Annotated in this window: 46 protein-coding genes and 2 pseudogenes; 29 read left to right on the plus strand and 19 right to left on the minus strand. The window is 67.1% G+C overall.

Annotated elements, in window-relative coordinates:
• The coding region (locus JMF86_RS09550) for a 2-C-methyl-D-erythritol 4-phosphate cytidylyltransferase (protein WP_201316966.1) at nucleotides 1-365 on the minus strand (365 nt) is incomplete at its 3' end.
• Nucleotides 366-472: 107 nt separating this feature from the next.
• On the opposite strand from JMF86_RS09550, the gene mfd reads away from it, so the two are divergent.
• The 4 genes from mfd (at nucleotide 473) to JMF86_RS09570 (ending at nucleotide 6,928) form a co-directional block, all read left to right on the plus strand.
• Entirely contained in the window at nucleotides 473-3,943 is a 3,471-nt protein-coding gene (gene mfd / locus JMF86_RS09555) for a transcription-repair coupling factor (RefSeq protein ID WP_077179222.1), read from the plus strand.
• 104 nt (nucleotides 3,944-4,047) lie between these two features.
• Nucleotides 4,048-5,268, plus strand: coding sequence for an acetylornithine deacetylase (gene argE, locus JMF86_RS09560; RefSeq protein ID WP_006478558.1), 1,221 nt, complete (start codon nucleotides 4,048-4,050; stop codon nucleotides 5,266-5,268).
• Between the two features lie 60 nt (nucleotides 5,269-5,328).
• A complete protein-coding gene (locus tag JMF86_RS09565) occupies nucleotides 5,329-6,348 on the plus strand; it encodes a threonine/serine dehydratase (RefSeq protein ID WP_011549593.1) in 1,020 nt (339 codons plus the stop codon).
• Nucleotides 6,349-6,493: 145 nt separating this feature from the next.
• Nucleotides 6,494-6,928: a DUF3574 domain-containing protein gene (locus tag JMF86_RS09570; RefSeq protein ID WP_077179224.1), complete on the plus strand. Its 435-nt coding sequence runs from the start codon at nucleotides 6,494-6,496 to the stop codon at nucleotides 6,926-6,928.
• A gap of 83 nt (nucleotides 6,929-7,011) precedes the next feature.
• Here JMF86_RS09570 and JMF86_RS09575 read toward each other — a convergent pair whose 3' ends face one another.
• A complete protein-coding gene (locus JMF86_RS09575; protein ID WP_011549591.1) occupies nucleotides 7,012-9,531 on the minus strand; it encodes a penicillin-binding protein 1A in 2,520 nt (839 codons plus the stop codon).
• Between the two features lie 443 nt (nucleotides 9,532-9,974).
• On the opposite strand from JMF86_RS09575, the gene JMF86_RS09580 reads away from it, so the two are divergent.
• The 4 genes from JMF86_RS09580 (at nucleotide 9,975) to JMF86_RS09595 (ending at nucleotide 13,373) form a co-directional block, all read left to right on the plus strand.
• Nucleotides 9,975-10,655: a PspA/IM30 family protein gene (locus JMF86_RS09580; protein ID WP_006478555.1), complete on the plus strand. Its 681-nt coding sequence runs from the start codon at nucleotides 9,975-9,977 to the stop codon at nucleotides 10,653-10,655.
• Nucleotides 10,656-10,743: 88 nt separating this feature from the next.
• Nucleotides 10,744-11,925, plus strand: coding sequence for a tetratricopeptide repeat protein (locus JMF86_RS09585; RefSeq protein WP_011549590.1), 1,182 nt, complete (start codon nucleotides 10,744-10,746; stop codon nucleotides 11,923-11,925).
• A gap of 236 nt (nucleotides 11,926-12,161) precedes the next feature.
• Nucleotides 12,162-12,593 (plus strand): large conductance mechanosensitive channel protein MscL, encoded by a 432-nt coding sequence (gene mscL, locus JMF86_RS09590; protein WP_006478553.1) that lies wholly within the window; start codon nucleotides 12,162-12,164, stop codon nucleotides 12,591-12,593.
• A 333-nt stretch (nucleotides 12,594-12,926) separates the two neighbouring features.
• Nucleotides 12,927-13,373, plus strand: coding sequence for a hypothetical protein (locus tag JMF86_RS09595; RefSeq protein WP_006488003.1), 447 nt, complete (start codon nucleotides 12,927-12,929; stop codon nucleotides 13,371-13,373).
• A gap of 66 nt (nucleotides 13,374-13,439) precedes the next feature.
• Here the strand turns inward: JMF86_RS09595 and JMF86_RS09600 are convergent, their stop codons facing one another.
• Nucleotides 13,440-14,333, minus strand: a complete 894-nt coding sequence (locus JMF86_RS09600; RefSeq protein ID WP_201316967.1) for an NAD(P)-dependent oxidoreductase — start codon at nucleotides 14,331-14,333, stop codon at nucleotides 13,440-13,442.
• Between the two features lie 167 nt (nucleotides 14,334-14,500).
• Between JMF86_RS09600 and JMF86_RS09605 the strand changes: the two genes are divergently transcribed.
• Together JMF86_RS09605 and JMF86_RS09610 are read left to right on the plus strand one after the other, a co-directional pair.
• On the plus strand, nucleotides 14,501-14,710 hold the full coding sequence (locus JMF86_RS09605) for a dodecin (RefSeq protein ID WP_006478551.1): 210 nt from the start codon (nucleotides 14,501-14,503) through the stop codon (nucleotides 14,708-14,710).
• A 221-nt stretch (nucleotides 14,711-14,931) separates the two neighbouring features.
• Nucleotides 14,932-15,861 carry a LysR substrate-binding domain-containing protein gene (locus tag JMF86_RS09610; RefSeq protein WP_006478550.1) on the plus strand — a complete coding sequence of 310 codons (930 nt, stop codon included), beginning with the start codon at nucleotides 14,932-14,934 and terminating at the stop codon, nucleotides 15,859-15,861.
• A gap of 131 nt (nucleotides 15,862-15,992) precedes the next feature.
• Here JMF86_RS09610 and JMF86_RS09615 read toward each other — a convergent pair whose 3' ends face one another.
• Nucleotides 15,993-17,405: an 8-oxoguanine deaminase gene (locus tag JMF86_RS09615; RefSeq protein ID WP_201316968.1), complete on the minus strand. Its 1,413-nt coding sequence runs from the start codon at nucleotides 17,403-17,405 to the stop codon at nucleotides 15,993-15,995.
• A gap of 505 nt (nucleotides 17,406-17,910) precedes the next feature.
• Here JMF86_RS09615 and uraH point away from each other — a divergent pair.
• Together uraH and JMF86_RS09625 are read left to right on the plus strand one after the other, a co-directional pair.
• Nucleotides 17,911-18,264, plus strand: a complete 354-nt coding sequence (gene uraH / locus JMF86_RS09620) for a hydroxyisourate hydrolase (RefSeq protein WP_011549584.1) — start codon at nucleotides 17,911-17,913, stop codon at nucleotides 18,262-18,264.
• 53 nt (nucleotides 18,265-18,317) lie between these two features.
• The gene (locus tag JMF86_RS09625) at nucleotides 18,318-19,511 is read left to right on the plus strand and encodes a urate hydroxylase PuuD (RefSeq protein ID WP_006490217.1); all 1,194 of its coding nucleotides are present in this window, start codon (nucleotides 18,318-18,320) and stop codon (nucleotides 19,509-19,511) included.
• A 103-nt stretch (nucleotides 19,512-19,614) separates the two neighbouring features.
• Here the strand turns inward: JMF86_RS09625 and JMF86_RS09630 are convergent, their stop codons facing one another.
• Nucleotides 19,615-20,025 (minus strand): ACT domain-containing protein, encoded by a 411-nt coding sequence (locus JMF86_RS09630; protein ID WP_077179226.1) that lies wholly within the window; start codon nucleotides 20,023-20,025, stop codon nucleotides 19,615-19,617.
• A gap of 58 nt (nucleotides 20,026-20,083) precedes the next feature.
• Here JMF86_RS09630 and JMF86_RS09635 point away from each other — a divergent pair.
• Nucleotides 20,084-20,296 (plus strand): annotated as a pseudogene (locus tag JMF86_RS09635) (LysR family transcriptional regulator); the annotation flags it as partial.
• A gap of 80 nt (nucleotides 20,297-20,376) precedes the next feature.
• Here JMF86_RS09635 and JMF86_RS09640 read toward each other — a convergent pair.
• The 11 genes from JMF86_RS09640 to JMF86_RS09690 all read right to left on the minus strand — a co-directional run bounded on the left by JMF86_RS09640 (nucleotide 20,377) and on the right by JMF86_RS09690 (nucleotide 30,645).
• Nucleotides 20,377-20,889 carry an ureidoglycolate lyase gene (locus JMF86_RS09640; protein ID WP_012328723.1) on the minus strand — a complete coding sequence of 171 codons (513 nt, stop codon included), beginning with the start codon at nucleotides 20,887-20,889 and terminating at the stop codon, nucleotides 20,377-20,379.
• The gene (alc, locus tag JMF86_RS09645; protein WP_006478544.1) at nucleotides 20,886-21,899 is read right to left on the minus strand and encodes an allantoicase; all 1,014 of its coding nucleotides are present in this window, start codon (nucleotides 21,897-21,899) and stop codon (nucleotides 20,886-20,888) included. Before alc ends, JMF86_RS09640 begins: the two co-directional genes overlap by 4 nt.
• Nucleotides 21,900-21,987: 88 nt before the next feature.
• Nucleotides 21,988-22,509 carry a 2-oxo-4-hydroxy-4-carboxy-5-ureidoimidazoline decarboxylase gene (gene uraD, locus JMF86_RS09650; RefSeq protein ID WP_006478543.1) on the minus strand — a complete coding sequence of 174 codons (522 nt, stop codon included), beginning with the start codon at nucleotides 22,507-22,509 and terminating at the stop codon, nucleotides 21,988-21,990.
• Nucleotides 22,506-23,459: an allantoinase PuuE gene (puuE, locus tag JMF86_RS09655; protein ID WP_011549581.1), complete on the minus strand. Its 954-nt coding sequence runs from the start codon at nucleotides 23,457-23,459 to the stop codon at nucleotides 22,506-22,508. The genes uraD and puuE overlap by 4 nt, the downstream gene beginning before the upstream one ends.
• 185 nt (nucleotides 23,460-23,644) lie before the next feature.
• Entirely contained in the window at nucleotides 23,645-24,436 is a 792-nt protein-coding gene (locus tag JMF86_RS09660) for an aspartate/glutamate racemase family protein (RefSeq protein WP_011549580.1), read from the minus strand.
• Between the two features lie 10 nt (nucleotides 24,437-24,446).
• Nucleotides 24,447-25,931, minus strand: coding sequence for an NCS1 family nucleobase:cation symporter-1 (locus JMF86_RS09665; RefSeq protein ID WP_201316969.1), 1,485 nt, complete (start codon nucleotides 25,929-25,931; stop codon nucleotides 24,447-24,449).
• Nucleotides 25,932-26,080: 149 nt separating this feature from the next.
• Complete coding sequence (locus tag JMF86_RS09670; RefSeq protein WP_012328729.1) at nucleotides 26,081-26,785, minus strand: GntR family transcriptional regulator; 705 nt, start codon at nucleotides 26,783-26,785, stop codon at nucleotides 26,081-26,083.
• 314 nt (nucleotides 26,786-27,099) lie between these two features.
• On the minus strand, nucleotides 27,100-28,038 hold the full coding sequence (gene ldcA, locus JMF86_RS09675; RefSeq protein ID WP_011549577.1) for a muramoyltetrapeptide carboxypeptidase: 939 nt from the start codon (nucleotides 28,036-28,038) through the stop codon (nucleotides 27,100-27,102).
• Between the two features lie 103 nt (nucleotides 28,039-28,141).
• Nucleotides 28,142-28,738, minus strand: coding sequence for a tRNA adenosine(34) deaminase TadA (gene tadA / locus JMF86_RS09680; protein WP_079999381.1), 597 nt, complete (start codon nucleotides 28,736-28,738; stop codon nucleotides 28,142-28,144).
• Nucleotides 28,735-29,136 carry a DnaJ family domain-containing protein gene (locus JMF86_RS09685; protein ID WP_006478536.1) on the minus strand — a complete coding sequence of 134 codons (402 nt, stop codon included), beginning with the start codon at nucleotides 29,134-29,136 and terminating at the stop codon, nucleotides 28,735-28,737. Before JMF86_RS09685 ends, tadA begins: the two co-directional genes overlap by 4 nt.
• Before the next feature lie 279 nt (nucleotides 29,137-29,415).
• A complete protein-coding gene (locus tag JMF86_RS09690) occupies nucleotides 29,416-30,645 on the minus strand; it encodes an MFS transporter (protein WP_201316970.1) in 1,230 nt (409 codons plus the stop codon).
• A gap of 307 nt (nucleotides 30,646-30,952) precedes the next feature.
• Here JMF86_RS09690 and JMF86_RS09695 point away from each other — a divergent pair, with 307 nt between their 5' ends.
• From JMF86_RS09695 to JMF86_RS09745, 11 genes and pseudogenes are all read left to right on the plus strand, one after another.
• Nucleotides 30,953-31,723 carry a GntR family transcriptional regulator gene (locus JMF86_RS09695; protein ID WP_201316971.1) on the plus strand — a complete coding sequence of 257 codons (771 nt, stop codon included), beginning with the start codon at nucleotides 30,953-30,955 and terminating at the stop codon, nucleotides 31,721-31,723.
• Nucleotides 31,720-33,459 carry a fumarate reductase/succinate dehydrogenase flavoprotein subunit gene (locus JMF86_RS09700; RefSeq protein ID WP_011694310.1) on the plus strand — a complete coding sequence of 580 codons (1,740 nt, stop codon included), beginning with the start codon at nucleotides 31,720-31,722 and terminating at the stop codon, nucleotides 33,457-33,459. The genes JMF86_RS09695 and JMF86_RS09700 overlap by 4 nt, the downstream gene beginning before the upstream one ends.
• An 11-nt stretch (nucleotides 33,460-33,470) precedes the next feature.
• Nucleotides 33,471-33,716: a ferredoxin family protein gene (locus JMF86_RS09705; protein WP_006478532.1), complete on the plus strand. Its 246-nt coding sequence runs from the start codon at nucleotides 33,471-33,473 to the stop codon at nucleotides 33,714-33,716.
• A 116-nt stretch (nucleotides 33,717-33,832) separates the two neighbouring features.
• Nucleotides 33,833-35,258, plus strand: a pseudogene (locus JMF86_RS09710) (ABC transporter substrate-binding protein).
• A 46-nt stretch (nucleotides 35,259-35,304) separates the two neighbouring features.
• Entirely contained in the window at nucleotides 35,305-36,180 is an 876-nt protein-coding gene (locus JMF86_RS09715) for an ABC transporter permease (protein WP_011549572.1), read from the plus strand.
• Nucleotides 36,177-36,965, plus strand: coding sequence for an ABC transporter ATP-binding protein (locus JMF86_RS09720; protein ID WP_011549571.1), 789 nt, complete (start codon nucleotides 36,177-36,179; stop codon nucleotides 36,963-36,965). Before JMF86_RS09715 ends, JMF86_RS09720 begins: the two co-directional genes overlap by 4 nt.
• Nucleotides 36,966-37,004: 39 nt before the next feature.
• Nucleotides 37,005-38,000 (plus strand): HEAT repeat domain-containing protein, encoded by a 996-nt coding sequence (locus JMF86_RS09725; RefSeq protein WP_054927921.1) that lies wholly within the window; start codon nucleotides 37,005-37,007, stop codon nucleotides 37,998-38,000.
• Nucleotides 37,997-38,275, plus strand: a complete 279-nt coding sequence (locus tag JMF86_RS09730) for a gamma-butyrobetaine hydroxylase-like domain-containing protein (RefSeq protein WP_011549569.1) — start codon at nucleotides 37,997-37,999, stop codon at nucleotides 38,273-38,275. Before JMF86_RS09725 ends, JMF86_RS09730 begins: the two co-directional genes overlap by 4 nt.
• Entirely contained in the window at nucleotides 38,229-39,266 is a 1,038-nt protein-coding gene (locus JMF86_RS09735) for an NAD(P)-dependent oxidoreductase (RefSeq protein WP_333966844.1), read from the plus strand. Before JMF86_RS09730 ends, JMF86_RS09735 begins: the two co-directional genes overlap by 47 nt.
• A 52-nt stretch (nucleotides 39,267-39,318) precedes the next feature.
• The gene (locus JMF86_RS09740; RefSeq protein WP_201316972.1) at nucleotides 39,319-39,807 is read left to right on the plus strand and encodes an NUDIX hydrolase; all 489 of its coding nucleotides are present in this window, start codon (nucleotides 39,319-39,321) and stop codon (nucleotides 39,805-39,807) included.
• A 91-nt stretch (nucleotides 39,808-39,898) separates the two neighbouring features.
• A complete protein-coding gene (locus tag JMF86_RS09745) occupies nucleotides 39,899-40,348 on the plus strand; it encodes an acetyltransferase (RefSeq protein WP_011549566.1) in 450 nt (149 codons plus the stop codon).
• A gap of 81 nt (nucleotides 40,349-40,429) precedes the next feature.
• Here JMF86_RS09745 and JMF86_RS09750 read toward each other — a convergent pair whose 3' ends face one another.
• On the minus strand, nucleotides 40,430-41,053 hold the full coding sequence (locus JMF86_RS09750; RefSeq protein ID WP_011694311.1) for a 2'-5' RNA ligase family protein: 624 nt from the start codon (nucleotides 41,051-41,053) through the stop codon (nucleotides 40,430-40,432).
• A gap of 124 nt (nucleotides 41,054-41,177) precedes the next feature.
• On the opposite strand from JMF86_RS09750, the gene JMF86_RS09755 reads away from it, so the two are divergent.
• Entirely contained in the window at nucleotides 41,178-41,795 is a 618-nt protein-coding gene (locus JMF86_RS09755; RefSeq protein WP_041489536.1) for a PolC-type DNA polymerase III, read from the plus strand.
• Between the two features lie 70 nt (nucleotides 41,796-41,865).
• Here the strand turns inward: JMF86_RS09755 and JMF86_RS09760 are convergent, their stop codons facing one another.
• Nucleotides 41,866-43,212, minus strand: a complete 1,347-nt coding sequence (locus JMF86_RS09760; protein WP_201316973.1) for a PLP-dependent aminotransferase family protein — start codon at nucleotides 43,210-43,212, stop codon at nucleotides 41,866-41,868.
• A gap of 133 nt (nucleotides 43,213-43,345) precedes the next feature.
• Here JMF86_RS09760 and JMF86_RS09765 point away from each other — a divergent pair, with 133 nt between their 5' ends.
• The 4 genes from JMF86_RS09765 (at nucleotide 43,346) to JMF86_RS09780 (ending at nucleotide 46,067) form a co-directional block, all read left to right on the plus strand.
• Entirely contained in the window at nucleotides 43,346-43,750 is a 405-nt protein-coding gene (locus tag JMF86_RS09765; protein WP_011549562.1) for a VOC family protein, read from the plus strand.
• 34 nt (nucleotides 43,751-43,784) lie between these two features.
• Nucleotides 43,785-44,414: a LysE family translocator gene (locus tag JMF86_RS09770; protein WP_011549561.1), complete on the plus strand. Its 630-nt coding sequence runs from the start codon at nucleotides 43,785-43,787 to the stop codon at nucleotides 44,412-44,414.
• A gap of 54 nt (nucleotides 44,415-44,468) precedes the next feature.
• The gene (locus tag JMF86_RS09775; protein ID WP_011549560.1) at nucleotides 44,469-45,314 is read left to right on the plus strand and encodes a PhzF family phenazine biosynthesis protein; all 846 of its coding nucleotides are present in this window, start codon (nucleotides 44,469-44,471) and stop codon (nucleotides 45,312-45,314) included.
• Between the two features lie 177 nt (nucleotides 45,315-45,491).
• A complete protein-coding gene (locus tag JMF86_RS09780; protein ID WP_011549559.1) occupies nucleotides 45,492-46,067 on the plus strand; it encodes a DinB family protein in 576 nt (191 codons plus the stop codon).
• 155 nt (nucleotides 46,068-46,222) lie between these two features.
• Here JMF86_RS09780 and guaA read toward each other — a convergent pair.
• A partial coding sequence (gene guaA, locus JMF86_RS09785) for a glutamine-hydrolyzing GMP synthase (RefSeq protein WP_201316974.1) occupies nucleotides 46,223-47,681 on the minus strand: 1,459 nt, incomplete at its 5' end.

Consider the following 47,681-nt stretch of genomic DNA (forward strand, 5'->3'; position numbering starts at 1 on the left):
AGCGTGCGGATCAGCTCGGGCGTGATGCCGGGGCGCGCGGCGTCGTGCACGAGCACCCAGTCGTGGTCGGTCGCGCCGAATTCGGCCAGTTCCAGCAGCCCGTTGAGCACCGACGCCTGCCGCGAGCCGCCGCCGCAGCGGCGCACCGCGAAGCGCAGGCCCGCGAAGCGGCGTGCATCGAAATGGGAGTCGTCGGGCGCGAGCACGACGAGCGTCTGCGCGAACTCGCTGCACGCGTCGAACGCGGCAAGCGTGTAGTGCAGCAGCGCGCGGCCGGCCAGCGTGCGGTATTGCTTCGGCACGGCCGAACCGGAACGGCTGCCCGTGCCGGCGCAGGGAATCAGGGCGAAAAGTCGGGGAGTCACGAAAGGAAACGCCGGAAAGGTGAAATCGAGAAGCGGATTTTATAATAGGTCTTTCGTCTCGACCGGCGCACCGCGCTGCGCCCGTGCACGCCACCCCTGTCGTCCCTATGCCAGATAACGCTTCCACCCCGTCCGCTTCACCCGTTGCCCGCGTCAAGCCCGGCCAGCGTTTCGCCTTCGACGGCGCGCACGGCTCCGCCGACGCGCTCGCCATCGCCCGTTATCTCGCCGACAACCGCCAGGACGTGCCGCTCCTCGCGGTGATCTGCGCGAACGCGGTCGACGCGCAGCGGCTCTCGCAGGAAATCCGCTACTTCTCGCCCGACGCGCGCGTGCGCCTGCTGCCCGACTGGGAAACGCTGCCGTACGACACGTTCTCGCCGCACCAGGACCTCGTGTCCGAGCGGCTGGCCACGCTGCACGACCTCGGCGAGGGCCGCTGCGACATCCTGCTCGTGCCCGCCACCACCGCGCTGTACCGGATGCCGCCCGCGTCGTTCATGGCCGCGTACACGTTCGCGTTCGCGCAGGGCGAGCGGCTCGACGAGGCGAAGCTGAAAGCGCAGCTCACGCTGGCCGGCTACGAGCACGTGAGCCAGGTCGTGCGCCCCGGCGAATACTGCGTGCGCGGCTCGCTGATCGACCTGTACCCGATGGGCTCGCCGCTGCCGTACCGGATCGACCTGTTCGACGACCAGGTCGATTCGATCCGCGCGTTCGATCCCGACACGCAGCGCAGCCTCTACCCGGTGCGCGACGTGCGCCTGCTGCCCGGCCGCGAGTTCCCGTTCGACGAAGCCGCGCGCACGGCCTTCCGCAGCCGCTGGCGCGAAACCTTCGAAGGCGACCCGAGCCGCGCGCCGATCTACAAGGACATCGGCAACGGCGTGCCGTCGGCCGGCATCGAGTATTACCTGCCGCTGTTCTTCGACGAGACGGCCACGCTGTTCCACTACCTGCCGCAGGACGCGCACCTCGTGTTCACCGGCGACCTCGAAGCGTCGATCCGCCGCTTCACGGCCGATACGAAGCAGCGTCACGCGTTCCTCGCGCACGATCGCGAGCGGCCGATCCTCGAGCCGCAGCGGCTGTTCCTGTCCGACGAGGATTTCTTCGCGTTCGCGAAGCCGTTCGCGCGCGTCGTGCTGCCCGCGCAGCCGGCCGGCGGCTGGGCGACCGCCCTGCCCGAACTCACCGTCGACCGCCATGCGGACGATCCGCTCACGTCGCTGCGCACGTTCGTCGAATCGTCGGGCAAGCGCGTGCTGCTGACGGTCGAATCGGCCGGCCGTCGGGAAACGATCCTGCAACTGCTCGCCGAACATCACCTGCGGCCGTCGTCGAACGACGATTTCGCGAGCTGGCTGGCGAGCGATGCGCGCTTCGCGCTCGGCGTCGCGCCGCTCGCGAACGGTTTCGCGGTGCCGGGCGAAGGCTATGCGATCGTCACCGAAACCGAGCTGTACGGCGCACTCGGCCGCCGCGCGGGCCGCCGCCGGCAGGAACAGGCGAGCAACGTCGACGCGATGGTGCGCGACCTGTCCGAGCTGAAGGTCGGCGACCCGGTCGTCCACGCGCAGCACGGCATCGGCCGCTACATGGGCCTCGTGTCGATGGACCTCGGCGAAGGCGAGACCGAATTCCTGCATCTCGAATACTCGGGCGACAGCAAGCTCTACGTGCCCGTCGCGCAACTGCACGTGATCTCGCGCTACAGCGGCGCCGATCCCGACAGCGCGCCGCTGCACGCGCTCGGCTCCGGCCAGTGGGAGCGCGCGAAGCGCAAGGCCGCGCAGCAGATCCGCGATACGGCCGCCGAGCTGCTGAACCTGTACGCGCGCCGCGCGGCCCGTGAAGGCCATGCGTTCTCGCTCGACCCGCGCGACTACGTGAAATTCGCCGAAAGCTTCGGCTTCGAGGAAACGCCCGACCAGGCCGCGGCGATCGCGGCCGTGATCGGCGACATGACGAGCGGCAAGCCGATGGACCGCCTCGTGTGCGGCGACGTCGGCTTCGGCAAGACCGAGGTCGCGCTGCGTGCGGCGTTCATCGCGGTGCTGGGCGGCAAGCAGGTCGCGCTGCTGTCGCCGACCACGCTGCTCGCCGAGCAGCACACGCAGACCTTCGCGGACCGCTTCGCGGACTGGCCGGTGCGCATCGTCGAGCTGTCACGCTTCAAGACCGCGAAGGAAGTGAATGCGGCGATCGCGCAGATCAACGAAGGCAGCGTCGACATCGTGATCGGCACGCACAAGCTGCTGTCGTCTGACGTGCAGTTCAAGCGTCTCGGCCTCGTGATCATCGACGAGGAACACCGCTTCGGCGTGCGCCAGAAGGAAGCGCTGAAGGCGCTGCGCGCGGAAGTCGACGTGCTGACGCTCACCGCGACGCCGATCCCGCGTACGCTCGGGATGGCGCTCGAAGGGCTGCGCGATTTCTCGGTGATCGCGACCGCGCCGCAGAAGCGGCTCGCGATCAAGACCTTCGTGCGCCGCGAGGAAGAAAGCGTGATCCGCGAGGCGATGCTGCGCGAGCTGAAGCGCGGCGGCCAGGTGTACTTCCTGCACAACGAAGTCGAGACGATCGAGAACCGCAAGGCGATGCTCGAGGCGCTCGTGCCCGAGGCGCGCATCGTGATCGCGCACGGCCAGATGCACGAGCGCGAACTCGAACGCGTGATGCGCGATTTCGTCGCGCAGCGCGCGAACGTGCTGCTGTGCACGACCATCATCGAGACCGGCATCGACGTGCCGAGCGCGAACACGATCATCATGCACCGCGCGGACAAGTTCGGCCTCGCGCAGCTTCACCAGTTGCGCGGCCGCGTCGGCCGCTCGCACCACCAGGCGTATGCGTACCTGCTGGTGCACGATCCGCAGTCGCTGACCAAGCAGGCGCAGCGCCGACTGGAAGCGATCCAGCAGATGGAGGAACTGGGCTCGGGCTTCTATCTCGCGATGCACGACCTGGAGATCCGCGGCACCGGCGAAGTGCTCGGCGACAAGCAGTCGGGCGAAATCCACGAGATCGGCTTCCAGCTCTATACGGACATGCTGAACGACGCGGTGAAGGCGCTGAAGAACGGCAAGGAGCCCGACCTCACCGCCCCGCTCGCCGCGACGACCGAAATCAACCTGCATGCGCCCGCGATCCTGCCGGCCGATTACTGCGCGGACGTGCAGGAGCGGCTGTCGCTGTACAAGCGGCTCGCGAACTGCGAGCACGGCGACGCGATCGACGGCATCCAGGAAGAGCTGATCGACCGCTTCGGCAAGCTGCCGCCGCAGGCGCACGCGCTCGTCGAGACGCATCGGCTGCGGATCGCCGCGAAGCCGCTCGGCATCGTGAAGATCGACGCGAGCGAGGTCGCGATCGGGCTGCAGTTCGAGCCGAATCCGCCGATCGATCCGATGCGGATCATCGAGATGGTGCAGAAGCATCGCCACATCAAGCTCGCGGGCCAGGACAAGCTGCGCATCGAGACGCGCTCGCCCGACCTCGCGATCCGCGTGTCGACGATCAAGGAAACGCTGCGCGCGCTCGGCCCGAAACAGGGGGCGGCCGTCGCGGCCCGCTGACGCAATCCTGACGGGCGCGACGTTGCTGCACCGCATCGCGCCCGACGAAGGCGGGCAGGCGCGTTTTTGAGTATGATTTCCCATTCATCAGACGGAGTTTTGCCATGTCCACTCTCGACGCGACGGCGCCGTCCGCCGCAACCGAAGGCGATGCATCGCTCGTCAGCCTGCCCTGGGTCAAGCAACTCGTGTCGATGGACACGACGAGCCGCGTGCCGAACCTCGGCCTGATCGAAACGGTACGCGACGCGCTCGCCGCGAAGGGCATCGCGTCGACGATCACGCACGATCCGCGTGAAGGCTGGGCGAACCTGTTTGCCACCGTGCCCGCGCACGACGGTTCGACGAACGGCGGCATCGTGCTGTCGGGCCACACCGACGTCGTGCCGGTCGACGGCCAGCAATGGGACAGCAACCCGTTCGCGCCGGAAATCCGCGACGGCCGCCTGTACGGCCGCGGCACCTGCGACATGAAGGGCTTCATCGGCGCGGCGCTCGCGCTGCTGCCCGAGATGCAGGCGACGAAGCTCGCGAAGCCGATCCATTTCGCGCTGTCCTACGACGAGGAAATCGGCTGCGCGGGCGCGCCGCTGATGATCGCCGATCTCGTGAAGCGCGGCGTGCAGCCGTCCGGCTGCATCGTCGGCGAGCCGACCAGCATGCGGCCGATCATCGCGCACAAGGGCATCAACGCGTACCGCTGCTGCGTGCGCGGCCACGCCGCACATTCGTCGCTGACGCCGAAGGGGCTCAACGCGATCGAGTATGCGGCCCGCCTGATCTGCCACATCCGCGACATCGCTGACCGCTTCCGTGCCGAAGGCCCGTTCGACGAACTGTACGACGTACCGTTCACCACCGCGCAGACGAGCACGATCCAGGGCGGCAACGCGATCAACACGGTGCCGGCCGAGTGCCGCTTCGACTTCGAATTCCGCAACCTGCCGACGCTCGATCCCGAGCAGATCTTCACGCGCATCGAAGCGTATGCACAGGAAACGCTGCTGCCGCAGATGCTGCGCGAACATCCGAACGCCGCGATCGAGTTCTCGAAGATCGCCGCGGCACCCGGCCTCGACGCGACCGAGCAAGCCGCGATCACGCAGCTCGTGCGCGCGCTGACGGCCGACCAGGACAAGCGCAAGGTCGCGTACGGCACCGAGGCCGGGCTGTTCGCCCGCGCGGGCATTCCAAGCGTCGTGTGCGGACCCGGCAACATCGAGCAGGCGCACAAGCCGAACGAATATGTCGAGCTCGCGCAGCTCGCCGGCTGCGAGCAGTTCCTGCGCAAGTTCATTCGCAGCATGTCGGTCGACGCGCACTGACTGCCTCCCGCCACGCCAGCCCGCGTGTGCGGGTCGGCCCACTCCGCCACCCGCCACGTCATGTCGACTGAACAACAGGGCACTGCCCATACGACGATCGACGGCGAGCCGATTCCGACGCTCGACGAAATCGCCGCGCAGCATTTCGCGTTGTCACCCTGGGTCGCGCGCACGCCCGTGTTCGAGCGCGCCGACCTGCCCTCCCTCGAAGGCACGCACGTCAACTTCAAGTTCGAGCTGCTGCAGGCGAGCGGCAGCTTCAAGGCGCGCGGCGCGTTCACGCACCTGCTCGCGCTCGACGAAGACCGCAAGAACGCGGGCGTCACCTGCGTATCGGCCGGCAATCATGCGGCAGCCGTCGCGTATGCGGCGATGCGGCTCGGCAGCAGCGCGAAGGTCGTGATGTTCCATACCGCAAGCCCGACGCGCATCGCGCAGTGCAAGCAGTACCGTGCGGAAGTCGTGCTGGCAGGCAGCGCGTCGCAGGCGTTCGATCTCGTGCGGCGCATCGAGGCCGAGGAAGGCCGCTTCTTCATTCATCCATTCAACGGCTATCACACGATCCTCGGCACCGCGACGCTCGGCTACGAATGGGCGACGCAGACGCCGGACCTCGACGCGGTGATCGTGCCGATCGGCGGCGGCGGGCTCGCGGCCGGCATGGCGACCGCGCTGCGGCTCGCGAATCCGCGCGTGCACGTGTACGGCGTCGAGCCGGAAGGCGCCGACGCGATGAGCCGCAGCTTCGCGGCCAATCACACGATCAAGATGAGCGCGATGCAGACGATCGCCGATTCGCTGATGGCGCCGCATACCGAGGAATACAGCTACCAGCTGTGCCGGCGCCACCTCGACCGCATCGTCACCGTCTCCGACGACGCGCTGCGCGCCGCGATGCTGTTCCTGTTCTCGCACCTGAAACTGTCGGTCGAGCCGGCCTGCGCGGCCGCGCTCGCCGCGCTGCTCGGCCCGCTGCGCGAAACGCTGCAGGGCAAGCGCGTCGGCGTGCTGCTGTCGGGCACGAATACCGACCCCGCCACGCTCGGCATGCATCTCGCGCACGCGCAACTGCAGCACTGACTCCGCACCGCGCGTGCGCAGGCCATCCTAGGGTTATCCCCAGATTATGTTGACAGCCCTGTTGATAACCCGCCGGACCCGCACGCAAGTGGTTGAGCGCGCAGCGTTTTGCACGCGCGAAGGTCGATCGTCACGAAATGGGCAGATGCGGCGGCTGGCCGCATGCGCGGCGGCGCTCGCGCTGCTCGCCGGTTGCGCGGCAGCGCCCTCGTCCATCTCGGGCGCGCAACCGGCATCCTGCACGCAACCGGGCGAAAGCCGCATGCTGCAGGCCGACCTGCTGTTCGGGCGCGACATCGCCGGGCGCGGGCCCGTCACCGATGCCGAACGCGCGGCATTCCTCGCCGACACGGTCACGCCGCGCTTTCCCGACGGCCTCACCTACTGGGACACGCACGGCCAGTGGCGCGACCGCTCGACCGGTGACGTCACGCGCGAAGACAGCTTCGTGATCCGTATCATCGCCGACGATACGCCGGACACGCGCACACGGCTCGCCGCGATCCGGCAAGCGTACGTCCAGCGATTTCATCAGCAATCGGTCGGCATGACCGTCGTGCCGGCCTGCGCGTCGTTCTGATTCACCGGCTTCCGCTGCCGGTCGCGCACAAAAGAACGGGCGCCCGAAGGCGCCCGTCGCATGGCTGACGCACAGCGTACCGCTTACTTGCTCTCGAACATGTCCATGATCTGCTGCTTCTCCTGCGGCGTGACGGGCGGCGGCGCGAGCCCGGCCGCGCCGGCCGAGCCGAGGGCGTCGTTCGCGCTGATCGCGTTCTCCGCCGGGTTGATGTCGACGTTCGCGACGAAGCCGTTGCCCGGCGTCCGATCGGCGTAGTACAGCTCGCCGTCGATCGTCGTCAGGCCGTCCGGCATCGGCATCTGCTGCTCGGGCACGCCGTTCAGCGCGGTGCGCATGTAGTTCACCCAGATCGGCAACGCGAGCTGCGCGCCGAATTCGCGGCTGCCCAGGCTCTTCGGCTGATCGAAGCCCATCCACGCAACCGCGACGAGCGACTGCTGGTAGCCGGCGAACCAGCCGTCCTTCGCGTCGTTCGTCGTACCCGTCTTGCCCTGCAGGTCGTTGCGGCCCAGCGCGTTGGTGCCCGCGCCCGTGCCGGCCGTCGCGACCGAATGCAGCAGGCTGTTCATCACGTACGCGTTGCGGCCTTCGATGGTGCGCGGCGCCGTGCCGCCCGCGACCACCGGCTGCGACTTCTGCAGCGGCTGGCCGCGCGCGTCGTCGACTTCGGCGATCAGGTACGGATCGACCTTGTAGCCGCCGTTCGCGAACACCGCGTAGCCGGTCGCGAGCTGCAACGGCGTCACGAGGCCCGCGCCGAGCGCCATCGGCAGGTAAGGCGGCGTCTTCGCCGGATCGAAACCGAAGCGCTGCGTCACGTACTGCTGCGCGTACTGCGTGCCGATCGACGCAAGGATCCGGATCGACACCAGGTTCTTCGAACGCTGCAGGCCGGTGCGCATCGTCATCGGGCCGTCCGGCTGGTCGTCGTCCTTCGGCTCCCACGCGGTGCCGCCCGGCACGCTCGGCGGGAAGTACAGCGGCGCGTCGTTGATCATCGTCGCCGGCCCGAGCCCCTTGTCGAGCGACGCCGAGTAGATGAACGGCTTGAACGACGAGCCCGGCTGCCGCCACGCCTGCGTCACGTGGTTGAACTTGCTCTTGTTGAAGTCGAAGCCGCCGACGAGCGAGCGGATCGCACCGTCCTGCGGCGCGATCGCGACGAGCGCGCCTTCGACCTGCGGCAACTGCACCACCTGCCAGCCCGTCTTGCCGTCCTTCAGCACGCGCACGACCGAGCCCGGCTTGATACGCAGCGCGTTGTTCGCACGGGCGCCCAGCGCGGCCGACACGAAGCGCAGCCCGGCCGGGCCGATCGTCGTGGTCGCGCCGCCGACGAACTGCACCTCGACCGCGTTCGGCGATGCCGACAGCACGACCGCCGATTGCAGGTCGCCGTTGTCCGGGTGATCGGCGAGCGCATCGTCGATCGCCTCGTCGCGTTCGTCGCCGGCCGCAGGCAGGTTGATCGACGCTTCGGGGCCGCGATAGCCGTGACGGCGCTCGTAGTCGAGAATGCCGCGACGCACGGCCTGATACGCGGCTTCCTGGTCGGCCGAGTTGATCGTCGTCGTGACGGTCAGCCCGCGCGTGTAGGTTTCGTCCTTGTACTGCTGGTACATCATCTGCCGCACCATCTCGGCGACGTACTCGCCGTGCACCGCGTACTGGTTGCCCGGCGTGCGCACGTGGATCTCTTCCTTGATCGCCTCGTCGTACTGCGGCTGCGTGATGTAGCCGATGTCGAGCATGCGCTTCAGGATGTATTCCTGACGCACCTTCGCGCGCTTCGGATTGACGACCGGGTTGTACGCGGACGGCGCCTTCGGCAGCCCCGCGAGCATCGCCGCTTCCGCGAGCGTGATGTCCTTCAGGTCCTTGCCGAAATACACGCGCGCCGCGGCCGCGAAGCCGTACGAACGCTGGCCGAGATAGATCTGGTTCATGTACAGCTCGAGGATCTGGTCCTTCGTCAGGGCCTTCTCGATCTTGTACGCGAGCAGCATTTCGTAGATCTTGCGCGTGTAGGTCTTCTCGCTCGACAGGAAGAAGTTGCGCGCGACCTGCATCGTGATCGTGCTCGCGCCCTGGCGCGCGCCGCCGTGCATCAGGTCGGCCACGCCCGCGCGCAGGATGCCGAGGAAATCGACGCCGCCGTGCTCGTAGAAGCGGTAGTCCTCGATCGCGAGCACGGCCTTCTTCATCACGTCGGGAATGTCCTGGAAGCGCACGAGGCTGCGGCGCTCCTCGCCGAACTCGCCGATCAGCACGTGATCGGCGGTAAACACACGCAGCGGCACCTTCGGCTGATAGTTGGTCAGCGCATCGAGCGACGGCAGTTGCGGCGCCATCACGACCAGCGCGTAGCCGACGATCAGCGCGCCGACGACCGCGAGCGTCGCGAACAGGCCGACGAACCACAGCGCGACGCGCGAACCGAACGTGCGCCGGCGCCCTCCGCCGCCACTGCGCTGCTGCGCGCGGCGGCCGTCGTCGCGATCGTCGTCATCGGGGTAATAGGCTCCGGACGGCGAACGGCGCAGCGTGTAGTGGGGCTCGTTCCTGTCGGAAGAAGAAGGCGGTCGTTTGATAATTGGCATGTCGGAATGGCGGGCGTACGTGGCGCCCTCGGACGCATGCGGAAATGCAAGCGGATGAATCAGAGTGGGTGCATCGAGAAGCGGCTGTCACGTCGACAGACCCCACCGCGCGGCGATCCGTTCCCGCGACGTGACAGCGCATTTTAATGAAATCGACCGGGCGCCTTCGCGATTTTTTGTAAAAATTCCCGCAATGCCGTGATTTGCGGAACGTATTGTCGACATCCTCGGCCTATGATGGACACGCGATACGGCACGCACGGGCGAATTTCTTTCAGTCGCGAAAGGTTTGGCGTCCTGATGCGCGAGCCGCTTGAACTCGCGCGTTTAAGCCGTATTTAAGTGAACCGGTGGTGTAATATCCGCCGGCTCACGCGGGCCGGAACCGGCTCGCGACGGGCATTGCCGCGGTCACGCGGCGCCTTTCAACCACGGAGGATTTCATGTCGCTTTTCGACTCTATTTCGCGCACGATCAAAGGCCTGCTGAACGATGCGGCCGATTCGGTACAGGATCCGTCGCGCGACGCACGGCAGATCGTGCGGGAGCTCGACGACAGCATCGGCCGTGCCGAGAATTCGCTGATCGAAATCGAGGCACAGGTCGCGACCCAGCGCAGCAAGCGCGATGCGGCCGACGACAAGGTCAGGAAGTACGAGGACGGCGCGAAGCGCGCGCTGCAGGGCGGCGACGAAGCGCTCGCCCGCGAGGCGCTCGCGGCCCAGTCGAACGCGGAAGCCGAGCGCGACGCGCTCGCGGCCGAGCTGACGACGCTCGAGCCGTCGGTCGAGAAACTGAAGGGGCAGATCGCCGACATGCGCCAGCGCCGCAACGATCTGAACGCACGCTCGAACATCCTGCAGGCGAAGCAGGAAATCGCGCAGGCGAAGGACGTCGCAGCCAGCGCGCTGGGCGGCATCGGCGGCAAGAACCTGTCCGAGGATTTCCAGAAGCTCGAGGACAAGGTCGCGCTGCAGAACGCACGCTCGGACGCACGCCTCAATTCGGCCGACACGTCGAGCGGCAAGGCGCTCGACGACAAGCTCGCCGCGCTGAACAAGGGCCCGTCGGTGGAAGATCGCCTCGCCGCACTGAAGAAGCAGCTCGATACGCCCGCGCAGTAACCCGCCGCGGGCCACCGCGCCGCGCCCCGGCCCGGGCGCGCGGCGCGAACCGATCGTCAGGAGACGGGCGCGTGCGCCCGGTTCGACCATGAAGAAATCTCTCGCCGCACTCGGCCTCTCGCTGATGTTGTTGTCGTCCGCCGCGTTTGCGGTCCCGTCGCTGCAGCAGGTCGAGCAATCGATCGCGCAGCGTAACTGGCAGCAAGCCGACACGCAGCTGTCGCAAGTCATCGATGCCCATCCGAACAACGCGCACGCGCGCTACCTGTATGCGCAGGTGCTGGACCGCGAGGGCCGCGCGTCCGACGCGCTCGCGCAACTGCAGCGCGCCAAATCGCTCGATCCGCAACTGAAGTTCACCGACGCGTCGCGCTTCGCGCAAACGGAGTCGCGCATTCGCGCCGACGCCGCGCGCGTGAGCGGCAACCCGCCGTCGGCCACGCAGGCCGGCACGCTGCAGCCGGGGCTCGCCCCCGCCGTCGCGCCGGCCGAGAAGCACGGTCCGTCGACCGGCATGTGGATCGGCCTCGGGCTGATCGTCGCCGTGATCGCGCTGGTGCTGCGCTGGACACTGCGGCGCGCGCGCACCACGGCCGACAACGGCCGCGCCGACGACGAGCGCCGCACGCAGCTCAAGCGTGCGACCGACGTGCTGAACGACATCCGGCCGCTCAAGCTCGATGCGAAGCTGTCGACGGCGCCCGGCGCCGCGGCGCTGACCGGCGAACTCGAAGCGATCGAGAACGACGCCCGCACGCTCGTCGAGACGCTGTCGAACGGCAAGAATCCGGTGCCGCCGTATCGCGTCGACGAGCTCGAACAGCGCCACGCCAGCGTGAAGGCGCGCGTCGAAGGCCGCCCCGACCCGGCCGCGCAGCCCGCGGCGCCGGCGAACGGCAGCGGCTCCGTGTACGCGCAGGAAGCCGATCGCATGACGGGCGCGCAAGGCCAGCCGTATCAGCAACAGCCCTACCCGCCGCAACAGCCCTATCCGCAACAGCAGCCGCCCGTCGTGATCCAGCAAGGCGGCGGTTTCGGCGGCGGCATGGGCGGGCTCCTGACCGGCGTGTTGCTCGGCGAAGCGATGTCGGGCGGCCGCGAACGCGTGGTCGAACGCGACGTGATCGTCGACGGCGACCACCGCAGGCAGGAAGCCGACCCGGGCTTCGATCTCGGCCGCGGCGACGATTCCAACTGGAGCGACGGCAGCGGCGGCGGCGGGATGGATCTCGGCAGCAACGACGACGGCTGGACCGACGACAACACCTGAGCCCCCGCACACCGGACGTCGACGTGCGCGTCGACGCCCGGCCTCCCCCGCCACGCCCGCCTGCATGACCGGCCGCGCCCGACGCGCGGATTTGTCAATCATTTCAAGATGGACTACCGGCAATGGGGCACGTTCGCTATCATGCGGCCATCGGCGTGCCACCGACCTCATTCGACGCAAAGCAATCCTGCGCGTCGCGGCACGCCTCCCTCGCCCCAACCAGGAGAAAGCCGCTCATGAGCATCATCAAGGAATTCAAGGAGTTCGCCGTCAAGGGCAACGTGATGGATCTCGCCGTCGGCGTGATCATCGGCGGCGCGTTCTCGAAGATCGTCGACTCGGTCGTGAAGGACCTCATCATGCCGGTCATCGGTGTGCTGACCGGCGGTCTGGATTTCTCGAACAAGTTCGTTCTGCTCGGCACCATCCCCCCGTCGTTCAAGGGTAATCCCGATTCGTTCAAGGACCTGCAGGCCGCGGGCGTCGCCGCATTCGGCTACGGCTCGTTCATCACGGTGGCGATCAATTTCGTGATCCTTGCGTTCATCATTTTCCTGATGGTGAAATTCATCAACAAACTGCGCAAGCCGGAAGAAGCCGCGCCGGCCGCGACGCCGGAAGACGTCGTGCTGCTGCGCGAGATCCGCGATTCGCTCAAGCAGCGCTGAGCGCCTCACGCGCCGCCCGCCAGGCCCGCCCCGTGCGGGCCTTTTTATTGCGCGCGCGATGCACCGCCGCATGCGGCGTATCTCACTTTTTTGTGACGAGCGAATGCACGCGCGGGAAAAGCAGGTCTATGATGGAGACTAAACGACAGTACGGGCGCCAAGACGCTGGCTGTGTCGATCATGGCGAGCAGGTCGACGGGAGACATTGATCGTCGTACTGCACGAATGCAGCATTTTCGTGTGCTATAAAGGATCGACATGCGGCGTACATAGCCGGGAGTGGGTCGCATGAAAGTGCCGCATTTCTTGCAATTGTTTTTGAGGCGAGTGTTTATGTCCTTCCCGAAAAAACGTCGGCGTGCGCCGCAGGATGGCCAGGAGTCGTTCCTCGCGGTCTTGCGCCACTCGAAACCGTTTGCCCAGCTCGACACCAAGATTGCCCGCGCCCGCGCGCAGGACGAACCCGTCCTCTATGCGCACGTGCTGCCCGGCCTCGACGTGCTCCTGTGCAGCGTGCGCGGCGCGCAGCCGCCGTATCCGGCCATCGCCGAGCTGCGCAAGCGCTGCATCGAATCGATCGCCAACGCGCTCGAGCAGCCGCTCGACGGCCTCGAGAACGGCGGATACTGGTACGAAGCGAACGGCTTCGGCTTCCTCGTCTTCGCCAGCCGTGCGCGTGCGCGCATCCTGCCCGAGTTTGGTGCAGGCACGAAGGCGAGCCTGCGCGGCGGCCTCGGCCGCCAGAACGCGGGCGACACGACACCCCGCTCGCTCGGCTGATCCGCCAGTCATTCGATGGGCCGCCTCCGCGCGGCCCATCTGCCATTCACACGCCCCGCTTGCCCGTCACGACACCTGCTGACGGCCGTTGTTCGGCCGCACGATGTCGATGAACGCGGCGAAATCGGCGCCGGCGAGCCCCTGCGCGGCACCCAGCCTCAGCACCTGCTGCACGGTGGCCGACACGGGCATCACCGCGCCCGTGTCGCGCGCGGCGTCGGCAACGGCATCGACATCCTTCTGAAATGTACTCAGCGCGCCGATCGGTGGATGGCCGCCCGACGTCATGCGCGGCACGAACGTCTGCAGCAGCACCGAATCGGCCCAGCCGCCGGCGAGCGCCTCGGCCAGGCGCGCGGCGTCGATGCCGCTCGCCTGTGCCAGCCCGACCGCCTCGGCGATCGCGGTCACCGTCGCGGTGACGATCGCCTGGTTGCACAGCTTCGCCGTCTGGCCCGCGCCCGCGTCGCCCATGTGCGTGATGCGCGACGCATACGTGTCGATCAGCGGGCGCACCGCGTCGAGATCGGCCGCGCGGCCGCCGGCCATCACCGCGAGCGTGCCGGCCTGCGCGCCCGGCACGCCGCCGGACACCGGCGCATCGACCCAGCCGACCCCGAGCGCGGCCGCGCGCGCCGCGTAATCGCGCGTGGCGGCAGGCGGAATGCTCGAATGATCGACGATGCGCTGCAGGCAGCGCGCGCTCGCGTCCCCGGAAAGCAGCCCGTGCTCGCCAAACACGACGTCGCCGACCGCACGACCGTCGAGCACGCACACGAACACCGTCTCGACGCGCTCGGCCAGCTCGCGCGGCGTGCCGACCACCTGCGCGCCGTCCTTCACCAGCGCCTCGGCCTTGTCGCGTGAGCGATTCCATACGCTGACGCGATGCCCGGCCGCCAGCAAATGCCGAATCATCGGCGCGCCCATCAATCCCGGTCCGCAAAATCCGACTTCCACGATGTTCCTCGTCTCCGATATGGGTTGCACTTGCCGCCCATCATACCTATCACTCAAGAAGCCGGGCACGCACGGCGCCGTAGCGGGACCGTAGCGGGACCGTAGCGGGACCGCTTCGGGACCGCGGCTTGCACCGGCAATACAGACCGATATCCCAGGGAGGCATCATGAGCGACCACGTGTACAAGTTGATCGAACTGACCGGTTCGTCGCGGCAATCGAGCGACGACGCGATTCGCAACGCGATCTCGAAAGCCGGCAAGACGCTGCACAACCTGCACTGGTTCCAGGTGACCGAAACGCGCGGCCACATCGAAGGCGATCAGGTCGTGCACTGGCAGGTCACGCTGAAGGTCGGCATGCGCATCGACGACTGACGCGCTCGCCGCCTCACCCGCCGCGCCGCGATCCGGATGCGCGCCCTGCGTGTCCGCGCGGCGCCGCGCGCTTCCGCACTCCACCCCGTTCAGGCCCCTGTCGCAGCCCGGCCGGCGCGTGCCTGCGGGTATCCATCTCTTGACGCTGATTTTCGTTCATATTAAAAACGATATACCCACCCCACCCCTCGATCAGCCCAGCCATATAAACCGGAGATAACATGAGTCAGCAACGCGAGGCGATCGACACGTACCTCTTGCGCGTCTTGCACACCTTGTTGATGGAGCGCAGCGTGACGCGCGCGGCCGTCAAACTGAACCAGTCGCAACCGGCGATCAGCGCCGCGCTGCGGCGCCTGCGCGACATCACCGGCGATCCGCTGCTGGTGCGCGGCAAATCCGGCATGGTGCCGACCGAATACGGGCTGCGCCTGCTCGAGCCCGTGCAGAACGCGCTGCGCGAAATCGAGCGCATCAAGTTCCAGCAGCACAACTTCGACCCGGCCACGTCGATCCGCTGCTACCGGATCGGCTGCCCCGACTACCTGAACGTACTGTTCGTGCCGACCGTCGTCGAGCGCTTTCGCCTGGCCGCGCCGAACGCAACGCTAGAGTTTCATTCGCTCGGCCCCGCATTCGACTACGAGCTCGCGCTGGAAGACGGCAAGCTCGACATCGTCGTCGGCAACTGGCCCGAGCCGCCCGAGCAGTTGCACCTGTCGAACCTGTTCGTCGATGAAATCGTCTGCCTGATGAGCAACACGCACCCGTTCGCGAAACGCGGCGGGCTCACGCTCGACCAGTACCTGAACGCGCCGCATCTCGCGCCGACGCCGTACTCGGTCGGCCAGCGCGGCGCGATCGACGTGCATCTCGCGCGCGAACGGCTCAAGCGCCACGTGGTCGTCACGCTGCCGTACTTCAACCTCGCACCGTACGTGCTCGTGAAGTCGGACCTGATCTTCACGACCACGCGGCTGTTCGCCGATCACTATGCGAAGTTCCTGCCGCTGTCCGTCGTGCCGGCGCCGCTCGACTTCCCGCCGATGCAGTACTACCAGCTGTGGCACGAACGCTGCCATTACTCCGACGAAGTGCGCTGGCTGCGCAGCCTCGTCGCCGAAGCCACCCGCACGTTGATCGAGGCGTAAGCGCATACGGCGCACCACGCGTGCGCCGTTCGCTCAGTTACGCGTGACCACGACGCGTTGCACGACGGGTGGTGGCCACAATGGCCGCGCCCCCGCTGCGCAACGTGCTGCGCGACCTCCCCGCCGACGCGTCAGCGCGACGCTTCCACGAGCGCCTGCGCCAGCGCGTTGTGACGCTCGATCACCGGCGGCAGATCGAGCGTCGCGAGCCGCCCTGCCCGCACCACCACCTTCCCGTTCACCACCGTGTACGCCGTCTGCGACGGTGCGCAGAACACGAGCGCCGCGACCGGATCGTGCAGCGCGCCCGCGAACAGCGGCTGACGCAGGTCGAACGCGGCGAAATCCGCGGCCATGCCGGGCTTCAGCGCGCCGATGTCGTCGCGGTTCAGCACCTTCGCGCCGCCGAGCGTCGCGATCTCGAGCGCTTCGCGCGCGGTCATCGCGTCGGGCCCGAAGCCGACCCGCTGCAGCAGCAGCGCCTGGCGTACCTCGGCCACCATCTGCGCGCCGTCGTTCGACGCGGAACCGTCGACACCCAGCCCGACCGGCACGCCCGCGAGCCGCATCTTCTTCACCGGCGCGATACCGGACGCCAAGCGCATGTTCGAGCACGGGCAATGCGCGACGCCCGTGCCGGTGCGTGCAAACAGGCCGATGCCCGCATCGTCGAGCTGCACGCAGTGCGCGTGCCACACGTCGTGGCCGACCCAGCCGAGATCTTCCGCATATTCGGCGGGCGTCATCCCGAACTTCTCGCGGCTGTACGCGATGTCGTTGACGTTCTCCGCGAGGTGGGTGTGCAGCGACACGCCGTATTCGCGCGCGAGCACGGCCGCGTCGCGCATCAGCTCGCGGCTCACCGAGAACGGCGAGCACGGCGCGACCACCACGCGCAGCATCGCGTAACGGCCTTCGTCATGATAGGTCTCGATCAGGCGCTGCGTGTCGCGCAGGATGTCGGGTTCGCGCTCGACGACCGAGTCGGGCGGCAGCCCGCCGTCGCGCTGGCCGACGCTCATCGCGCCGCGACTCGCGTGAAAGCGCATGCCGATCCGCTGCGCGGCGCCGATGCTGTCGTCGAGCCGGCTGCCGTTCGGGTAGATGTACAGATGATCGCTCGACGTCGTGCAGCCCGATTGCAGCAGCTCGGCCATCGCGGTAAGCGTCGACACCTCGATCATCTCGGGGCTCAGGTGCGCCCAGATCCGGTACAGGTTCGTGAGCCAGCCGAACAGCTCGGCGTTCTGCGCGGCCGGCACCGCGCGCGTGAGGCTCTGGTACATGTGGTGGTGCGTATTCACGAGCCCCGGGATCACGAGGTGCCCGCGCAGGTCGAGCACTTCGTCGGCCGTGTCGGGCAGCTCGGCGCTCGGGCCGACCGCGACGATCCGGTTGTCTTCGATGTAGAGCCCCGCGTCGCGCAGCTCGCGGCGCGTGTCGTCCATGGTCACGAGCACGTCGGCGTGCTTGACCAGCAGGGTTTTCGGGCGGGATGAGGAAGGGTTCGGCGCGCGTGCGCCGGCGTGCTGCTCGAGATTCATGCGTTCTCCGCGTCGGTCTGCCTCCAGGGCTGCCCTGGAAGCGGTCATACAGCCGTTCGAACGCTGAATCGCGGCACGCCCCGGTGCCTGCGTCCGTTCGAACGCCCTGGCCCGGTTACCCGGCGTGCTCGCCGTCTTCGGGGTACGCGCCGGCCACCGGCCGACGCGCACGGCGGCAGGATCGCCCAAGCGCGTGCCGCGCACAATACGCGATCCGGAATACGGCCCTTCAGGGATTCGGTATGGTACGCCGCCCGCCGCCCCACCGGGCGCTCGCAACCGGCGCGCGAAGCCCTTCCGCCCGGCCGTCGACAGCCGCTCATGCGCGGCGCATTATCTTCGATATCGCGCCCGTATTTGCGTGGGGAACCTTTTTACAATGCCTGCACGGCGCTCGCTTCACTCTCGCCGACGGGTATGTAGCCACGTGACGTGGAGCCTCGATCCGCCGCACAGTCATGGATCGAGTCGCCGCCGAACCTCGCATTCACACAAGGAACAACGAATGGGAAAGCTCACTACCCACGTACTCGATACGGCACACGGTCGCCCCGGCGCCGCCATCAAGGTGGACCTCTACGCGCTGGACGGCGAATCGCGCCGCGCGATCAAGACCGTGCTGACCAATAGCGACGGCCGCTGCGACGAACCCCTGCTCGAAGGCGCGGCGCTCGCCGCCGGCGAATACGAACTCGTATTCCATGCCGGCGACTACTTCGCGGCGCTCGGCGTGAAGGTGCCCGAACCCCGCTTCGTCGACCGCGTCGTGCTGCGCTTCGGCATCGCCGACACCGGCTCGCACTACCACGTGCCGCTGCTCGTGTCGCCGTGGTCGTACAGCACCTATCGCGGCAGCTGACAATCGAAGCAGCGCCTGCATCAAGACAAACGATCTGAGTCTGGAGGAGTTTCATGGAAGGCTTCATCACCGACTGGCTGAACCTCGCGCTGCGATGGCTGCACGTCATCGTCGCCATTGCGTGGATCGGCGAGTCGTTCTATTTCGTCGCGCTCGACAACAGCCTGAAACCGCCGACCGACCCGAACCAGCGCAAGCGCGGGGTGTTCGGCGAGCTGTGGCACGTCCACGGCGGCGGTTTCTACAACATGCAGAAGTACACGGTCGCCCCGCCGGAAATGCCCGATGACCTGCACTGGTCGAAGTGGCCGTCGTACACGACGTGGCTGTCGGGCTTCACGCTGTTCTTCGTGCTGTACCTGCTCGCCCCGAACACGTACCTGATCGACAAGAACGTGCTCGACATGGGCCCGGTCGTCGCCGTCGCGTCCGCGCTCGGCTTCCTCGCGGCCGGCTGGATCGTCTACGACTCGCTGTGCCGCATCCTCGGCACCAACGATCGCGTGCTCGGCATCTGCGTCGGCCTCTACGTCGTCGTCGCGGCATACCTCGCGTGCCACATCTTCTCGGGCCGTGCCGCCTACCTGATCGTCGGCGCGATGCTCGCGACGATCATGTCGGCGAACGTGTTCTTCGTGATCATCCCGGGCCAGCGCAAGATGGTCGACAAGATGCTCAAGGGCGAGGAACCGAACCCGATCTACGGCAAGCGCGGCAAGCAGCGCTCGGTGCACAACACGTACTTCACGCTGCCGGTCGTGTTCGCGATGCTGTCGAACCACTATGCGATGACGTACACGAACAAGTTCAACTGGGTCGTGCTCGTGCTGATCATGCTGGCCGGCGCGCTGATTCGCCAGTTCTTCGTGATGCGTCACCGCGGCAAGCAGCTGTGGTACCTGCCGATCGGCGGCGTCGCGCTGCTGTCGGGCGCGCTGGTGTGGACGATGCCGAAGCCGGTCGCCCCGGAAGCGCAAGCGGCCAACGCACCGAAGATCGTGATCAACGACATCATGCCGATCCTGCAGCAGCGCTGCGTCGAGTGCCACTCGGCCAAGCCGACGCTGATGGGCAGCGCGCCCGCGGGCGTGATGTTCGACACGCCGGACGAAGTGTCGAAGAACGCGCAGCGCATCTACGATCAGGCCGTGCGCCTGAAGGCGATGCCGATCGGCAACGTCACGCACATGACCGACGACGAGCGGACGAAACTCGCCGCCTGGTTCGAGGGCGGCGCGGTCAAGTAAGCCGCCCGCCGCGCGCCGGAAGTCATTCGCCGGCGTCATCCTCTCCGTTCGCGGGCCCGGTGACGGGCCCGTTTTTTTGCCTGCGCGGCATGCCCTTCGCGCGCTACCTGCTCATCGCGTCGCGCTGCAGTGCGACGAGTGCATCGCGTGCGCGCGGGCCGTCGTCGAACGGCACGAAGATGTGATCGTGGTACGCGGCGGCCATCACGTTGCAGCTGATGCCGGCTGCACCGAGCGCCCGCGCGAATGCGGCCGTGAGGCCGACGGCCGCGAGATCGGAATGCACGGTCAGCGTGATCCAGGCGGCGCGAAACAGCACCGGCCAGCCGCGACGCGCGGCCGTCTCCTCGTCGACCACGACCGTCAGCCCTTCCGCTTCGCGGAACGTCGCGATCACTTCGGATACCGATACGTCGGCGTCGTGCGGCAGCGAAATGAACGCGAACGCCCCCGGATGCAGTTCGGGCTGCATCGTGCGCAGCAGGACCGCGAGGTCGTTTTCAGGCTGGCTCATCGGAGTATCGCGCCCGGAACCGGACGTCGTGTGGTGGCGATGCGGGCACGATAGCACGCGCGACAGCGGCAAACGGGTGCCGCTGTTCGAGCCGTGGCAACTCGAACCGATGCCGATGTATGCCGCGTTCCCGCCGAACCGGCATGTCAGCGCGACGCTGCGTGTGTTCGTCGACCGGGTCGCCGGGCTGATGGCGCAGCATGCGCCGGTTGCGAATCGACAGCGCGGCGGCCAGGGTTCGCGCGATACGCGCAAGGCCACGTCAACCTGATTCGCAAGAAAACGGCGCGCATAAAAAAACCCGCGCAGGTTGCGCGGGTTTCGACAGGCGGACGACCAGATCATCCTGACTCAGGCCGTCACCGCATCCAGTGCGTCCTCGGTGAGCCACAGCGACTCCTGCAGATCCTGCTCGTTCAGGTTCAGGCCGTCACCACCGCGATCGACGACGATGAAGTCGCTGACACCGCCCAATGCGATCAGCGGGTGATGCCACACGCCCTTCGCGTAATTGACGCCCTGCCAGCCGCTCGTGACGAATGCACGAATCTTCGCCGGATCGAGATCGCCCGCGGGCGCGACGACGACGAGATACGGCTGGTCGTTCAGCGGCACGAACGCCTGGCTGCCGAGCGGATGCCGCTCCAGCATCTTCACTTCGAACGGCAGCGTGCGCGGCTGGCCGCGGAACAGGTTGACGAGCGTGCGGCCGCCTTCATCGGTCACGTCGACTTTCGCGAGATCGTGAAAGCGGATCGTCGTGCCGAGGTTGATCGGGATCTGCTTCGCCCCTGCCGTTTCGATCACGTCGCCGAACGGCGCGAAGGCTTCCTTGGTCAGCGGTTCGATGGCAAGCGTCTTCATTTGTCGAGCGTCCCCCACAGGCGCAGGCGCGACACGCCGCCGTCCGGAATGATGTTCAGTCGCACGTGCGTGACGGGGCCGAGCGACGCGATGTCGTGTTCGAAGTAGTGCTGCTTGTCCATCTGCAGCTTCTGTTCGCCGAGCAGCACCGGCCAGAACATCGACTGCGTGATCAACGAGCTGTCGGTGCCGCCCGACACATAGGCGGCCTGGATCGAGCACCGATCCGGGTAATTGCCCTTGAAGAACGCGGTATCGACTTCGATCTTGCGGATCACGCCCGGTTGCGCGAGCGCGATGATCGCCCAGTCGTTGCCCGGTTCGCGGCGGCGGCGCGTTTCCCAGCCGTCGCCCATGTTCACGCCGCGGCCCGGCAGCAGCAGGTTCGACGCGACGCCGAAGTGCTGGTTGTTCGCGGCCACGACGTAACCGCCGTTTTCCATCGCCGCGAGGTCGAACTGCTCGGTCGCGCTCGCGCCGGCCCAGTCGAGCTGCGGCTGGCCGTACACGCGCAGGCGCGCGATGCCGCCGTCCGGGTAGATGTTCACGCGCAGGTGCGTGAACGAGCGTGCATCGTTCGCTTCGACGTAGTGATGGCTGTTGCCCTGCAGCGTCGTCGACGGCACGATCTCGACCCACTCGGTCGCCTGCGTCGGTGCGCCGTCGGCCACGAACGCGGCCTCGATCGACGCGGCCGGCGGGAAGTTGCCGGTGAAGTGGCTCGTGTCGATGTCGAAGCCCTTGATCACGCCCGGGCGCGCGAGCTTGACGATGCACCAGTCGTAGCCGGTCGTGCGCTTGCGGCGCGTTTCCCAGCCGTCCATCCACTTGCCGTGGTCGTCGTACTTGCCGGGGATGAAGACGGCCGGCTCGGGGTTCAGCATCCGGTCCTTCGGCGCGAAGAAATCGTCGCTGGCCTCGAGCGCCTGCGCACCGAGACGCGGGTCGGCAAGATTCACGTAGCGCCGCGTGAAATCGGGTGCGTTCGGATCGAGAAGCGGAACAGCCATGATGTTTCCTTGTTTCAGTGAGGCGATCGGGCCGCCGCGACGCAGCGGACCGGATTGCGATGTCCGGCGGCCGCGTCGGGCGACGGTGTCAGGCGTCGATCAGGTCGTCGAGGCGAAAGCGCGCGATCCGGTAGATCTGGTCGAGGCTCGCGCGCAGTTCCTCGGCGCGCGAATGATTCACGCGTGACTCGAAGTTCGCGATGATGCCGTGGCGGTCATAGCCGCGCACCGCGAGGATGAACGGGAAGCCGAACTTCTCGCGATACGTGCGGTTCAGCGTCAGCAGCTTGTCGAACTCTTCCTGCGTACACTGGTCGAGGCCCGCGCCGCTTTGCTCGCGGGTCGACTCGGCCGTCAGCTCGCCGCGCACGGCGGCCTTGCCGGCCAGTTCCGGGTGAGCGTTGATCAGTGCGAGCTGGCGCGCTTCGCCGCCGGTTTCCACCGCATTCGACATCGTCTGGTGCAACGCATCGATGCTCGCGAACGGCCGTTGGCCCGCGGCGACCTCGGCCACCCACGGCGAATGTTCGAAGATCCCGGACAGCGCCGCGACGAATGCGCTCGGCGCCATCGTGTTCAGTTGTTCCAACGTGTAGCGCATCGCCTTCATGCTTTCCCTTCGTTTCGATGATTGGGCTGATACGGATGATGTTCACGCCAGTGACGCGCGATATCGACACGGCGCGTCACCCATACGCGATCGTGCTTCTCGATGTGATCGAGGAACCGCTGCAGCCCGCGGAACCGGCCCGGCCGGCCGAGCAGCCGGCAGTGCATGCCGATCGACAGCATCTTCGGCGCCTCGTCGCCCTCCGCGTACAGCACGTCGAACGCATCGCGCAGGTAATCGAAGAAGTGATCGCCGGTATTGAAGCCCTGCGGCGTCGCGAAACGCATGTCGTTCGTGTCGAGCGTATACGGCACGATCAGTTGCGGCGACGTGCGGCCGCCCGATACTTCGACGTCCATCCAGAACGGCAGGTCGTCGCCGTAGTTGTCGGAGTCGTACAGGAAGCCGCCGTATTCGGCGACCAGGCGGTGCGTGTTGGGGCTGTCGCGGCCGGTATACCAGCCGAGCGGGCGCTCGCCCGTCACGCGCTCGATCGCTTCCATCCCGAGGCGCATGTGCTCGGCTTCGAGTTCCGGCGTCATGCTCTGGTAGTGAATCCAGCGCCAGCCGTGGCACGCGATCTCGTGGCCGAGTTCGACGAACGCACGCGCGAGCTCCGGATGACGCTCGATCGCCATGCCGACGCCGAACACCGTCAGCGGCATCCCGCGCTTCTCGAATTCGCGCAGGATGCGCCACACGCCGGCCCGCGACCCGTATTCGTAGATCGATTCCATGCTCATGTGGCGGTCCGGATACGCGGCCGCGCCGACGATTTCGGACAGGAACTGCTCGGAGCCCGGATCGCCGTGCAGCACGCAGTTCTCGCCGCCCTCCTCGTAATTCAGCACGAATTGCACGGCGACGCGGGCGCGCCCCGGCCAGTTCGCCTGCACGGGATGGCGGCCGTAGCCGATCAGGTCGCGGGGATAGTTGGGATCGAGTGGCATGGTTCGAAGTGCGGCGAAAGCAGGCTAAATAAGCGGGCTGAATGAGCGCGCTGAACGAGCGGGCGCGAATAATGGGTTCGCATCGACTGCGCGGTGCCGGAGGCGGCCGCACCAGCCGATGCGATGACGGCCCAGTGTAGCGAAAACGTTCATACGCGCCCATACAGCGGCGCAGATAGTGCGTGTCAGACGGTGTGTATGTGCGGTTGCGGCAAATTCGGCGGAGGTTCCGCCGCCGCCCCGTCCGGCGGGCTGAAGCGGGCGAACGCGCCGTCGTAGCGCTTCGGCAGCGGCCGCGCGTAGTCGCCGCGCTTCGCGGTCGCGAGGCGCAGCGCGACCAGCGCTTCGGCCCATTTGACGGCCGCCGTGACGCCCTCGACCACCGGCGCGCCGATCTGCTGCTCGATCTCGTGCGCGAATTCGGCCATCCCCGCGCAGCCGAGCACGATCGCATCGGCGCCATCCTCGTCGAGCGCGCGCCGGCATTCGTCGACGATGATCCGGCGCGCGGCCGAGCCGGGCCGGTCAAGTTCGAGCACCGCGACGTCGGTCGCGCGCACGTTGCGGCAGAACCGCTTCATCCCGTAGCGCTCCGCGAGGTGCCACGCCATCCCGCAGGTACGCGCGAGCGTCGTGACGACCGAGAAGCCCGGCGCGAGCACGCTCGCCGCATGCATCGCGGCCTCGGCGATGCCGATCACCGGGCCGCGCGCGAGCTCGCGCGCCGCATACAGGCCCGGATCGCCGAAGCACGCGATCACGTACGCGTCGCAGCCGTCGCGCTCGCCCTGCGCGATCTCGGCGAGCAGCCCCGGCGTCGCGAGCGCCTCGTCGTAATACCCTTCGATCGACGGCGGCCCCATCGGCGGGCTCACGGCTACGATCTCGGTGCCGGCGGCCGCGACCTCGCGCGCGCAGCGGCCCATCGCGTCGGTCATCCGCTGCGTCGTATTCGGATTGATCAGTCGGATCTTCATCGCATGCTCCTTACGCCTTCGCGCTCGCGAGCAGCCGGTAGAACACGAAGCCGAGCCCCGCGCCGATGAACCACGAGAAATTCGCGAGGGCCTGCCAGCCCGGCACCATCACGCAGACCACCGCGATCACCGCGGCCGGCAGCAGCGCGGCGAGCGCGCGGCGGTTCACGCCGCCCGTGTACCAATAGGCGCCGATTTCCGACATCGTGTACAGGTCGTCGCGCACGAGGCGGCCACGCTTGACGAGGTAGAAATCGGCGATCAGCACGCCGTACAGCGGGCCGATGAACGCGCCGAGCACGTCGAGCGTGTAGTGGATCACGGCCGGGTTGTTGAACAGGTTCCACGGCGTGATGAAGATCGACGCGACGGCCGCGAGCATCCCGCCTGCGCGCCAGCTGATCAGGCGCGGCGCGACGTTCGAGAAATCGAACGCGGGCGACACGAAGTTCGCGACGATGTTGATGCCGATCGTCGCGATCGTGAACGTCAGCGCGCCGAGGATCACCGCGGTCGGATGGTCGATGCGGCCGACCGTCGCGACCGGGTCGGTGATCAGTTCGCCGAACACCGGCAGCGTCGCGGCGGTGGTGATCACCGTGACGAGCGAGAACGCGAGAAAGTTGACCGGCAGCCCCCAGAAATTGCCGCGCTTCACGTCGCCGAACGAGCGGCAGTAGCGCGAGAAATCGCCGAAGTTCAGCATCGGCCCGGAGAAGTACGACACGACGAGCGACACTGCGGTGATCATCACCGGAATCACTTCCGCGCCGTAATACTTGACGCCGCCGAGGTTGATGCCGATGTTGCGCCAGCCCGCGCGCCACACCATGTAACCGGCCAGGATGAACATCACGACATAGACGGCCGGGCCCGCGAAGTCGATGAACTTCTTGATCGTCTCCATGCCGTTCCAGAACACGAACGCCTGGAGCACCCACAGCAGCATGAAGCCGGCCCAGCCGACCGCCGACAGCCCGAGGAAGCCGTAGCGATGGACGTCCGCATACGGCAGCCATTGCGGGAAGAATTTCAGCACGACGATCACGAGCGCGCTCGACGCGAGATAAGTCTGGATGCCGTACCACGCGATCGCGATCAGCCCGCGGATCACGGCCGGCACGTTCGCGCCGAGCACGCCGAAGGTCGCGCGGCACGCGACCGGGTACGGCACGCCGATCTGCTGGCTCGGCCGCGCGATCAGGTTGCACAGCGCGTTCACGAGGCCGATGCCGACGATCAGCGCGATCAGCACTTGCCAGCTCGTCAGCCCGAGCGCAAACAGACTGCCCGCGAACACGTAGCCGCCGACGCTGTGCACGTCCGACATCCAGAACGCGAAGATGTTGTACGAACCCCATGTCTGATTTTTAAGGGGTGCCAAATCTTCGTTGTACAGACGTTCGCTGTAACCATCCGGCAGTGCCGGACCGCCGCCCTCGCCGCCTTCTTCCGCCGGATAGGCGCTGTCGTGCGCCACACTGAACTGAGCCATGACTTCTCCTTGACGCGGCCGCCAGGCCGCTCCACCGTCATCGATATCGCTCCGGATCATCGCCCGGAGTCGGACCAGCGGCCCGCGGCAAACACCGCAGGCCTGCATTGCGCTCGTCGTGTGGCGCGCGGCCGGGTTCGCGTCGCCGCTCAGGCGCCGCCGAACACTTCGCGCAAATCGACCTGCCCTTGCGCGGGCCGGTCCAGCATCTTCAGTTCGACATGCTGCAGGTGGCGCGCCATCAGCGTGACCGCCTGCTTCGGATCGCCCGCCTCCAGCGCGGCGAGGATCTCGTCGTGGTCGTCGCACGAGCACGGGCTGCGCCCGTGCGATTCGTACAGCGCCGACATCAGCGTCGAGCGTGCGACGAGCCCTTCGAGGCACTCGCTGAGCGTCGCATTGCCCATCAGCGTCGCGAGCGCCGTGTGGAATTCGCCCGACAGCCGGATCCACGCCGCGAAGTCGTGCCGCTCGAACGCCTTGCGCTCCTTGTCGATCAGCGCGGCGACGCCCTTCAGCCGCTTGGCGCCGGGGCCGGTCGCGAGCCGTTCGACCACGGCGAGCTCGATGATCCGGCGCATCTCGAACACCTCGTGCACGTCCTGCAGCGTCGGGCTCGCGACGAACGCGCCGCGGTTCGGCTCGAGGTCGACCAGCTTGTCGGTCGCGAGCTGCGCGAGCGCCTGGCGGATCGTCCCGCGCTTCACGCCGAACACGTCGCAGAGCTGCGCCTCCGTCAGCTTCGCGCCCGGCGCGAGCCGATGCTCGAGGATCGCGGTGCGAATCCGCTCGGCGATCGCTTCGGGGCCGGCTGCACCGGACGGAGTGGAATCGGGCTCGTTCATGATCTGCATCGTGTGATGGTCCTCATCCTAGGGCGGACATAAAGATTGTCAACAATTCTTTTGCGGCATTTCGCACAATCGGCGTGCGCCAGCGTGTTCTCATTCGGTGCAATGCGCACGAAATCCATGCACGGCAAGCCAGACGGGCAAGACGGAGACACTTCTGGACGTATACCCTCCCGGTCATTTTGTTGACAAAAATGGTGCACAACCGGGCGAAAATCGTGTCGACGTCGACGAAAAATATGGACCGTTAGTTGCGCACTTACATAAAGAAAAAGGCGGGGAGCCCCGCCTTTCGATCGATCGCGCCGGCGCCGGCATCAGCCGAGATGCGGATAGTCCGACAGCGTCAGCCGGAACCCGTGCGCGTTCGCGACCAACTGCGCCTGTGCGCCGAACGGCAGCGTCAACAGGTCGGGCACATGGCCGAACTGGAGCCCGGTGACGACCGGAATCCCGACCACCGCGCGCACCTGGTCGATCATCGCCTGCATGTCGTAGCCGTTGTCGTACTCGAACGGCCGCGCGCCGGTGAACTGGCCGAGCACGAGCGCCTGCTGCCGCGCGAGCAGCCCCGACAGGTGCAGTTGATAGATCATCCGCTCGATCCGGAATGGCTGCTCGTTGACGTCTTCGATGAACAGGATGCCGCCCTCGATGTCGGGCATGTACGGCGTGCCGACCAGCGACGTGAGGATCGCGAGGTTGCCGCCCCACAGCGTGCCCGTCACGTTCGCCGTCTGCACCTGCGGTGCATCGGCGACGATCGTCGTGCTGGGCTGCGTCAGCGTCTGCCAGAAATGCTGCATCGTGAAGTCGCTCGGCGTTTCGGCGCCGAAATCCGCCGACAGCATCGGGCCGCCGAACGTCTTGATGCGCGCCTTCGCGTACAGCGCCAGCTGGATCGCCGTGAAATCGCTGTGACCGACGAGCGCGATCGGCTGGTCGCGCAGCCGGCGTTCGAGCCCGCGATAGTCGAGCCCGTGCAGGATGCGCGCGGCGCCGTAGCCGCCGCGCACCGCGAGCGCGATGTCCGGCAGCGGCCGCCCGGGATCGGCGAGGCGGTTCAGGTCGCCTGCCCGTTCGCCGTCGGTGCCGCCGAAACGCTGGAAGCGCCGCTGCGTCGCCTCGATGTTCTCGATGCGCTGCTGCGCGGTGCTCAGGCGCTCGAGCGCGCGGTTGATCGCGTCGGGGTCGTGCGGATAGCCGGACGGCGCCAGCAGGCGGATGGTGTAGGACGCAGCGGGCTGGAAGGACATGGCGAAAGGTATCGGGGTCGTCAAACCTGCTTAGAGGGTCCGAACCGGGTCCGGTTCACGAAAACCGTGCACGCCCGGGACGCCGCGGGCGGCAAGAGGTGGCCTATGACGCGCCGGATTCAGCGTCGCGGGCAAGCCGCGCCTCGCGCAACGCGCGCCGGCGCTCGGCGAAGAACGACTTCAGCGCGGCGCCGCACTCGTCGGCGAGCACGCCGCCGGTCACTTCGGTGTGGTGGTTCAGCTGCGGATTCGCGAATGCGTCGATCACGCTGCCGCACGCGCCCGTCTTCGGGTCGGCCGCGCCATAGACCACCCGCGCGATGCGGGCGTGCATGATCGCGCCAGCGCACATCAGGCATGGCTCGAGCGTCACGTACAGCTCGCAGCCGGGCATCCGGTAATTCTGCAGATGTTGCGCCGCCATGCGCAGCGCGGCCATTTCGGCATGCGCGGACGGGTCGTGCCCGCCGATCGGATGATTGAAGCCGCGGGCGATCACTTCGTCGCCACGCACGAGCACCGCGCCGACCGGCACTTCGCCGGCCGCGCGCGCCTCTTCGGCGGCGGCTTGTGCAAGACGCATGAAATGTAGGTCGCGCGCCGATGCGGACGCGGTTTCTTGAATGGGAGAATCGGCGGCGGGATCAGTGGCCGCGGCGGCTGCCGAGCGAGCTGCGTCGTGCAGCGCGTCGGACGTCACATCGGCCCCGCTTCGGCGGACGCTTCGTCGAGCCCGCGCTCGCACAGGCGTTCCGCGATGCGCCGGCAGTAGTCGCGCGGCATCACCATCGGGCCGCCGCGCAGCGATTCGAGCGCCATGTCGAGCGCGAGGATCTTCGCCTGCAGCCGGCAGCGCGCGGCACGGTCGCTGACCGCCTGCACTTCGTCGTGCAGGTTGCGCAGCGCGCGCAGTTGCTCGACGGCCGGCGGCACGAAGCCCGCGTTCTTCAGGATACGGTTGGCCACCCGCACCTCCTCGGGCACGAGCAGGTCGTCATCCAGCGCCTGCGGCGCGCCGGTACCCGGCAAATCGTCGAACTCGCCCCGCGCGGCGGCGGCGGCAATACGTTGTTCGACCAGGGCGTCAAGCAATCTCATCAGTCAATCGGAACAATGCGGCAGGCCGAATTCTAGCAGGGTGACGCCGGTATGACAGGCCCTTCGAATACATGCTCGATATTGTATTTTTAGGGGCCGAATCGCAGCGCATGCGCGCCGATCGCCGTCACTTGCCGCTCTGCTGCGCCGCAGCAGGCTGAGCGCCGTTCGGACGCCTCCCGACGGAGGTGAGGTCCGGGCCATTTTCTTATCCACGACGATCCAGCAGGCGCCTGCCGACCCGGCAAAAACGCCAGCCGCCCTGCTTCCGTTGCCCGCTTACGCCGTCACCGTTTCCGGCTGCGCCTTCGCGAACGGGCGGAACATCGTCGCGATCAGGAACGCGCCGAGCCCGATCGCGAACGAGCCGAGGTACAGCCAGCCGTAGCTGCCGAACGCATCGACGATCAGCCCGCCGGCGACCGGACCCGCGGCCATCCCGAGGCTGCCGGCCATCGCGCAGCCGCCGATCACGGTGCCCATCATCCGCAGTGGAAAATTCTCGCGCGCGAGCACCGAATACAGCGGCATCACGCCCGCATAGATGAAGCCGAACAGCGTCGCGACCGCGTAGAAGCCGTCGAGCGTGCGCACGAAGTAGTAGCCGAGCGCGCCGAGCGCCTGCGCGAGCAGCCCCGCCACCAGCATGCGCTTCGCGCCGAGGCGATCGCCGAGGACCCCGAACGCGATCCGGCCGCCCATGCCCGCCAGCCCTTCGACGCTGTAGATCGATACCGCGACGATCAGCGGAATCCCGCAGGTCACCGCGTAGCTGACCGTATGGAAGATCGGGCCCGAATGGGTCGCGCAGCAGAAGAAATTGGTCAGCACCAACACCATGAACTGCGGCGAACGCAGCGCATCCGCGACCGACATCGCGGCGGGCGCGCCGGCCGACGCAGGCGCAGGCGCAGGCGCCGCGTGGGCGGATGCAGGATCGAGCGCGGGCGCCCGGCGCACCAGCAGCGACACCGGGATCATCACGACGGCCGCCAGCGCGGCGATCAGCAGCATCGACGTGCGCCAGTCGCGCACCGACACGAGCCAGGCGGCCAGCGGCGCCATCGTCATCGGCGCCATCCCCATGCCGGCCGACACGAGCGATACCGCGAGGCTGCGGTGCGTGTCGAACCAGCCGGTCACGCACGCCATCATCGGCGCGAATATCGCGGCCGTCGCGCTGCCCACGGCCAGGCCGAAGGTCAACTGGAACACGAGCAGCGACGGCGCGCGGCTCGCCAGCGCCAGGCTCGCCGACAACAGCACGGCGCCCGCGATGACGACCGGGCGCGTGCCGACGCGGTCCGACAGGCTGCCCCACGCCATGCTGGCGAACGCCATCGCGATGAAGCCGAGCGTCATCGCCGCGGAAATGCCGGTCATCGACCAGCCCGTATCGCGCGCGATGGACCGCAGGAACACCGGCAACGAGAACATCGCGCCGATCGCGACGCAGCCCATCAGGCCGCCCGCGGCGACGATCACCCAGCGGTATCGGGAATCCGGCATGTGGCATGTCATGTGGCCTCTCCTCGTTGGTTGCACCATTCGCGGAAAACCGGGTGACGAGCGCATGGCGCGGCGCACTGCCCGGTCGATATCGATACGACGGGCGACGCAGCGGGAAATCGACATGCGCGGCGTATGGGCCGCAGATTTTTATTGTCGGCGATTCCATGCGGCTTGCAAGGGTCGGATCATCCGCTCACCCCGCTCCCGCTTTTCCGCAACGGGAAATTCGAAATCACAAATAGTTGGTTGGGGCGCGCAATGACGCTGGCTACACTCGCCCCATCTTGTCATAACAAGTTGACCGATGACCCCACCCAACGTCGTGCCGCTGTCCGCGGCCCCGCTCTACGTGCAGATCAAGGACACGCTGCGCGCGCGCATTCTCGACGGCACCTACGCGCCGCACAGCCGGATGCCGTCCGAGCACGAGCTCTGCGCGATGTTCGACGTTAGCCGCATCACGGTGCGCCAGGCGCTCGGCGACCTGCAGAAGGATGGCCTGCTGTTCAAGCTGCACGGCAAGGGCACGTTCGTGTCGAAGCCGAAGGCGTTCCAGAACGTGACGTCGCTGCAGGGTTTTGCCGAGGCGATGTCGTCGATGGGCTACGAGATCGTCAACCAGTTGCGCAGCCTGCGCACCGTGAAGGCCGATCGCCATCTCGCGACGAAGCTGAACGTGCAGGAAGGCGCGCCGCTCGTCGAGATCCATCGCGTGCGGCTGCTGAACCGCGAACCCGTGTCGCTCGAACAGACTTGGGTGCCCGAAGCGCTCGGCAAGCGCCTCGCGGGCGCCGATCTCGCGACCCGCGACATCTTCCTGATCCTCGAGAACGACTGCGGCATCCCGCTCGGCCATGCCGACGTGTCGATCGACGCGATCCTCGCGGACGACGAAATCGTCGACGCGCTGCACGTCGAGGAAAGCAGCCCCGTGCTGCGCATCGAGCGCCTCACGCACGACGCGTCGGGCGCGCCGATCGACTACGAATACCTCTACTTCCGCGGCGACGCCTTCCAGTACCGGTTGCGCGTCGACCGGCAAAAGGCGCGCAAACCTGCAAGGAGCCCGCGATGAATACCCATGTGCATGAATACGACGTCGTCGTGGTCGGCGGCGGCACGGCCGGCCCGATGGCGGCCATCAAGGCGAAGGAGCGCGATCCGTCGCTGCGCGTGCTGCTGCTCGAGAAGGCCAACGTGAAACGCAGCGGCGCGATCTCGATGGGGATGGACGGCCTGAACAACGCGGTGATCCCCGGTCATGCGACGCCCGAGCAATACACGCGCGAGATCACGATCGCCAACGACGGGATCGTCGACCAGGAAGCCGTGTACGCGTATGCGACGCACAGCTTCACGACGATCGAGCAGCTCGACCGCTGGGGCGTGAAGTTCGAGAAGGACGGCACCGGCGACTACGCGGTGAAGAAGGTCCATCACATGGGCTCGTACGTGCTGCCGATGCCGGAGGGACACGACATCAAGAAGGTGCTGTACCGGCAACTGAAGCGCGCACGCATCGCGATCACGAACCGGATCGTCGCGACGCGCGTGCTGACCGACGCACAAGGCCGCGCGAGCGGCGTGCTCGGTTTCGACTGCCGCACCGCCGACTTCCACGTGATCCGCGCGAAGGCCGTGATCCTCTGCTGCGGCGCGGCCGGCCGCCTCGGCCTGCCGGCATCGGGCTACCTGATGGGCACGTACGAGAACCCGACCAACGCGGGCGACGGCTACGCGATGGCCTATCACGCGGGCGCCGCGCTCGCGAACCTCGAATGCTTCCAGATCAATCCGCTGATCAAAGATTACAACGGCCCGGCGTGCGCGTACGTGACCGGCCCGCTCGGCGGCTTCACCGCGAACGGCAAGGGCGAACGCTTCATCGAATGCGACTACTGGAGCGGCCAGATGATGTGGGAGTTCTACCAGGAACTGCAGAGCGGCAACGGCCCCGTGTTCCTGAAGCTCGACCATCTCGCGGAAGAGACGATCAGGACCATCGAGCAGATCCTGCATACCAACGAACGGCCCAGCCGCGGCCGCTTCCATGCGGGGCGCGGCACCGACTACCGCAGCCAGATGGTCGAGATGCACATCTCCGAGATCGGCTTCTGCAGCGGCCACAGCGCGTCGGGCGTGTACGTGAACGCACGTGCCGAGACGACCGTGCCGGGGCTTTACGCGGCCGGCGACATGGCGGCCGTCCCGCACAACTACATGCTCGGGGCATTCACGTACGGCTGGTTCGCCGGACAAAACGCAGCTGACTACGTGGCCGGCCGCGACCACGCGCCGGTGGACGACCAACAGGTCAACGCCGAGCGCACCCGCGTGCTCGCACCGCTGCTGCGCGAACGCGGGCTGGCGCCGGCGCAGGTCGAGTACAAGCTGCGCCGGATGGTGAACGACTACCTGCAACCGCCGAAGGTGACGCGCAAGATGGAGATCGGGCTACAACGTTTTGACGGAATTATTGAGGATATCGAAGAAATCAAGGCCGACAATCCGCACGAACTGATGCGTGCGGCCGAAGTGCGCGCGATCCGCGATTGCGCCGAAATGGCCGCGCGCGCGTCGCTGTTCCGCACCGAAAGCCGCTGGGGCCTGTACCACCATCGCGTCGATTTTCCGCACCGCAACGACGCCGAATGGTTCTGCCACACGTGGTTGCGCAAGGATGCCGAGGGCGCGATGCGCAGCGAGAAGCGGCCGGTCGAACCGTACGTCGTGCCGCTCGCCGACGACGAACGCGGCGCCTACGCGCAGTTGCGCATCCGCGAACCGGCCGCGCTCGCGGCCGCCCTTTGAGGAACCTTGCCATGTCCCATACCCCGCACGACATCTTCCAGCGCAGCAGCGCGCCCGTGACGATCGACGAGTCGCTGTGCATCGCCGACAAGGGCTGTACCGTGTGTGTCGACGTGTGCCCGCTCGACCTGCTCGCGATCGACGTCACCAAGGGCAAGGCCTACATGCAGTTCGACGAATGCTGGTACTGCATGCCGTGCGAACGCGACTGCCCGACCGGCGCGGTCAAGGTCGACATTCCTTACCTGCTGCGGTGACGCGGCGCGGCGCCCGCCAAGGATCGTGCCGGCCATTTTAACGGTGGAATGCCGCTGTCAAACAGCGGCGCTCCTTTCCTCCCCGTCCTGAAGGACGGGGTTTCTCGGAGCAACTGATGAAAACCACGCTACGGATGTTTCGCCTGCTCGCCGCGTCGATCGCGGTCGCGGCCACCGGTTTTGCACATGCGGAGACAATCCGCGTCGCGATCGGCACACAGGACACGACGATCAACTGCGCGACCGGCGGTCTGCTGATCCGTGAACTGCATCTGCTCGACAAGTACCTGCCGCGCACCGGCAAGTACCAGGACGTGAAATACGACGTGCAGTGGAAGGATTTCACGTCCGGCGCGCCGCTCACCAACGAGATGGTCGCCGGCAAGCTCGACTTCGGCGCGATGGCCCGATTTCCCCGGTGCCTTGAACGGCGCGGCGTTCCGCAAGGCCGGCCGCAAGAGCGTGTTCATCACCGTGCTCGACGGCAGCATCGACGGCAGCGGCAACGGGATCGTCGTCCCGTCGAATTCGACGGTGCACGGGCTGGCCGACCTGAAGGGCAAGACGATCTCGGTGCCGTTCGCATCGACCGCGCACGGCATGCTGCTGCGCGCGATCAAGGCCCAGGGCTGGAACCCCGACACCGACGTGAACATCGTCACGCAGGCGCCCGAAGTGGCCGGCAGCGCGCTGAAGGCGAACAAGATCGACGCGCATGCGGATTTCGTGCCGTTCGCCGACCTGTTCCCGTACCGCGGCATCGCGCGCAAGATCTACGACGGCGCGCAGACCCACGCGCCGACCTTCCACGGCGCACTCGTCGATGCGGACTACGCGCAGCGCTATCCGGAAATCGTCGTGGCCTATCTGCGTGCCGCGATCGAGGCGAACCGCCTGCTCGCGCAGAACCCGGAAAAGTACAGCCTGCTGATCGAGAAGGTCACCGGCATCGAGGCGCCGGTCGACTACCTGTATCACGGGCCGCTCGGCATCCAGACCCGCGACCTGACGTGGAAGCCCGAATACCGGCAAGCGGTCGCGACGGCGATCGATACGCTGAAGCTGCTGAAGAAGACCGACTCCGCGCCCGACCCCGCGACGTTCGTCGACGACCGCTATATCCGCGCGGCGTTCAAGGCGTCCGGGCTCGATTACGACGCGGCGTTGAAACACTACGGCAAGCAGCCGCTCGTCGCGAACGATGCGACGACCGGCAAGCCGATCCGCGATTTCAACGACGTCGCGCAAGTGTGGCTCGCCAACGACGAACCGGTACGCAACTACGCGAGCCCCACCGCCGCGTTCGTGGCGCTCGGCAAGCTCGGCCCTTCCGCGAAGGTGCGGGCGGTGTTCGTGCACGACCATGCGAGCGGCCTGAAGCTGTTCGCCGACCAGGCGTGGTACGTGAAGGACGCGCACGGCGTGCTCACCGCGTTCCTGCTGAAGTCGGGCGCCGACGCGTACGCGCAGCAGGTATCGGGCGCTGTGGTCGACTACGCGGCCGCGAAGACCGTCACCGCGCAGGCGCTCGCCGCCCGCTGAACGTCGCGCGCCTTTCCCCTTCCATTCGTCGACCCCGGACTTCCGCATGGCTGCCACCCTCGACCTCGTCAAACGCCGTCTCGCCGACGCACCGCGCAGCGGTGACACCCGCTCACCGCATTCCGCCGCGCGCCGCCGCTCGACCCCGATGCGCCGCCGCGCATGGCGCATCGCATCGCTCGCCGCCTGCATCGCGCTGTGGCAGGCGGCCGTCCACTGGCGGCTGTCGCTCGGCATCGTCACGTTCGCGAACGTGCCCGCGCCGAGCGACGTCGGCCCCGCGCTGGCAGCGTTCCTGCAATCGCCGAAGCTGCCGATGCACCTGTTCGCGAGCATCACGCGCGTGCTGGCCGGCTTCGTCGCGGCGGCGGTCACCGGCATCGGCCTCGGGCTCGCGATCGGCCGCTATCGCGCGCTCGAGGACACGCTGCTGCCGCCGCTCGAGATGCTGCGGCCGATTCCGGCCGTCGCGTGGATTCCGCTCGCGATCCTGATGTTCCCGTCGTCCGAGCTGAGCATGATGTTCATCACGTTCGTCGGCGCGCTGTTTCCGATCCTGCTCAATACCGTGCATGGCGCCGAAGCCGTCGACCCGCGGCTCGTCGCGACCGCGCGCAGCCTCGGCACGCGCGGCCTCGCGCTCTATGCGGAAGTGATCCTGCCCGGCGCCGCGCCGTCGATCTTCACGGGCCTGTCGATCGGAATGGGTACCGCGTGGTTCTGCCTCGTCACGGCCGAGATGATCGCGGGCCAGTACGGGATCGGCTATTTCACGTGGGAATCCTATACGTTGCAGAACTACCCGGACATCGTGGTCGGCATGGCGCTGATCGGCCTGCTCGGGATGGGCAGCAGCCTGCTCGTCAAGCGTATCGGCGCGGCGCTCACGCCGTGGTACGCACCGCGTGGAGGCCGATCGTGAGTACGCCGGACATTGCGTCGCCCGCGCCCGGCCGCATCGGCGTGCGCGCGCTGACGATCGAACTCGGCCCGCCGCATGCGCGCTTCGCGGCGCTCGATACGCTCGACGTCGACATCGCACCCGGCGAATTCGTCTGCGTGCTCGGGCCGTCCGGCTGCGGGAAATCGACGCTGCTCGGCGCGCTCGCCGGCCACGTCGCGGCCACGCACGGCGAAATCGTCGTCGACGGCGAACGCGTCGACCGCCCGCATCCCGATCGCGGGCTCGTGTTCCAGCAGCACACGCTGTTTCCGTGGAAGCGCGTGATCGACAACGTCGCGTTCGGCCTGAAGATGAAAGGCGTGCCCGCGCGGGAGCGCCGCCGCGAAGCGGCCGAACTGCTCGAGCTCGTCGGGCTCGGCGGCTTCGGCGCGCACTATCCCGCGCAGCTTTCCGGCGGCATGCAGCAGCGTGTCGAGATCGCCCGCGTGCTAATCAACCGGCCGCGTGTGCTGCTGATGGACGAGCCGTTCGGCGCGCTCGACGCGCAGACGCGCCGGATGATGCAGACGCTGCTGCTCGACATCTGGTCGCGCATCGGCACGACCGTGCTGTTCGTCACGCACGACATCGAGGAAGCGCTGTTTCTCGGCGACCGCATCCTGATGCTGTCGCCGCGGCCCGCGCGCATCGTCGCCGATATCCGCGTGCCGCTCGCGCGGCCGCGCACCGACGACAGCACGACCGAGCCCGCGTTCGTCGACATCAAGCGCCGCTGCCTCGCGCTGTTGCGCGATGCCGCCTGAGCGCACGTGCCCGCCCATTCACCGCACCGACTCTTTCCCATGACCGCTTCTTCCTCCGCTTTCCCGCTGCCCGGCGTGCCGGCCGCCGATCATGCCGCGCTCGTCGCGCGCCTCGCCGCAGCCGACGCATCGGTGCGCCGCATCGCGCTGCTCGAACTCGCCGATCTCGAAGCGCCCGAACTCGTGCCGTCGTTCATCGCGGCGCTGCGCGACGACCCGTCGGCCGACGTGCGCAGCGAGGCCGCGCGCGTGCTCGACGCATGGGAGCAGCCCGAGGTCGTCGACGCGCTGTGCCACGCGCTGCTCGATCCGGACAACGGCGTGCGCGCCACCGCCGCGCAAAGCCTGTCCGAACTGAAGGACGCGGCATCGGGCGCCGTGCTGTGCCGCTGGGCCGACCGGTCCGAGCCGTTCGTGCGCGGCGCCGTGCTGCGCGGCTTGCGCGAGTTGCGCGACCCCGACGCGTTCGCGCCCGCGCTGCGCGCGCTCGACGCGAGCGCCGCTGCCGTCCGAGCCGAGGCGGTCGTCGTGCTCGGCTGGCTCAAGGACGGCCGCGCGCTGCCGCCGCTCGCCCGCGTCGCGACCGCGGACGCCGACGCGGACGTGCGGCGCGCCGCGGTCGGCGCAATCGGGTTTGCGGCGGCGGGCGATACCGCCGTCGTCACCGCGTTGCTCGCGGCGCTGCGTGACGCCGAATGGCAGGTGCGCGAAGAAGCGGCTGCCACGCTCGGCAAGCTGCGCATCGCCGCTGCGCGCGACCCGCTCGTCGCCGCGCTCGACGACGACTACTGGCAAGTGCGCGTGCGTGCCGTCCGCGCGCTGGGCCAATTGCGCGATGCGGCCGCGGCGTCGGCCGTCGTCGCGCTGCTCTCGCATACGATCAGCAACCTGCGCAAGGAAGCCGCGCTCGCGCTCGGCGAATTGCGCGACCGGGCGACGCTGCGGGCGCTACACGACGCACTCGACGATCGCGACCCCGAAGTCCGCAAGGCCGTGCGGATCGCGATCGGACAGATCGACGAGGCGTCGCGATGATCGCGCCGACCGAAATCGCACTCGATCACCCGGCACGCGCACTGACGCTACGCTGGCCCGACGGCGCGACGCAACGTATCGGCTATGCGCAGTTGCGCAGCGATTGTCCGTGTGCGGAATGCCGGAGAATCCGCTTCGATGGCGGCCGTATCGACGCCCGCGCCGGCCTGACGCTCGACGGCGTCGAGGCGCTCGGCTACGGCGTGCGCCTTCTGTTCGGCGACGGCCATGCACGCGGCATTTATCCGTGGCCGTACCTGGCGGGGATCGCATAGCGGCGATGGCGCGGCTTCCGCGCTCGCGCGGGTCACATGGCAGAGGCGCGTAAACGCTGCGATACTGACGCCCACGATCGTCGCCACCTACCGTGGGAGCCGCACCATGCAAACCGCAGTCGGATTCATCGGCCTTGGCGTGATGGGCACGCCGATGGCGCTCAATCTCGCGCGGGCCGGCACGCCGCTCGTCGCGTGGAGCCGTTCGCACGGCAGCGACGATGCGCTGCGCGACGCCGGCGCACGCGTGGCCGAAAACGTCGACGACGTCTTCGCGTCCTGCCGCACCGTGATCCTGATGCTCGCGAACGACGCGGCAATCGACGCCGCCCTTGCGCGCGGCTCACCCGGTTTTGCCGCCCGGGTCGGCGGACACACGATCGTCAACATGGGCACGAATGCGCCCGAATACTCTCGCGCACTCGCCGACGAAATCGCCGCCGCATCGGGCCGCTACGTCGAGGCGCCCGTGTCGGGCTCGCGCAAGCCGGCCGAAGCCGGTCAACTCGTCGTGATGCTGGCCGGCGCGCCGGAGGACGTCGACGCCGTACGCGCGCTGGTGAAGCCGCTGTGCCGCGACAGCTTCGTATGCGGCGACGTGCCGTCGGCGCTGACGATGAAGCTCGCCGTCAACCTGTTCCTGATCACGATGGTCACCGGTCTCACCGAAGCCACGCACTTCGCGCAACGCCACGGTATCGACCTTGCACGCTTCGCCGACGTGCTGAATGCCGGCCCGATGGCCAGCGACGTGTCGCGCGTGAAGCTCGGCAAGCTCGTCGCGGAAGATTTCTCGGTGCAGGCCGCGATCACCGACGTGCTGAAGAATGCGCGCCTCGTCGCCGAATCGGCACGCAGCATCGGCATCGCGTCGCCGCTGCTCGACATCTGCCATGCACTGTACGGTGAAACCGAGCGAGCCGGACATGGGGCGGCCGACATGGTCGCCGTGATTCGTGCGATCGAACAGCGTACCGGAGACGCGCGATGAGCCGCGTGCACGTAGTACCCGCGTTCGTTCGAACCGACAGGTAGGCGCGACCATGTCCGCAACCGGCACGTCCGCAACCGGCAACGCTACCCCCTTGCGCCCCATTCCCGCCGTGATCGGCATCGTGCTGCGCGAACGCGACGTGCTGCTCGTGCGCCGCGCGAATCCACCCGATGCAGGCTGCTGGGGCTTCCCCGGCGGCAAGATCGAGCCGGGCGAGCCGCTCGCGGATGCGGTCGTGCGCGAAATCGCGGAAGAAGCGACGGTCGACGTGGAAGCGCTCGACGCCTTTACCGCGCTGGACGCGTTCGATTACGATGCGCACGGCGTCGTGCGCCAGCATTTCGTCATGGTCGCCGTGCTGTGCAGATGGCTGCGCGGCACACCGGCCGCCGGCGACGATGCGCTCGACGCGCGCTGGTTCGGCATCGACGAACTCGACCGCGACGATTTGCCGATGAGCGCCGGCGTGCGCGACATCGCGCGGCGAGCGATCGAGCGGGCGGCGGTGCCAGGCAACGCGCGACCGCCATCCGGCTGACACACCGCTGTCGCTTGCGCATCACCGCGACGCGTTCGCTCCGTCACGACGCCCGCTACCCGCCGAGCGCCAGATCACCACCCGTCAAACCATGATCAGAATCCGACAATCCACCGAGGCCGACGGCACATACGTTCTGGACATCTGGCGCAACGCCGTCGATGCCACGCATCACTTCCTGAGCGACAACGACCGTCGCGCGATCGAATCCGAAGTCGTCGCATTTCTGCCGGGCGCGCCGCTCGATCTAGCCGTCGACGAAACCGATCGCCCGATCGGTTTCATGCTGCTCGACGGCGGCCACATGGAAGCGCTGTTCGTCGATCCCGCCCACCATGGTGCGGGGGTCGGGCGGCGGCTGGTCGAAGAAGCGCTCAAGCGCCATTCCAACTTGTCGACCGACGTCAACGAACAGAACGAGGCGGCTGCGGGATTTTATGAACGGCTCGGATTCGAGCGCTGCGGGAGATCGGCACTGGATGGACAAGGTCGGCCTTATCCGCTGATTCACCTTCGTTATCGCGGTGGCGATCGGGACTGAGCCGGCGTCCCGACGAGAACGGGACGCTGTACCGGCCCGGTCCGGATGCGCTGAAACGGCACCGCACTTGCGGCATCGCGATCACCCCGAGGCGCTGCCGGTCCTCAGCGGCCAGCGCCCCAATACGTCGTAGTGCGACTTGCCGAGCCAGCTATCGATCAGGACGAAGTCGAACACGGTCCAGGTAATCGGCTCGATCCGATACTCATCGGGCCTCTGTGCGCCATACAGCAGCGTCACGTGCGGGGTGAAACTCGAGGGGAAAACAGGCACGCCTACCCTTTTCAACGCGTCTCGCAACTGCCGCCGAAAATCGATCAAGTCTTCCAGACCGGCCTTCCCCGTCAGCACCAGCGGCTGACGACCGGACCGCCTGTTGAAGCTGATGATCTTGTCGAACCTCACCGAGAAAGACGGCACTTCCATGCGATCCGCGACCGCGCGGGCTCGTGCAAGCGTAGCGCCCGGCACGTAAGCGAAGTCGCCTAGCGAGCCCAGCGTGATGTGCAGACGCTCGGTGTCCACCGGGCTGTCCTTCTCCTGCTGCAAGCTTTTGGCGACACCGGCAATGCGCGCGGCCGTGGCCGTGTCTGGCATCACGGCGAAAAAGAAGCGGTGCACGGGAGCCGGCGGCGGCGCATCGAATCCGGGTAGCGTCAGTTGAGTCACGGCAGCATGTCCGACTGGCGTGGAGCGAAATTTCATTATCGTCAATCGGTAGCCGGCCCGCTCGCTGCTCACCGCTAGACGAATCCGCCGTTCACACGCCTGAAGATGCTACCCTCTCGGCCACACTCGACACCCTCTGATGACGCCCCCGAATTCAACCATGCAAACCGTCGCGGTACTGGACTTCGAAACAACCGGCCTGTCGCCGAATCTGGGCGACCGTGCAACCGAAATTGCCGTCATCCTGCTGCGCAACGGGCAGGTCGTCGACCGTTTCCAGAGTTTGATGAATGCCGGCCGACGCATCCCGTCCGATGTCGTTGCGCTCACCGGCATCACGAACGACATGATCGCGACGGCGCCGCCGGCGTCCGAAGTCATGAAGGAAGCGGCGGCGTTCGTCGGCAAGCATGCGGTCGTGGCCCACAACGCCGGTTTCGACAAACGCTTCTGGCAGTCGGAACTCGGGATGCTCGGCATGTCGGCCGACCATGCGTTTGCGTGCACGATGCTGGTGGCGAGACGAATCTACCCGGACGCGCGGAGTCACCGCCTGTCGAGCCTCGCCGAGATGCTGCGGCTGCCGCAAACGGGTCGTGCGCACCGCGCGATGGTCGATGCGGAGATGGCCGGCCATCTGTGGTGCCGGTTGCAGCAGGATATTTCGCGGACTTACGGGCTGGATCGCATCGATCACGCGCTGATGTCGCGTGTTCAGGCGACGACCAAGGCGAAGGTGCCGATGTACTTGCGTTCGCTCGTGCGCGCGCACGCGTGAGCAATTCACGCACTGTGTAAACGCAAAACGGCTTGGCAACATCCAAGCCGTTTCTTGTACCCCGGCAGCGTCAGGCACGCTGCTTCATCAGCCCGGCCAGCAGTGTCAGCGCTTCCGTCAGATCGTCGAACGACGGGCCGCCGAGGCAAAGTCGAATCCCGCTCGCCCGATCTTCCGGGTTCACCATCATGGATTCCGGAGGAGTCAACTTGATACGCATCGCCGCGGCAGCGGAGGCGAAACGAATGGCGGCGTCACGCTCCATCGGCAGCCACGCGTTGTAGGCGCCGGGATGCGAGACCAGTTCGCCCGCGCCGAGCAGCGCGATGGCCAGACTGGATCGACGCCGCGCCTCATGGTGCAGGTCCCGCTGGATCGATGAGATGACGTCGGCGGCCAGCCATTCCTCGATCACTGCGCAAGAGAGCGGCGACGGCGCCATCGGCAGGTCCCGCAGCGCGTCTTCCGCGGCATCGTCGAATCCGACCGGCAGTGCGAGCACGCCGATCTGCAAACCGGGGCCAAGCGATTTGGACAGCCCGTTCACATGAAAGGTGATCTCGGGCGCCAACGCCGCAAGCGGCGGCGAAGCCGATTCGGCCGGCGCATAGACGCCGTCCTCGATGATCCACGCGCCCGCCCGGCGGCAAATATCCACGATGGCCTGCCTGCGTTCCGTGCTCATTGTCGCGGTGGTCGGATTGTGTAGCGTCGGTGTGAGATAGACCGCCTGGTTGCCGGTCGATGCGGCGCCGTCGAGTGCGTCCGCCAGTGCCTCCGGCGCCATCCCTTGCGCGTCGGTCTCCATGCCGCGCATCCGATATCCGTTGCGCCGAGCCAGCGCGATCGCGCCCGGATAGGTGATCCGCTCGGTCAGAAGCAGCCCTTGCGAGCCGCACGCAAGATCGAAGGCCAATGACAGCGCCTGGCGGGCGCCGCTCGTGAGCACCAGATGCGACGGTTCCACCATCAGGCCCAGCGTTTCGAGCCAGCGGGCCAGCACACGTCGGTGCTCCATATGCCCGGCGGCCGGTGCATAGAGATTGAGATGGTCCGCATCGATCTTGCGTGCGATCCCCGTCAGTGTTCGCGCCAGCAAGCGCGCGTCGAGCATGGCTGGCGGCACATTGGACGAAAGGTCGATCTGGCGATCATGGTGCGCCTGGCGGATCGCCACAAAGGTTCCGCGCCCCTTGATGCTGCGCGTCAGGCCTCGCCGTTCAAGCGCGGCATAAGCCTTCGTCACCGTGCCAAGCCCGATCCCCAGTTTCAACGCGAGATCGCGATGAGCGGGCAGTCGGTCGCCTCCCGTCAGCCGCCCTTCGACGATGTCGTCGGCCAGGGCGAGCACCAACCGCTCGGCGGTATTCGCATCGATGTCGGCAAGCCGTGGTGACCAGGGGGATCGCAGGAGCATGTTTGCCGCCCAGATATTAGTGTCACGTGACACTATTTATGAAAACAACAAGCGTAACATGCGCGATGTGATCGGATGAAGTCATGCATTTCTGGAGGCGCCTGATCGCCATGACGGGCGCGTGGAGAGTCGAATGTTCAGCCATGTAACCGTTGGCGCGCGTGATCTTGGGCGGGCAGGCCGTTTCTATGACGCGGTGCTCGCTCCGCTCGGACTGAAGCGTCGCGTCGTCACGTCCGATGGCGGGCCGCCGGCCCTGTGCTGGGTAACCGGTCAAACGCCGCTGCCGCGCTTCTATGTCTACCTTCCTTACGATGGCAAGCCGGCGACCATCGGCAACGGCAGCATGGTCGCCTTTCTCGCCCCGTCGCAGGAAGCCGTGAACACGGCCTACGCGAAGGGTCTCGAGCACGGCGGGACGGACAACGGTGCGCCCGGGTTACGCCCCCGCTACGGTGACGGCTACTACGGCGCGTATCTGCGCGACCCTGACGGGAACAAGGTCCATATCGTTCATCGCGGGGATCTCCAGCCGTGACGCTGGAGACACTCGCCTCTCTGGAGAACCTCGAATGATCGCCAGTCAGATCGCACTCGTCTACGGCACCTATCTCGTCGCCACAGCCAGCCCCGGGCCGAGCAACATGGCGATCATGGCAACAGCGATGCGTGACGGCCGTCTGCCGGCCCTCGTGCTGGCCGCCGGCGTCATCACGGGCTCGCTCTTCTGGGCGATCCTGGCGGCGACCGGCGTTTCCGCCGTGCTGGCGGCCTATGCCGAGGCACTCGTCGTGATCAAGATGGTTGGCGGTGTCTATCTGCTCTACCTGGCGTTCCGCACGGGCAGGTCGGCGCTGAAACCGGGCCCCGGCTTCGCGAAGATGGAACCCGGACGCCCGACACCGCCCTATCGGCGACTCTACCGTCAGGGCATTCTCATGCATATCGGAAACCCGAAGGCGGTTCTGGCCTGGATGGCCATCATGTCCCTCGGGCTTCAGGAACACGCGTCCGGCGGCACCTTGCCGGCGATCATCGGCGGTTGCGCGCTCCTCGGCGTCATCGTGTTTGGCGGTTATGCGGTCCTCTTCTCGACCGCTCGGATGATCGCCGTGTATGCCCGCCTCCGGCGCTGGATTGAAGGCACGCTATCCGCGGTGTTCGCCGTTGCGGGAGTCAACCTGCTTGCCTGGCAACGTTGATATCCCGGCTCGCCGGCGCCGTCACGAACTGATCTGAATTGAAAGAGCGATGTCATGAGCTTTGCGATCCATATGGTCGACGTCTTCGGCGCCGAACCGCTTTCGGGCAATCCGCTGGCGGTCGTCATCGGTGCCGACGCCCTGGCAACGGATGACATGCAGCGGCTGACGCGGTGGTTCAACCTGTCCGAGACCGCGTTTCTGTTGCCGCCCACGCATCCCGAGGCGGACTACCGGGTCAGGATCTTCACGCTGGACAGGGAGATGCCTTTTGCCGGGCACCCGACGCTCGGCAGTTGCCATGCGTGGCTCTCGACTGGCCGCGTGCCGAAGCGCGCAGCGGAAATCGTCCAGGAATGCGGAGTCGGGCTGGTTCCGATCCGACGCGATCACGAGCGGCTTTCGTTCGCCGCCCCGCCGCTGATCCGCTCCGGCGCGCCGACCCACGATGAATTGGACCGGGCTCGGCGACTGCTGGGGATCGAATCCGGCGATATCCTGGATGCCGCCTGGATCGACAATGGCCCCGGATGGCTGGGCATCAGGCTGGTATCGGCGCAGACGGTGCTTGCGCTCGATCCGCTCCGCAGTTGGCCCGGCCGGATCGATGTCGGTGTGATTGGCCCTCATGCAACGGGCGGCGATGCCGCCTTCGAGGTTCGCACGTTCTTCAGCGACCATCTGGGCGCTATCGTCGAAGACCCGGTCACCGGCAGCCTCAATGCTTCAATGGCGCAGTGGTTGTTCGCGACGGGTGTAGTCGAGGACGACTATGTCGCCGCCCAGGGGACACGCGTCGGCCGCCATGGCCGCATTCATTTGACCCGCGACGCGGCTGGCCAGATCTGGGTCGGCGGCAGGACGCGCACGCATGTCGAGGGCCGGCTCCAAGGCCTGTGAACAGGCAAACGAGAAAGCGGCAACCTGATGTTCGGGCGGGCTGGCGCACGTGACGCCCGTCCGGGTCGCGCCATACGCCGAGCAGCTTGCGCGCAGGACTACTACCGGTGTGGCACGACGACACCGGATCAACCCGAGCATTGTTCCGACGTTCGAAACCACGCAAGGAGTTTCAGCATGTCTGCCCTCCCGCAGAACCCGATTGCGCCATCCGGAACTACCGATCGCATCACACTGCCCGCCTCGGCAGCAGACACCTTGAGCATGCTGGTGCGCTACAAGTCCTGGGCGAACGGACTGACGTTCAAGAGCGTGATGGACCTACCGGCTGGCGAAGCCCTTCGGCAGAGACCAACGCGGTTCGGAAACATGGTGCATACCTTGAATCATGTCTATGTAGTCGACGACATTTTCAGACATCATCTGCAAGGAAAGAAGCACACCTACACCTCGCGCAACACCGACCACACGCCTGCAGTTTCCGATCTCTGGAACGCGGTTCAGGAAATGGACCGCTGGTACGTCGAGCTTGTCGACAACTGGTCGGACGAGGATCTCGCGACAGCCATTCGTTTCGAGTTTGTGGGTGGGGGAGAAGGCGTCATGACCCGCGAGCAGATCGTGCTGCATGTCGTCAATCACGCGACCTATCACCGCGGCTTTGTCGGCGACATGATGTATCAGGTGCCTTTTGTGCCGCCGTCAAATGATCTTCCGGTATTCATCAGGGATCACTATCGCGACGCTCGGTGAGCGCCCGGTCGCTGGCCCGGCGCTCACCCGCCACTTGTCTCGTCCGACGCCAGCCTGTTCCGCCGGACGCCGGCCGCCATCGATAGCCGCCGCAACACATTGCTTCGTTACCGCAGTTTTTCGATGGCTGGCGCTAGTCCCCGAAGGACGTCAATTCACTCCCACTCGATCGTCGCCGGCGGCTTCCCCGAGATGTCGTACACGACCCGATTGATCCCGCGCACTTCGTTGATGATGCGATTCGACGCGCGACCGAGCAGCGCATACGGCAGATGCGCCCAATGCGCAGTCATGAAGTCGGTCGTCTGCACCGCGCGCAGCGACGTCACGTAGTCGTATGTCCGCCCATCGCCCATCACGCCGACCGACTTGACCGGCAGGAACACCGCGAACGCCTGGCTCGTCAGGTCGTACCAGCTCTTGCCGACGTCGGCCTCGCCGCACAGGCCGGCAGCCGCGTCCTGCGCGGTCGCGGTCGTGTTGCGCAGTTCCTCGATGAAGATCGCGTCCGCGCGGCGCAGCAGCTCCGCGTATTCGCGCTTCACTTCGCCGAGAATTCGCACGCCGAGGCCCGGGCCCGGGAACGGATGGCGGTACACCATCTCCGGCGGCAGGCCGAGCGCGACACCCAGCTCGCGCACTTCGTCCTTGAACAGGTCGCGCAGCGGCTCGAGCAGCTTCAGGCCGAGCGTTTCCGGCAGGCCGCCGACGTTGTGGTGGCTCTTGATCGTCGTCGCCTTCTTCGTCTTCGTGCCGCCCGATTCGACCACGTCCGGGTAGATCGTGCCCTGCGCGAGCCACTTCGCCTTCGACAGCTTCTTCGCCTCGGCCTGGAACACCTCGACGAACTCGCGGCCGATGATCTTGCGCTTCGCTTCCGGATCGGTCACGCCGGCCAGATGGCCGAGGAACTGGTCGGATGCGTCGACGTGCACGACCTTCGCATGCAGGCGGCCCTCGAACATGTCGAGCACCATCTTGCCTTCGTTCAGGCGCAGCAGGCCGTGGTCGACGAACACGCAGGTCAGTTGATCGCCGATCGCGCGATGGATCAGCGCGGCCGCGACGCTCGAATCGACGCCGCCCGACAGGCCGAGAATCACTTCCTCGTCACCGACCTGCTCGCGGATCTTCGCGACGGCTTCCTCGATGTGGTTCTTCATGATCCAGTCGGGCTTCGCGCCGGCGATCTGCAGCACGAAGCGCTCGATGATCTGGCGGCCCTTCACCGTGTGCGTGACTTCCGGGTGGAACTGCACCGCGTAGTAGCCGCGCGCCTCGTCGGCCATGCCGGCGATCGGGCAGCTCGGCGTCGACGCCATCAGCGCGAAGCCCGGCGGCAGCTCGGCCACCTTGTCGCCGTGGCTCATCCAGACCTTCAGCATCCCGTGGCCTTCGGCCGTCGTGAAATCCTCGATGCCGTCGAGCAGGCGCGTATGGCCGTGCGCACGCATTTCCGCGTAGCCGAATTCGCGATGGTCGCTCCACTCGACCTTGCCGCCGAGCTGCACGGCCATCGTCTGCATGCCGTAGCAGATGCCGAGCACCGGCACGCCGAGATCCCACACGGCCTGCGGCGCGCGCAGTTGATGGTCTTCGTACGTGCTCGCGTGG

The organism is Burkholderia sp. E168m15 (genome assembly GCF_016586105.1).
In the GTDB taxonomy this organism is placed as follows: Bacteria; Pseudomonadota; Gammaproteobacteria; order Burkholderiales; family Burkholderiaceae; genus Burkholderia; species Burkholderia orbicola.

Coding starts and splice junctions, on each gene's coding strand:
- JMF86_RS09760 (WP_201316973.1), bottom strand. CDS start 43,212: ATGCTCCTGCGATCCCCCTGGTCACCACGGCTTGCCGACATCGATGCG.
- JMF86_RS09580 (WP_006478555.1), top strand. CDS start 9,975: ATGTCGCTTTTCGACTCTATTTCGCGCACGATCAAAGGCCTGCTGAAC.
- JMF86_RS09730 (WP_011549569.1), top strand. CDS start 37,997: ATGATCGCGCCGACCGAAATCGCACTCGATCACCCGGCACGCGCACTG.
- mfd (WP_077179222.1), top strand. CDS start 473: ATGCCAGATAACGCTTCCACCCCGTCCGCTTCACCCGTTGCCCGCGTC.
- JMF86_RS09605 (WP_006478551.1), top strand. CDS start 14,501: ATGAGCGACCACGTGTACAAGTTGATCGAACTGACCGGTTCGTCGCGG.
- JMF86_RS09585 (WP_011549590.1), top strand. CDS start 10,744: ATGAAGAAATCTCTCGCCGCACTCGGCCTCTCGCTGATGTTGTTGTCG.
- JMF86_RS09775 (WP_011549560.1), top strand. CDS start 44,469: ATGAGCTTTGCGATCCATATGGTCGACGTCTTCGGCGCCGAACCGCTT.
- puuE (WP_011549581.1), bottom strand. CDS start 23,459: ATGCCACTCGATCCCAACTATCCCCGCGACCTGATCGGCTACGGCCGC.
- JMF86_RS09630 (WP_077179226.1), bottom strand. CDS start 20,025: ATGAGCCAGCCTGAAAACGACCTCGCGGTCCTGCTGCGCACGATGCAG.
- JMF86_RS09670 (WP_012328729.1), bottom strand. CDS start 26,785: ATGCAGATCATGAACGAGCCCGATTCCACTCCGTCCGGTGCAGCCGGC.
- JMF86_RS09735 (WP_333966844.1), top strand. CDS start 38,229: ATGCACGCGGCATTTATCCGTGGCCGTACCTGGCGGGGATCGCATAGC.
- JMF86_RS09700 (WP_011694310.1), top strand. CDS start 31,720: ATGAATACCCATGTGCATGAATACGACGTCGTCGTGGTCGGCGGCGGC.
- JMF86_RS09705 (WP_006478532.1), top strand. CDS start 33,471: ATGTCCCATACCCCGCACGACATCTTCCAGCGCAGCAGCGCGCCCGTG.
- JMF86_RS09715 (WP_011549572.1), top strand. CDS start 35,305: ATGGCTGCCACCCTCGACCTCGTCAAACGCCGTCTCGCCGACGCACCG.
- argE (WP_006478558.1), top strand. CDS start 4,048: ATGTCCACTCTCGACGCGACGGCGCCGTCCGCCGCAACCGAAGGCGAT.
- JMF86_RS09745 (WP_011549566.1), top strand. CDS start 39,899: ATGATCAGAATCCGACAATCCACCGAGGCCGACGGCACATACGTTCTG.
- JMF86_RS09575 (WP_011549591.1), bottom strand. CDS start 9,531: ATGCCAATTATCAAACGACCGCCTTCTTCTTCCGACAGGAACGAGCCC.
- JMF86_RS09765 (WP_011549562.1), top strand. CDS start 43,346: ATGTTCAGCCATGTAACCGTTGGCGCGCGTGATCTTGGGCGGGCAGGC.
- JMF86_RS09685 (WP_006478536.1), bottom strand. CDS start 29,136: ATGAGATTGCTTGACGCCCTGGTCGAACAACGTATTGCCGCCGCCGCC.
- JMF86_RS09780 (WP_011549559.1), top strand. CDS start 45,492: ATGTCTGCCCTCCCGCAGAACCCGATTGCGCCATCCGGAACTACCGAT.
- JMF86_RS09690 (WP_201316970.1), bottom strand. CDS start 30,645: ATGCCGGATTCCCGATACCGCTGGGTGATCGTCGCCGCGGGCGGCCTG.
- JMF86_RS09740 (WP_201316972.1), top strand. CDS start 39,319: ATGTCCGCAACCGGCACGTCCGCAACCGGCAACGCTACCCCCTTGCGC.
- uraH (WP_011549584.1), top strand. CDS start 17,911: ATGGGAAAGCTCACTACCCACGTACTCGATACGGCACACGGTCGCCCC.
- JMF86_RS09595 (WP_006488003.1), top strand. CDS start 12,927: ATGTCCTTCCCGAAAAAACGTCGGCGTGCGCCGCAGGATGGCCAGGAG.
- JMF86_RS09665 (WP_201316969.1), bottom strand. CDS start 25,931: ATGGCTCAGTTCAGTGTGGCGCACGACAGCGCCTATCCGGCGGAAGAA.
- JMF86_RS09725 (WP_054927921.1), top strand. CDS start 37,005: ATGACCGCTTCTTCCTCCGCTTTCCCGCTGCCCGGCGTGCCGGCCGCC.
- JMF86_RS09640 (WP_012328723.1), bottom strand. CDS start 20,889: ATGAAGACGCTTGCCATCGAACCGCTGACCAAGGAAGCCTTCGCGCCG.
- JMF86_RS09570 (WP_077179224.1), top strand. CDS start 6,494: ATGCGGCGGCTGGCCGCATGCGCGGCGGCGCTCGCGCTGCTCGCCGGT.
- JMF86_RS09565 (WP_011549593.1), top strand. CDS start 5,329: ATGTCGACTGAACAACAGGGCACTGCCCATACGACGATCGACGGCGAG.
- uraD (WP_006478543.1), bottom strand. CDS start 22,509: ATGAAGGCGATGCGCTACACGTTGGAACAACTGAACACGATGGCGCCG.
- JMF86_RS09660 (WP_011549580.1), bottom strand. CDS start 24,436: ATGAAGATCCGACTGATCAATCCGAATACGACGCAGCGGATGACCGAC.
- JMF86_RS09695 (WP_201316971.1), top strand. CDS start 30,953: ATGACCCCACCCAACGTCGTGCCGCTGTCCGCGGCCCCGCTCTACGTG.
- JMF86_RS09610 (WP_006478550.1), top strand. CDS start 14,932: ATGAGTCAGCAACGCGAGGCGATCGACACGTACCTCTTGCGCGTCTTG.
- alc (WP_006478544.1), bottom strand. CDS start 21,899: ATGGCTGTTCCGCTTCTCGATCCGAACGCACCCGATTTCACGCGGCGC.
- JMF86_RS09770 (WP_011549561.1), top strand. CDS start 43,785: ATGATCGCCAGTCAGATCGCACTCGTCTACGGCACCTATCTCGTCGCC.
- JMF86_RS09615 (WP_201316968.1), bottom strand. CDS start 17,405: ATGAATCTCGAGCAGCACGCCGGCGCACGCGCGCCGAACCCTTCCTCA.
- JMF86_RS09750 (WP_011694311.1), bottom strand. CDS start 41,053: ATGAAATTTCGCTCCACGCCAGTCGGACATGCTGCCGTGACTCAACTG.
- mscL (WP_006478553.1), top strand. CDS start 12,162: ATGAGCATCATCAAGGAATTCAAGGAGTTCGCCGTCAAGGGCAACGTG.
- ldcA (WP_011549577.1), bottom strand. CDS start 28,038: ATGTCCTTCCAGCCCGCTGCGTCCTACACCATCCGCCTGCTGGCGCCG.
- JMF86_RS09755 (WP_041489536.1), top strand. CDS start 41,178: ATGCAAACCGTCGCGGTACTGGACTTCGAAACAACCGGCCTGTCGCCG.
- JMF86_RS09625 (WP_006490217.1), top strand. CDS start 18,318: ATGGAAGGCTTCATCACCGACTGGCTGAACCTCGCGCTGCGATGGCTG.